A 56252-nucleotide genomic window follows, 5' to 3' on the forward strand; every position below is an offset into this window, starting at 1 on the left:
AAACCAGCTGATTTCAGTTCGAACCCAAGCAGAATCGCCTGATTGCCCCCCTTTTCTTATTTCATGGCGCCCGGCTATACTCGGCAATCTGCAACGACAATCTGGTGAATGATGCCGCCTGCAAAGAAGGAAGTCCGTCCGACCACTCGGGGGGCTCGCGCCCGCACGCCCGCATTTGTGAAAAACAAGCGTGGTGTGAAGAACTGGAAGGAAGCCTCCGAATGGCTCGAATGGCGCGGTATCGAGGACATAGAGTGCATCACGCCTGACCAGGCCGGCGTTGCCCGCGGCAAGATGATGCCGTCCAGCAAGTTCACCTCCAACACCTCGCTGGCCTTGCCGTCGGCACCGTTCATGATGACGATCTCGGGCGTCTATCCCGAAGATGGCAACGGCTTCGAATACCCGGAGGATGACGGCGACCTGAAGCTGGTGCCGGATCTCTCGACGCTTTCAGTGGTGCCGTGGGAAGACGATCCGACCGCCCAGGTGATCTGCGATCTCGTCCACCAGGACGGCCGCCCCGTCGAGTTCACGCCGCGCAACGTGCTGAAGCGCGTGGTGGCGGCCTACGAAAAGGTCGGCCTCAGGCCGGTTGTCGCGCCCGAAATCGAATTCTATCTCGTCCGCAAGAACCCCGATCCCGATTACCCGCTGACCCCGCCCGTCGGACGCTCCGGCCGCCCGATCGGCGGCGGTGCCGGCTATTCGATCGCCGGCGTCAACGAGTTCGACGAACTCATCGATGACATCTACCATTTCTCCGAGGCGCAGGGCCTGGAGATCGACACACTGATCCACGAGGAAGGTGCCGGCCAGCTCGAGATCAACCTGCGTCATGGCGACCCGATCGAGCTCGCCGACCAGGTGTTCCTGTTCAAGCGCACGATCCGCGAGGCGGCGCTGAAGCACGACACCTACGCCACCTTCATGGCCAAGCCGATCCAGGGCCAACCGGGCTCGGCGATGCACATCCACCAGTCGATCGTCGACAGGAAGTCCGGCAAGAACATCTTCACCGGCGAGGATGGCACGGAAACCGATGCGTTTTTCCACTTCATCGGCGGCATGCAGCAGCATGTGCCGAATGCGCTGGTGATGCTGGCGCCTTACGTGAACTCGTATCGCCGCCTGACGCAGGCGGCCTCGGCGCCGGTCAACAACAAGTGGGGCTACGACAACCGCACCACGGCCTTCCGCGTGCCGCGCTCGGACCCGGCGGGGCGGCGTGTCGAAAACCGCATCCCGTCCTCGGATGCCAATCCCTATCTGGCGCTCGCGGCATCTCTCGCCTGCGGCCTGATCGGCATGAACAACAAGCTTGTGGCCGAGCCGCCCATCCTGACCACCGCCAACGAGGACGAGATCGACCTGCCGCGCGGCCTGCTTGAGGCCGTCGACCTGTTCGAAAGCGACGACGAACTGGCAACGATGCTCGGCAAGTCCTTCGCCTCGACCTACGCGGCGATCAAGCGCGCCGAGTTCGAAACCTTCATGGAAGTGATCAGTCCGTGGGAGCGGGAGTATTTGTTGCTGAACGTGTGACGAAGCGAATAGCGAGCAGCGGAATAGCGAATAGAAGCGCTCATTTCCCTGTTCGCTACTCACGATTCCCTGTTTGCTCCCATCGCCCGAAATCCCGGAGCCATCTCCGTATCATGCTCTATCAGTCACCTATTTCCCCCGGCTTCTCCTGGTACGAGGACACGGCTGGCCCCCGCCCCGAATATCCGGCGCTTGACGGCGATCTTCAGGCCGATGTCGTCATTATCGGCGGCGGCTTCACCGGGCTTTCGGCAGCGACGCATCTTGCCAAGGCGGGCACCAATGTCGTTCTGATCGAGGCGCATCGCTTCGGCGACGGCGCCTCGGGGCGCAATGGCGGCCAGCTCGGCACCGGCCAGCGCGCCTGGGCCGAGGAGCTCGAAGGCGAGCTTGGCTTCACCCGGGCCAAGGCGCTGTTCGACCTGGCCGAGGAGGCCAAGGCGCACCTGCTCGATTTCACCGCCGCCAACGGCATCGACATCGACTATATGCCGGGCCAGATGTCGGTGGCGCACAAGCGGCGTTATGTCGACGACTACAAGGCCCATGCCGAGATCATGGCCAGCCGCTTCAACTATCCGCATGTCAGCTTCATGGACGCGAGCGAAACCGCCGAGCGGCTTGGCTCGACGCACTACTATGGCGGCACGCGCGACACCGGCACCGGCCACATTCATCCGCTCAAGCTGGTGATCGGCACGGGGCGCGCCGCGGCCGCCGCCGGCGCCCACCTCTTCGAAAACACGCCATCGACCGACATCACCTCACAGGGCGGCAAGGTCAGGGTGACGACGCCGCGCGGCACGATCACGGCACAGAAATGCCTGATCGCGGTCAACGCCTATGGCGGCAAGCTGGAGCCGGTGAGTGCCGCTCATATCATGCCGATCGGCTCGTTCATCGGCGCCACGGTGCCACTGGGCGCGGATTCGAAGGTCATCCCCGGCGGCGAGTCGGTCGACGACTCCCGCTTCGTCGTGCGCTACTTCCGCAAGTCGCGGGACGGGCGGCTGCTGTTCGGCGGGCGCGAGATCTACGGCGTCAACGACCCCAAGGACATCCACATCCACATCCGCAAGCAGATCACCGAGATTTACCCAGCACTGAAGGATGTCGAGATCACCCATGGCTGGGGCGGCTATGTCGGCATCACCGTGCCGCGCAAGCCGTTCGTGCGCGAGGTGATGCCGAACGTCATCTCGATGGGCGGCTACTCCGGCCATGGCGTGATGCTGTCGAACTTCTTCGGCAAACTTTACGCCGAGGCGGTGGCCGGCAACCGCGACCGCCTCAAGCTGATCGAGGAGCTGAAGATCCCGCCCTTCCCCGGCGGTCGGCGTTTCCGGACGCCGCTCCTTTTCCTCGCCCTCAACTGGTTCGCGCTGCGGGACAGGATATAGCGCCATGGCGGACGAGTTGGTCGATCGTATCTACGAAGCGGCCTTTGTCCCGGATCATCGACGCTTAAGGCGATGATCGCCGCTTCCGGCTCCGCTTCAGCGGCATGCCGCTGTTCGATGGCTAGGCCCTGGGCGTCGACCGCCGAAGGGCACGGCAAGGTCCAGATCGAAACTCCATCGGCGCAGATGGCTCGGCGCAACCTTCAGCTGGTCTGCCTCGCAGCCTGCGGCTTTGCGCCCGACGTCGTCGGCTGCCACAGCGGCAGCTGTAGCCTGACGCGGGCGCCGACCCACGGGCCAACAAGGATTTCGACGCTGCCGCCATGCAGCCGGGCAATCTCGCGGGCGAGATTGAGGCCGAGGCCGGCGCCGCTGTTGCGCGGGCGCAGGCGATAGAAGGGCTGGAACACACGCTCATGCTCGTCGTCGGGGATACCCGGACCCTCGTCGTGGATTTCCACCCCACCCCTACCGTCGACCACCACCGATATGGTGCCCTCGCCGCCGCCATGATCGATGGCGTTGCGCAAGAGGTTGGTGACTGCCTGCTGGATCTGCAACGGCTGGATGTTGACCAGCACGCTCGTGGCCAACGGCTCGAACGTAAAGTCGTAGCCGGCGCCGAGCGCCAGCGGCGCGAAATCTGCGGCGAGGTGGCGTGCGAATGCAACGAGGTCGACGACCTCGCGGGCACCTGCCGACTGGTCGAGCACCTGCCGGTCGAGCAGCTGCTGCGCAAGGTTGGACAGACGCTCGATGTCCGTCAGCAGGCGCGCGCTTTCGGGATCCTCGCGCAGAAGTTCAGCGCGGGTGCGCAGGATGGCGATCGGCGTGCGCAGCTCGTGCGCCGCGTCGGTCAGGAAGCGGTTGCGCTGGTCATAACCCTGTCCGAGGCGTGACAGCGCGTTGTTGAAGGCTTCGACCAACGGCGCAATCTCAGTCGGCACCTGCTCGGTCGGCAGTTGCACGGCGCGATTGTCGATGTCGATGCGCTTGGCCTGTCCCGCCGTGGCGACCAGGCCGGCAAGCGAGCGGCGCACGACTGCCGGCGTGGTGACCAGCGTCGTCACGCCCATGACGATGATGACCGGCGAGAGCATGATCAGCACGACGAGCGCCAGGATAGGGATGATCCGGACCCAGATGGGCTGGCCGTCGGGATAGCGGACGACGTCGAAATCGAGGTCGACGTTGATTTCGAGGCCATCGGTCTGGTCGCGCGAGGCCACCGTCGCGGCGATGATCTGCATGCGGCCGGTACGGGTGTCGGCGTTCATCAGCGTCGCCTCGGGAAGGCGCAGTTCCTTATTGAAACCGAGGGTCGCCTTGTTCACGCCCCACAGCAGTTCGCCCGTGCCTTTTGCATAGGCCTCGGGAACATCCCCTTCCCTGAGCACCTCGCCCTTCTCGTCGCGGACGACGAACCAGAGGTGGGGGAACTCTTCCCGGAATTTGCGAAGGTCATCGGTATCCTCGATGACGAGACGACCTTGCGCGTCCCGCGCAATCGCCTCGGCGACAAGTCCGGCTGCCACTTCAGTATCGATGATCAGCCGGGGCTGGGCGATGAAGAACGCCGCGCACAGGAGCGCGATGAAGGTAATCAGCGTCGCCGCCTGGAGGAGAATGAGGCGGCGGACAAGGACCCATTGCAGCGAAGTCGGGCGCAGCTTCTTCATGCCACGGCGCGCAAGAGATAGCCGAGATTGCGGATCGCCCTGATCTCGACCCCGGCCGAGACATCGTCGAGCTTGCGGCGCAACCGCGAGAGGTGCGAATCGAGCGCGTTGGAACCGATCTCGTCGTCCATGGCGTAGACCGATTCTTCGAGCGTCGCGCGCAGCACGGTGCGGCCGGGCCGGCGCAGCAGCGCTTCAAGCGCCAGTTGCTCGCGCCGCAACAGCTCCAGCGGCTTGTCGCCGACGCTCGCCTCGCGATGGTGGAAATCATAAATGAGCCGGCCGACCACCGTCTGCTCGGAGCGCAGCGCGACAGGGCGGCGATGCAGCGCCCGCAGGCGCGCCATCAGTTCCTCCATGGCAAACGGCTTGACCAGATAGTCGTCGGCGCCTGCGTCGAGCCCGGTGACCCTGTCGTTGAGGCCGCTGAGTGCCGTCAGCATCAACACCGGCGCATCGACACGCAAGGCGCGCAGCTTGGGAATGAGGTCGAGGCCTTCGCCATCCGGCACGCGGCGGTCGAGCACGATGGCATCGTAAGGTCCGAACTCGGCCGCAGCCTCGGCATCGGCAAGCGTGGCAACGTGATCGACGATGACGTTGCGGCGTGCCAGCGCCGATTTGAGCACCGAGGCCATCTCCGGCTCGTCCTCAAGCAGCAAAATGCGCATGCACGTAATCCTTCGATCAATCCCCGGGCCCAGCCAAAGCCGGTAGGGGCATTGGCCCGCCACCGGCACCGGCACAGCCTCAAGCGGTTACTCGCATTCCAGCTTCGGCTTACGGAAGTTGGTGATGTACCAGCGCCCCTCGGACCTTGTGGCGTAGAATGTGTAGAAGCACTCCTGCTGCTCGACATAGCCTGGCGTGGTGTATTCCTCATAACGCGTGCCGCGCCTGGTGTCGCGATACTCGCCGCTGGTCGAGCCGGCGACGGCGTTTGTCGATATCTTGCTCCACTGGTAGGCGCGCTGGCCACGGCCGAGTTCGATCACCGAGGTGGGTGGGCCGTAGTCGATGATGACCGACTCGAGCGGCTGGCCGATATAGCCCTTCATGACGTCCGACTGGCAGCCGGCCAGGAAGATCGCGGCGGCGACGGCAAGTGTGCCGACAGCGCGGCGTGCAGTGCTGAGAGACATGTCTGATCCCAGTTTGTGGATGATGTTCCCGGGCAGCTACGCCGCCAAGATTGCATCTACATTGCAGCGGTCCCGGCGATCGCGGCCGGGATCGGGAATCTCCCTTGTCCTTGGAATTTTACGCGATGCGTTCCCCGAGCATCATCGATGATGACCTCTGCCTTCACCATGGGCAGGCGGCCGCACATTCACGGGAACCTTTTTCGATCGCTGACATCCAATGACTGAAGCCACCGCACAATGCGTTGACGCCAGCAGGAGATATCTAGATGAAACTGGTTTCCGCCGCACTTTCCCTCGTGCTCGCGAGTGCCCTGCCCGCGCTTGCTCACGACATTCCCGCCGATGTCGCCAAGTCGCCGCCGGCCGGCGCCTTCAAGGCGGTCAGCAGCCTGGTCAAGCTGCCCGACTTCCTGCCCGGCATGGGCCAACTGTTCGTCGATCCCGCGTCGCTGCCGGCCGGACCGTTCCTCGCCTACGACCATGACGGCAAGCTGGTCAGCACCATCTACATGCTGCCGATCAAGGATCTCAATCCCGACAAGCGCTTCGACGATCTTGCTTCACCGGGCGGCAATGTCGACCACGTCAGCGTCTACTACAATGCCGGCCATCCCGGGGTGGAAGAGCCGCATGCCCATGTCGTGCTGTGGCATGTGGCCAAGGCCGACGAGGCACGTGTGGCGAAATGATCGTCACGCGCAGACGCATGATCGAAGCCGGCGGGGGATTTTTCCTCGCCGCGCTTCTGGCAAGGCCGGCGCTCTCGGCCGGCGCAGTCGACGTCGAGATGCATGGCAAGGATGATGGAGCGCGTGTCTGGTTCGATCCGATCGGCATTCACATCGAGCCCGGCCAGACCATCCGCTGGACCAATCGCGACCCCGGCAATTCGCACACAGTGACGGCGTATCACCCCGACATGTTCGAGCGGCCGCTGCGCATTCCTGTCAACGCCCAGCCTTGGAATTCCGACTATCTGATGCCGGGCGAGACCTTCTCGGTAACGCTGACGGTGCCTGGGGTGTATGACTATTATTGCGTGCCGCACGAGCACGCCGGCATGGTCGGGCGGATCGTGGTCGGCGTGCCGCCTGCACCGGTCAAGACGGCAACAGCGGCAGACCAGACACCGACGCCGCTGCCTGACATCGCGCTGGACGCGTTTCCGCCGGTGGACGAGATCATCGCCAAGGGCATCGTCCGCAAGGCGTGAACGGCGAGTCGGAAACTGGAGCGACAACATGCAACTGGCAATCTTGCGGAAACAGGTCGACCTCGACAGGTACCGCGACGAGGAACTGGTGGCACTCGCGCGTCAAGGTGGCGAGAACGCCATCCGCGCGCTCATCAAACGCAACAACCAGCGGCTTTTCCGCATTGCCCGTGCCGTCACGCGCGACGACGCAGAGGCGGAGGACGTGGTGCAGGAGGCCTATGTCAGGGCCTTTACCCGGCTCGAAAGCTTCAAGGGCGAGTCGCTGTTTTCGACATGGCTCACGAAGATCGCACTCAACGAGGCGATCACGCGTATCCGCAAGCGACGGCCTTCCGGCGAGCTGGACGAACTGGATGCCGCCGCCAATGGAGGCCAGGTGATCATGTTCTCGACATCGCTGACACCACCGGGCGCAGATGCCGAGCTTGGTCGCGGGCAGGTACGCGCCTTGCTCGAACAGGCGATCGACGAATTGCCGGCAGCCTTCCGCATTGTCTTCATCCTGCGCGACGTCGAGGAGATGAGTGTCGACGAGACCGCGGCACAGCTGGCGCTCAAGCCCGAGACGGTCAAGACGCGGCTGTTCCGCGCCCGCAAGCTGATGCGGGCAGCGATCGAAAAACGCCTGTCGAGCGGCTTTGCCGAGTTGTTCCCGTTCAATGGCTGGCGCTGCGAACGCATGGCCGACCGGGTGGTCGAGCGGCTGCGCGGCGAGGCTTAAAGCTTCCTGACGATCACGCTGCCGGCGGAGTAGCCGGCGCCGAAGGAGCAGATCACGCCGAGGCCGCCAGTGGGCAGGTCGTCGGAGAATTTCGAAAACGCGATGATCGAGCCGGCGGACGAGGTATTGGCGTAGTCCTGCAGCACGTTGGGCTGCTCTTCGCGGCTCGGCTCGCGACCCAGCACCTTCGAGCCGATCAGGTCGTTCATGCCCTTGTTGGCTTGGTGCAACCACAGCCGCGACAGGTTTTGCGGCTCGATGCCCTGCTCCGCCAGATGGCCGAGCATCAGTTCGGCCACCATCGGCACCACCTGCTTGAACACCTTGCGGCCTTCCTGGTGGAACTGCATGTCGCGGCGATCGGCCATGTGGCCTTCGCGGGTGCGGCGCAGGAAGCCGTTGTTGTTGCGGATGTTGTTGGAGAACTCGGTGAGACAACGGGTGGCCAGCACCTCATAAGCATAGTCCGTCTTCACCTCGTCGACGCGCTGCAGGACGACCGCCGTGCAGACATCACCGAAGATGAAGTGGCAATCGCGGTCGCGCCATTCCTGATGCCCGGAGGTGATCTCGGGATTGACCATCAGGATCGCCCGGGCCGAGCCGGTGCGGATCATGTCTGATGCCAGCTGGATGCCGAAGGTCGCCGACGAGCAGGCGACGTTCATGTCGAAGGCAAACCCCTTGATGCCGAGCGCCTGCTGCACCTCGATGGCGACAGCCGGATAGGCACGCTCGTGGTTGGAGGCAGCGCAGATGACCGCGTCGATGTCGGCGGCGGTCAAGCCCGCCTTCTTCATCGCCTCATCGGCTGCCTTGACCGAAATCTCGGCCATCAGCGACAGCTCGTCCTCGGCGCGCTCAGGCAGCACCGGGTGCATGATGCCGGGATCGAGAATGCCGAACTTGGAGACGACATGGCGGCGCTCGATGCCCGAAGCCTTGACGATGAACTCTTCCGACGACATCGCCATCGGCTCGCGCTCGCCCGCCTCGATGGCGTCGGCGTGGAGCTTGTTCTGTCGGTGGGCATATTCATTGTAGGAGGCCACCAACTCGGCGTTGGTGATGACCTCCTCCGGCGTGAAGATGCCGGTCCCGCTGATCGCAACCCTGTGCATGGCGTTTCCCATTGGTTTTGAGCCATTGGAATAGGGTTCAGGCAGCAGCGGTCAAGCTTTGTGACCACAATTTCAGGTCGAAAGCGCGGTTACCTCGCGGCAGAAATGCTCAAATGCAGCGCCCGCCATCCACTTCCATGGCCACGCCGGTGATCAGAGAGGCCTCGTCGGAGACCAGGAACAGGGCGGCGTTGGCAATGTCGAGCGGGGTCGAGAAACGGCCGAGTGGGATCGACGCCTTGAACTTTTCGCGGATCTCGGGCGTGTCCTTGCCCATGAACTTTTCCAGCATGCCTGTCTCGCCAGCGACCGGGCAGAGGCAGTTGACGCGGATGTTCCTGGGCGCGAGCTCGACCGCCATCGACTTGGTCGCGGTGATCGCCCAGCCCTTGGAGGCATTGTACCAGGTCAGGCCCGGGCGCGGTCTCAGGCCGGCGGTCGAGGCAGTGGTCAGGATCGAACCGCCGCCCTGGCGCTCCATGATCGGCACGACCGCGCGCGCGGCATGGTAGATCGCCTTCATGTTGACTGCGGTGATCAGGTCGAAGACGTCTTCCTCGACATCGACGAGATCGCCGTTGCGGTGGGTGTAGCCGGCGTTGTTGACCATGATGTCGATGCGGCCGAAGGCACTTTTGGTGGCGTAGACCAGCTCGTCGAATTCGGAGCGCTGCGACACGTCGGTTGTGATTGCGATCGCGCCATTGCCGATCTCGACCGCGACCCGCTCGGCCTCCCTGGAGTTCAGATCGGCAACGACGACCTTCGCGCCCTCCTCGGCAAAACGCCTGGCCATGCCTTCGCCAAAACCGGCGGCACCGCCCGTGATGATCGCGACCTTGTCCTTGAGCCTGTCCGCCACGTTACGCCCCTTTCGAATCGAACCCTGTCACCAGCCACTCATCGAAAACGAAAACGCCTCGGTCAGCAACAGACAAGCAGTTGCCGCGGAGTGCTCGGCTTGCGGCACACTTCAAACAATTCTAAAGTAAATGTCTGCCTCTGGGTGGGGACGCAAGCATGAAACTTCGTTTCTTATTTGCATTGTTTTCAGCAAGTGCAGGTCTGTTCATCTGTTACCAGCAAGCAGCGAATGCAGCCTGCATGGTGCCGAGCTACAACCAAAAGCGCGGCATACCGCCCGGCTTCACCGAGGCGCAGGGCTTCAAGGGCCGCTTCGACTTCCCCGCAAGCACCAGTGAACCACTTCCGGCCTTCCTGTCGATCGACTTCACCCAGGACTGGCGCGCCTATATCCAGGCGGTGCTCGACTATTCGTTCGAGGGCAACATCGCCGTCGACTTCGACGTTGCCGACAACAATGTGCGCAACTGGTATCATGCGCTCTGGATGCATCCGGGCAATTCGGGACGGGAATTCCTGCACGGCTTGACCAAGGAACGCGCCACCGACCCGGAACAGCTCGCCGAGGGCGTGACCAAGTCCTTCGATACATGGGCGGTCGGCTTTTACAATGCGCTCGGCGCCACCACCTTCGCCAAGGTGTGGAACGACCCGTGCAGCCCCAAAATCGACGACATCTATTTTCCCATCGGCACGACGACGTTCAAGCTGCTGTTCACCACCGCCACGGCAACTGACATCCCCTATCTCGCCGGCGCACCGGAATGGGAAGGTGACATCGGCCGGGCGCCCAATCGCATCGGTAAGCTGCATCTCTATCAGATCGACATCGCCGTGCGCGACCCACGCTCGCTGCAAACCGGATGGGTGTTCGGCACCTTCGTCTACCAGGGCAGCGTACCCGGCACCGATCCGTGGAAAAAGCTGGTGCCGGTCGGGCTGAGCTGGGGCAACGACCGCTTCGTGCCGCCGCCGGGACAATTGCGCCAGAACGTGCTCAACGAAACGCTCGAGGGAAAGATCTATGGCTGGGCCGGGCGCAAGGAGCTTGGCTGGGGTGGGCGCGTCAACGGCCCGGCCGACAACCAGATCAGCTCCTGCGTTTCGTGCCATGGTTCGGCGCAATATCCGCGCAGCGACGATTTCGGCAACTTGCCACGGCAGCCGGCGACGCCGGTCGATTACCAGCGCCGGCTCTTGGAGTATTTCCGCGACATCTTCGCCGGCGGCGTGTTCGACGGCGAGTCGCGTTACTTCGGCACGCAGACAGCTGTCTTGGCGCGGCCGCTCGACTACTCGCTGCAGTTGCAGGTCGGCATCGAACGCATGTGCGCTACGGTCACCGCGCGCGAGGCGCCGTTCAATGACGGCACGGTCCCGGTCCCGCCGGTTTGCCCGACACCTCCTGCTGTCGTGGCTGGCGGCCCCGAAAGCCTCTCGACCGGACCGGCGCTTGCCGATCGCGACGACACGATCGACGCCCTGCTGGAGCCGATCAGATAGTGAGCCGGGCTACATGGCGGCAGGGATGCACGGCAGCATCTCCGGCATCGGGTACATGCCTTGCAGCCCGAAACAACCTATCTTCGGCTGGCGCCACGGCTTCGTCTGGACCACTATCAAATCTTCGCGTGTGACACCGTGGCACTGGCTTTTGGGCTGGCGCTTTTAAATCGATTAGATTATATCAGGCGGCGACGCGACGACCGTCTTGAAATTGGAACGATCATGACCAGCCAGATCATCCCCGTCGATCCTTTCGACTTCATCATTTTCGGGGGCACCGGCGACCTGTCGGAACGCAAGCTGTTGCCGGCGCTCTATCACCGCCAGCGCGACCACCAGTTTTCCGAGCCGACCCGCATCATCGGGGCGTCGCGCACCAAGATGGACGACAAGGAGTTCCGGGCCTTCGCCAAGAAGGCGATCTCGGATCACGTGAAGCCCGAATATATCGAGGAAAAGGAACTCGCGACCTTCCTCGACCGGCTGAGCTACGTCACCGTCGATGCCAAGTCGGGCGACGGTTTTGCCGAACTCAAGAAGTCGCTTGCCGACAGCAAGCGCATCCGCGTCTTCTATCTCGCTGTGGCCCCCAGCCTGTTCGGCGACATCTCCGACCACCTCAAGGCGCACAAACTGGTCACTTCGGATTCCCGCATCGTCGTGGAAAAGCCGATCGGCCGCGACCTCGAGTCGGCCAGGGCGCTGAACGACATCATCGGCGACGATTTCGGCGAGCACCAGATCTTCCGCATCGACCACTATCTCGGCAAGGAGACGGTGCAGAACCTGATGGCGCTGCGCTTCGCCAACGCGCTCTACGAGCCGCTGTGGAACTCGGCCCATATCGACCACGTGCAGATCACGGTGGCCGAAACCGTCGGCCTGGAAGACCGCGTCACCTATTACGACAAGGCCGGCGCCTTGCGCGACATGGTGCAGAACCACATGCTGCAGTTGCTCTGCCTCGTCGCCATGGAGGCACCGGCCTCGATGGAGGCCAATGCCGTCCGCGACGAAAAGCTCAAGGTTCTCAATGCACTGAAGCGGGTCAACGGCAACGAGGCGCCGAAGCAGACGGTGCGCGGCCAGTATCGCGCCGGCGCATCGGCCGGTGGCCCGGTCAAGGGTTACATCGAGGAGCTGGGTGCGGAGAGCAACACCGAGACCTTCGTCGCCATCAAGGCCGAGATCGCCAACTGGCGCTGGGCCGGAGTGCCGTTCTATCTGCGCACCGGCAAGCGGCTGGCCTCGCGTGTCTCCGAGATCGTCATCGAGTTCAAACCGATCCCGCACTCGATCTTCGGCGAGAGCGCCGGTCCGATCTTCAACAACCAGTTGGTCATCCGCCTGCAGCCCGACGAGGGCGTCAAGCAGTTCATCATGATCAAGGATCCGGGCCCGGGCGGCATGCGTCTGCGCCAGATCCCGCTCGACATGAGCTTCGCCCAGTCCTTCGACGGGCGCGCGCCGGATGCCTATGAGCGCCTGATCATGGACGTGGTGCGCGGCAACCAGACGCTGTTCATGCGCCGCGACGAGGTCGAGGCGGCATGGAAGTGGATCGACCCGATCCAGCACGCCTGGGAAGGCAGCCGCCAGGAAGCCCAGGGCTATACCGCCGGCACCTGGGGTCCGTCGGCGTCGATCGCGCTGATCGAGCGTGACGGTCGCACCTGGCATGAGAGCAATTGAGCGCCATGGCTGGCATTGCGCCCCACTGGAACGAGTTTGAGACGCGCGACGCGTTGGCAGCTTCGCTGGCCGTTGCTGTCGCCGACACTCTGCGCGCGGCGATCTCGCGGCGCGGCGAAGCGTTCCTGGCCGTTTCCGGTGGCTCGACGCCCGGCCGGTTCTTCGCAGCTCTGTCGCGCGAAGAGCTCGACTGGGGCAAGGTAACGGTGACGCTTGTCGACGAGCGTTTCGTTCCAGAGACTTCATCACGTTCCAACGCATCGCTTGCCAAGGCTAACCTGCTGCAGAACGCGGCGTCCGCCGCCCGTTTCGCGCCGCTGTTCCAAGAGGCAACGAGTGTCGAGGACGGCGCGCGCCTTGCGGAGTCCGCGCTGAAGACCCTGCCCTGGCCGCTCGATGCGGCGATCCTCGGCATGGGCGGCGACGGCCACACCGCTTCGTTCTTCCCCGATGCTGTCGGGCTCGACGCCCTGCTCGACCCGGCTACGTCCCGGCTGGTGATGCCGGTTCATTCCGACAGCGCCGGCGAGCCGCGGCTGACATTGACGCTGCCTGCGCTGGTGGGCGCCGGGCTGGTCGTCGTCCATATCGAGGGCGCGGAAAAGCGCAACGTCATCGAGGCGGCACTGGCCACCGACAAGGCCTTGCCGATCCGCACCGTGATCGACCGGGCGCCGCGCGCCGCCGAGATCTACTGGGCCCCCTGATCGGGACCCGGCCGCGCCGAGCTCCACCAGGGGCCGCGGCGCCGCGAATGCCGAAATCGAGCATGGTCCGGCGCAATCGGCTGCGCCGTCTGCCGGTCCATGCCAGCCCGAAATTCCTCCCGGTTCGGGCCCCGCGTTGAAAGGACTGAGGCCATGACAGCCAGGAACGACATCCAAGCCATCACCGAGCGCATCCGCGAACGCTCGAAGGTCAGCCGCGAAATCTATCTCGACCGCGTCGACGCGGCAGCCGGCAAGACCGCCAATCGCGGCGTGCTGTCCTGCGGTAACCTCGCCCACGGCTTTGCCGTCTGCAGCCCTTCGGAGAAGGTCGCGCTCGGCGGCGACAAGGTCGCCAATCTCGGCATCATCACCTCCTACAACGACATGCTGTCGGCGCATCAGCCGTTCGAGACCTATCCGCAGCTGATCAAGGACGCGGCGCGCGAAGCCGGCGGCATCGCCCAGGTGGCCGGCGGCGTTCCCGCGATGTGCGACGGCGTCACGCAAGGGCAGCCCGGCATGGAGCTGTCGCTGTTTTCGCGCGATGTCATCGCCATGTCGGCCGCAATCGGCCTTAGCCACAACATGTTCGACGCCGCCGTCTATCTCGGCGTCTGCGACAAGATCGTGCCGGGCCTGGTGATCGCGGCGCTGACCTTCGGCCACCTGCCGGCAGTGTTCGTGCCGGCCGGACCGATGACGTCAGGCTTGCCGAACGATGAGAAGGCCAAGGTTCGCCAGCTCTATGCCGAAGGCAAGGTCGGCCGCGCCGAGCTGCTCGAAGCCGAGTCCAAGTCCTATCATGGACCGGGCACCTGCACCTTCTACGGCACCGCCAACTCCAACCAGATGCTGATGGAAATCATGGGCCTGCACACGCCAGGCGCCTCCTTCGTCAATCCTGGAACACCGCTGCGCGATGCGCTGACCCGCGAGGCGACAAGGCGGGCACTCGCCATTACCCATCTCGGCAACGCCTACACACCGGTCGGCCGCATGATCGACGAGCGCTCGGTGGTCAACGGTGTCGTCGGCCTGCACGCCACGGGCGGGTCGACCAACCACACCATCCACCTGATCGCCATGGCCGCCGCTGCCGGCATCCGCCTGACCTGGCAGGACATCTCCGACCTGTCGGATGCAGTGCCGCTGCTTGCCCGCGTCTACCCGAACGGCCTGTCCGACGTGAACCACTTCCAGGCAGCCGGCGGCATGGGCTTCCTGATCCGCGAACTGCTCGACGCCGGCCTGCTGCATGAGGACGTGCAGACTGTGTGGGGCGAAGGCCTGCGTCCCTATGCCGTCGAAGCCAAGCTCGGCGCCGACGGCTCGGTGGTGCGCGAGGCGGCACCCAAGGTCAGCGGCGACGAAAAGGTGCTGGCGCCCGCCGCCAAGGCGTTCCAGCCGACCGGCGGCCTCAAGGTGCTGGGCGGCAATCTCGGCCATGCCATCATCAAGACCTCGGCGGTCAAGCCCGAGCGCCGCATCATCGAGGCGCCGGCGCTGGTGTTCGACAGCCAGCAAGGCCTCAACGACGCCTTCAAGGCCGGTCTTCTCGACCGCGATTTCATCGCTGTCATCCGCTTCCAGGGCCCCAAGGCCAACGGCATGCCGGAACTGCACAAGCTGACCACCGTGCTCGGCATCCTGCAGGACCGCGGCCACAAGGTGGCGCTGGTCACCGACGGCCGCATGTCGGGTGCCTCAGGCAAGGTGCCGGCGGCGATCCATGTCACGCCGGAAGCGCTCGAAGGCGGGCCGATCGGGCGGGTCCATGACGGCGACATCGTCAGGCTCGACGCCGAGGTCGGCACGCTCGAGGTCCTGGTTCCCGCCGGAGATCTGGCGCTGCGTCCTGAACCGGTCTGCGACCTCTCGGGCAACGAGCACGGCATGGGCCGCGAGCTGTTCGCCGGCTTCCGCCAGATGGCCGGCCGCGCCGACCACGGCGCAAGTGCCTTCGGCACGGCCTAGTCCAAAAGCCGAGGCTCTACCCCGAGGGTCGAGCCTCTCGCTACTTCACCACCTCGCACGACATCACCGCCGGTGCATCCTCGCCCTTGGTCAGGTCGTAGAGATCGGCATTGTCGCCCTTGGTCCACCAGACATAGTTCTGGCCGGCATATTTGGCGCCGCTGGCGCTCAGCACGGTGACGGCCACGACCGTCCGGTCACCGAGCGTGAGCACTGCGAGCAAATTGTCGCCGGCATTTACGTATTCGGCCTTCACCGTCTGGTCGCCGCATCCATAGTCGACCGCGTTGCGCTCGACCTCTGCATCCCCCGGCAGATCCAGCGTGACGGTCGAAGCCATTGCCGCACTGGTCGCAGCGGCGAGAATGATCGCAGTGACGCTCAAGCGCATGACGGTCTCCTGAAATGCTCGTCATGCGACGATAGCACGCCGAAACGGCCTGCCGAAACCAAGGCTCCGGCGCGCAACGGCGGCTAGGCGCCGTTTTTCGCCACATCTGCAAAGAAGCCTTCCGGGCTCTCCACTTCGACCAGCCGTTTCTTCTCGATCAGCCAGAAGCGGTTGCCGACGGCGCGGACGAAGCTGCGGTCGTGCGAGACGAGCAGGCAGCTCGCCTCGTGCTTCAGCAGTTCATCCTCCAGCGCCTCCTGCCCATCGATGTCGAGATGGTTGGTCGGCTCGTCGAGCAGGTAGAAGTTCGGGTTTGTCAGCCTGAGCACCAGCATGCCGAGCCGCGCCTTCTGGCCGCCGGACAGGCGGCCGATCGGATTGCCCTGCATCTCGACGGTCAGGCCGGCGCCGGCCAGCAAGGTCCGGGCACGCTGCTCGCCAAGCTCGAACCGACGCGTCAGCATCGACAGCGGCGCGTCTTTGTCCCTGAGATCGGACAGGCCCTGGTCGCCATACCCCAGCACCAGCGAGGGCGTCGCCTTGACCACGTCCCTGGCGTTTTCCGGTGCGCCGATGGCCTGCCTGACCATGTTGACCAGCCGGGTCTTGCCGGTGCCGTTGCGGCCCAAAAGGACGACGCGGTCGCCCTGGCGAAGCCACAGTTTGCCGGTACGGAACAGCAGCGTTCCATCTGGCGTGGTGACGGGCGCGTCGTCGAAGGTGACCAGCACCTTGGCATGGGTTCCACGATTGGCGAGCCTGATGGTGCCAGCCGAACGCTCCTGATGGGTCGGCCGCGCCGCATCCTCCAGCCGCTCGGCCCGCTCTTTCAACTGCTTGGTCTTCACCACCAGAAGGTCGCTGCCCGAGTTGATGCCGATGTTGTTGAGCTTGGCCGCCTGTCGGCGCAGTTGCTGCGCGGTCTTCATGTCCTTTTCGAAGCGGCGTGCTTCCGAGGCGTCGATCTCGTCGAGTGCTTCTCGCGCCCTGGAATAGGGCAGCGAGAAGATCTGCGAGTTCTCCGGCCTGAGGAACAGCGTCCGGTTGGTCACCGCGTCGAGGAAGGCGCGGTCGTGACTGCAGATCACCACCGGCACGTCGCGCGGCAGTGCGTTCAGCCAGGTCTCGAGCTGGGCGATACGTGCCAGATCGAGATGGTTGGTCGGCTCGTCAAGCAGCAGCATGTCGGGCTCGGTCACCCAGACGCGGGCAAGCAGGGCCAGCCGCTGCCAGCCGCCGCTCAGCTTCGACAAGGGCCGCTGCCGCATCTCCTCGGGCACGTCGAGATCGTCGAGAACGATGTCGACGCGCCAGCTCTCGCTCTCAGCCTGATCGGCGGGAAGCGCTGCAAGGACGGCGTCATGGAACGCCATGTCGATCAGGCTTGCCGGCACGTCCTGCTCGACATGGCCGACCCGCAGGCCGCGTGAACGGGTGATATCGCCTGATGTCGGCTCGAAGGCGCCCGTGATCGCGCGCAGCAGCGTGGACTTGCCACGACCATTGGCGGCGACGATGCCAAGCCGGACACCCGGTTCGACGGACAGGTTGAGATTGGAGAAGAGCGGTGCACCGAGCGTGACGCCGAGCGACCTCAGATTGATCAAAGCCATATCAGTTCTCTGGTCTGGCCGGACCTTCGCCCGCATCCGATCATACGAGATGCTTTTGGGAAACCGGGTCCGGTGATTGTCCAGATGCGGACGAGCCCAAGGCTCGAGGCCGCATCACCACTGAGGGCAGACCGGGAGAGAGATACGCAACATCGAATGCCGCATCATACTGTCCAAAAATCGTAACTGATCGTTGGGGTCGATGCTGTTGGCGCGTCGTCCGAGGTCAGCCCTGCAAACGCATCTGCAGGGCGTGGACAGGGCCGCGCTGACGGTGGTGACGAAAAAACGTGTACACGCAGCCCTCCTTTGTTGTTCGAGTTGCGCGCTCTAAATAGCCGCGACCTCGTTCCGTTGCAAGCCCATGGACCGCCAGCTCGCTGCGCTCCGACTTCTTGGATCGTCAGCTCGCTGCGCTCCGACTTCTTGGATCGTCAGCTCGCTGCGCTCCGGCCTATTGGATCGTCAGCTCGCTGCGCTCCGGCCTATTGGATCGTCAGCTCGCTGCGCTCGCCGGCCCTGACGGTCGCCGAAGCCTCCTTCTTGCCGGCGTCGCCGCGATCGACCTCGACAACATAGTCGCCTGCCGGCAAGGTCGTCTGGTGCTTCTGGTCGTAGGCGTAGCCGAAACCCTGGCGATTGCCCTGGATGTCCTTCTTGGCCGCAAAGACGCGGATTTCCTTGGCGCCGGGAGCATCGATCGCCAGCACGCCGGCGCCGAGCACGGCGGTCACCTGGCCCTGCTCGCCGACCCGGACATTGAAGGGCTGTTCGGCCTCGGACTGGTCCATGCGGGCGACCAGGACATAGTCGCCGGCGGGCAGGTCGAACTTGTTGTCCGGACCGTAGCCATAGGTGACCTGGTCGCGGGTGCCGTCGATCTTTTTCCTGGCCTTGTAGACCCTGACGTCGAGACCGCCGGCGTCGACCTTGTCGGCGCCCTCGGCATAGATCGCATTGACCACGACATGGCCGACGCCGACGATGATGTCCTTTTCGACGGTCTGGCCTGCAGCAAGCTGGATCGTCTCATTGGCCTCGCCCTGGCCGATGGTGACCTTCAGTCTGGTTTCGCCGGCAGGCAGCACCACCTTGGTCTGGCCGTAATAGGTCGCCGGGTGGTCGCCACCAGGGAAGTCGAGCACGACGGCCGCCCCATCGACGATGTCGGCGCCTTCGCTGGGGCGTGGCCTGACGACGAGCGTGCCGGCATTGAGCACGAACAGCGGCTTGTAGGCCTGGCCGGCCTCGACCTTCAGCGGCTGTTCGACAGCCGCTTCGCCGAGCGTTGCACGGATGATGTAGTCGCCGGCTTCAAGCGATCCCTTGTAGTTGTTGTATTCGGTGGTCAGGCGCTCGCCCTTGGAGCCGTCGGCATTGGCCTTGTAGATTTCCCAGGCGTTGCCGGCATCCTTCAGCGGCGCGCCGCCTTCGGCCAGCGTCAGCTCGGGAGCGAAGTTGAACTCCGGCTTGGCCGGTTCCGGCGCAGGCGCAGGTTCCGGGGCCGGGGCCGGCGCGGCAACCGTCTGCACCAACGCATCTTCCAGACCCTTGGCGTCGGTTGCCTGGATGTATTTGCCGCCGGTGTTTTCGGCGAGGCAGGCGACCTGCCTGCCCTCTTCCGCCGTCAGGCCGAAGCCGACGACATGGGCGGTGAAATCGACACCCGACTGCTCCAGTTCCTTGCCCAATGCGCAAGGGTCGGCGTTGCAGGTCTCGAGCCCGTCGGTGATCAGGATCACTGTCGCCTTGTCCTCGGTGTATTTGAGGTCCTCGGCGGCCTGCTTGACGGCAGCGGACAATGGCGTCTTGCCGAGGAATTTCATGCTGTCGGCGGCAACGGTGATGGCGCTTGCCGAGCCTGACGCCGGCGGCACCACCAGTTCGATGTCGGTGCAGCTGCCCTTTTCGCGGTGGCCATAGGCCATCAGCCCGAGTTCGGTGTCGGCGGGAATGGTGGTAAGCACCGAGCGCAGCGCCTCGCGGGCGATTTCCAGCTTCGGCTTGCCGTCGATCTGTCCCCACATCGAGCCGGAGGCATCGAGTACGATGATGGCGCGGTCGGCGGCATTGGCGCTTGCCACTCCCGACAGCATGAGGACAGACGCCAGGATGCCTCGTGTAAACGCCTTCATGCTGCCCCTCGCCGATTCAGTTGAATGACGCGAAGCTAAACAACGGCCATTGGGCTGACAACCCTGAGGCTGATTAATAGGTGGTGCGGCGTTCTTCGCTCGGCGGACGGCCGAACTGCAGCCGGTAACTTTGCGCGAAATAGGAATGCGAGGTGAAGCCGGTGGCGATCGCCACGTCGAGGATCGGCATGTTGGTCTGGCGCAGCAATTCACGCGCGCGCTCGAGCCTGAGCCGCATGTAATAACGGCCAGGCGTCACATTGAGATGGCGCAGGAACAGGCGCTCGACCTGGCGAACCGATAGCCCGGCCGTCTTTGCCAGTTGCACCGCCGACAGGGGCTCATCGAGATGGTCGGCCATCAGTTCGACGATGCGCTTGAGCTTGTCCGACTTGCCGGTGAGGTCACGTTCGGGGCCAACGCGCTGGCGGTCGCCGGCAGAACGGATGCGCTCGTGCTGAAACTGGTTGGCAACCTCATTGGCGAGATTGGCGCCGAAATCGCGCTTGATGATCTCGAGCATCAGGTCGATCGAGGTGGTGACGCCGGCACAGGTGTAGCGCTTGCGGTCGATCTCGAAGACGTTGTTGGTGCACTCGATATCAGGGAACTTCTCCATGAAACCGGCGCGGTTTTCCCAATGGATGGTGCAGCGGTAGCCGTCGAGTTGGCCGGCTTCGGCCAACAGATAGGAGCCGACCGACAGCGCGCCCAGGGCAGCGCCGCGCCGGCCCCAGGAACGAAGCGCGCCGAGCACCTTGCTCTTGCCAGGAAATTCGGTGGCGACGCCGACGCAGACGAACATGATGTCGACCGCCGGCACGTCGGCGACGGAATAGTCGACCTTGAGCGGCAGGCCGTTGGAGGCGATCACCGCCTCGCCATCGGCCGACACCGTGGTCCAGCCATAGACGTCGCGGCCGAGCAGGCGGTTGGCCGACCGACAGGTGTCGATGGCGGCCACCAGCGAGAACATCGAGAACTTGTCGACCAGCAGGAAAGCGAACTGGCGGCCTTCGGGGTGGGGCTCTGACATCGCGACCAAATCTACAGAACGCGCCGGGTTGAGCAAGGAAGCGGCGCCGGTTTCCACAACGCCGCGATCATTCAGAAGCCCGGTTGTTCGAGGCCGGCGTGGCGATAGGCCGACACCAGCGTGTTGGCCATCAGCATGGCGATGGTCATCGGACCGACGCCCCCGGGAACCGGCGTGATGGCGCCCGCGCTCCTTTCGGCCGAGGCGAACTCGACGTCGCCGACCAACCTGGACTTGCCTTCGCCCTTGTCGGGTGCGGGAATGCGGTTGATGCCGACATCGATGACGGTGGCGCCCGGCTTGACCCAGTCGCCCTTGACCATTTCGGGCCGGCCGACGGCAGCGACGAGAATGTCGGCAGTGCGGCACAAGGCCGGCAGATCCTTGGTGCGGCTGTGGGCGATGGTCACGGTGGCGTTCGCCGCAAGCAGCAGGTTGGCCATCGGCTTGCCGACGATGTTGGACCGTCCGACGACCACCGCATTGAGACCGGACAGGTCCTTGCCGTGCTTGCGTTCGATCAGCAGCATCGAGCCGAATGGCGTGCAGGGCACAAGTGCGGTGTCGAGCTCGCCGGTGGCGAGCTTGCCGACATTGATGAAGTGGAAGCCGTCGACATCCTTGTCGGGTGCGATCGTCTGGATGATCTTGCCGGCGTCGATATGGCCGGGCAGCGGCAGCTGGACGAGGATGCCGTGGATCGCGGGATCGGCGTTGAGCTTCTCGACAAGGGCGACGAGATCGGCCTCGGAAGTCTCGGCGGCAAGCGTATGCTGGACCGAATGGAAGCCGCATTCCTTTGCTGTGCGCGACTTGTTGGCGACATAGACCTGGCTCGCCGGATCCTCGCCGACGATGACCACCGCCAGCCCCGGCTTTACGCCATGGCCGGCAAGTGCGGCCGCTGACTTCTTGACGCCTTCGACGACCTCGGCTGCGACACTCTTTCCGTCAATGATCTCAGCCATGGCTTACTCCGTCTGCGGCATGCTTTGCGGCGCATTGTCATCAAATTTTCGACCCGCAACCTCGTCATTGCGGCGTCCGGTGCCGTAAACTCGAAACCGCCTGGAAGAATTTCAGAAGTAGCGGCGCGAGCGCCGCTCCCTGAGAAGGTTCAGTTCCTTGCGAACCTCACGCAGGCTTTCACTGATCTCGTCGATCTGGCTCTGCGGCGCGGGCGCATCAGCATGGGGCGCTGGCGGCGGCGCGGAGTAATGGTCCGACGACCGCTGCCGATAGGACGGGCGATACTGCTGCGGTGTTGCGTAGTCCGGATGCGGCAGCGGCGGCTCGTCGTAGCCGGGCTGCGGCTGTGGCGCATAGGCTGGCGCGGGATAGCCGGGCTGCTGCTGCATCGGCTGCGCCTGCCAGGTCTGAGTTTGTTGCCGGCTCTCCACGATCGGATCCATAGCGGCGACAGCACCTCCCGACTGCATCACCGGGGCCACCTCGGTCCTTGGCGCAGCAACCTCGACGTGGTTGTCCGGCTGGCTGGTCGCGGTCACCGGTTCGCCGCGCGTTTCGGGCTTCGCCCGGCTGCGCCGCCTCGCCGTGCTGCGCAGGCTTTGCAGCGCCCCGCGCATGGCGCCGAAGCCGACTCCGGAGGCAAAGCCGAGCAGCATGCCGCCCAGCGCAATCATCGCCCGCGACGGGCCGGTCGACTGCAGCGGCGGCGATGCCGGCGATATGATTGTCACGTTGCCCGAATTGATGTCCCTCTGCTCGCCGGTCTCGCGAGCGCGAAGCAGGGTGGCCTCGTAGACGGCGCGCTTGGCGGCAACGTCGCGATCGAGCTCGCGCAGCGTGACCATTTCGCCGCCGACTTCGCTCTGGCGTACCTTGAGCTGGGCAAGGCGGGCGGCGAGCTCCTGTTCGGTCTGCACGGCACGCTTGAGGTCGACCTGGATGGAGCCGGCGACCCGGCGCAGTTCGTTTGCGATGCGCTCGCGTGCCCCGCTGAGCTGGGCATCGACAGCCAGACGCTCGGGATGGCGCGGGCCGAGCCTGACGGCGGCCCGGTCGGCTTCCTGGGTCAGCGCCGCATATTGCGCGCGCAGTTCGGTGATGGCAGGCGAGCCGATCGCTTCGGGCAAGGCGCCTGCAAGCACCGAATCGACACCGAGGTCGCGGGTCGAGGCGGCACGCGCGTTGAGTTCGAGCGTGCGAGCTCGCGCTGCGGTCAGCTGGTCATTGACACGCTGGATCTCGTCGTCGGTGATCAGCCGCCCTTGCGGATTGATCAGTTCGTTCTCGGCCTTGAACGCCTCGACCTTGCGCTCGGCCGCTTCGACCGACTTGCGCAGGTCGTCGAGGCGGCGGGTCAGCTCCTCGGTCGCGCGCCCTGCCGTTCCGGCCTGCAACTCGCCGAAAGTCTGGATGAAGACATCCGTCATCGTGTTGGCGATGAGTGCAGACTTCTCGGGATCCTGCGTCTTTGCTCCGACCGAGATGACGAAGGTGTTGGTGTCGCGCTGGATGGACAACGCCTCATAGAGGTGTTCGGCGGCCAGCGCGTGCCGCCGTCCGGGATCATCGCCTGTCTGCTGGTTGGACGAGATCAGTGAACGCACGAAACCGCTAACGCTGAAGCCGCCGCCGGCCTTGCCGTTGAATTCCGGATCATCGGCCAGATTGAGCTTGTCGACCACCTTGACCAGCACCGAGCCGGAGGTCAGCCTGCGCACCTGGGTTTCGACCACCGCCAGTGTCGCGTCCGACGGCAGGTCGCCGACGGTCAGCTCCTTGTCGGAAAGCCTGAGGTTGCGCGGATCGACGATCATCTCGGTCCAGGCTTCATATTTCTTGGGCGTCGACAGAGCGAGCGCGACGCCCAGCAGCGCGCCGGCGAGCGTCGTCGAGGCGATCAGCAGTTTCGAACGGGTGATGCCGCCGATGACCGCCATCGGGTCGATCAGCGGCTGCCAGCGAACGTCGTCGTGATCGCCATGCTGTGCGGATGGCTCGACCGAGGGCTGAGGCATGGCAGCAAGCGGCTCCGGAGCGACTGAGCCGATCGCCCTGTCGCGCCAGGTGCCGATCATCGAAGACGGAGTCGGAGCAGGCTTGTCGCTTGCGAATGCGGACGCGGCTTCCATCGGCTGTGCGACAACCGGCTGTGCCTCCGGTGCGGCCGGCTTTTCGGCCAGTTGCTCGCGGGCAGCACGTTCGGCCTCGCGCCGGAAACGCGCCATGCGATGGCGGGTCGCAGGATCCTGGAAATCTTCGTGACCAATGTCATCTTCCGCTGGCATCGACAGCAGCGACGAGCCTCGCGGCTTCGGATCGGCGTCGTCCCGGTCCAGCGCAAGCAACGAGCGCTTGCGCCTCCAGTCCTCGCGGTTTCCAGATTCGGCCATGCGGGCAACTTCCAAAAGTCTATTCCGGATCACCTGTCCGGTCGTTAAGCCACGCTAAACAGACATGGGTAACAAAACGTTAATTCCTGCCTGGCGGCAGTATATAGAGCTTCCTCACAGAACGGCACATTAAGCTTTGGCTTTTATCGTTCAACTGGATCATGACCAAGGCGAACGACATATCGCGCACAACGTTGCGCCAGCGGATCGGCAGTTTCGTCGTGCAGCGGCAGGCGGTGCTGCGCGACTACTTCTCGGCGATCAGCGGCTCGATGGGCCGGCTGGTGTTTTCGCTTGTCTATTTCATCGCGCTCGCCAACACGCTGTCGATCGCCGATTTCGGCTTGTTTGCTACCGCCTCCGCCGCTGGCGTCATGCTGTCGCGAACGCTGGCCTTCGGTTTCATCTCGGCGCTCTACCGCACGGCAACGATAAGGCCCCGCCTGATCGGCAGCTACACCGCCGGCTTCCTGATGCTCGCCGCGCTGTCGCTGCCGGTGCTCGTCGCCGCTTCGGCGCTGACCTGGTTCCTGTTCTTTTCGACATCCATGCCGGCCGCCATCTTTGCCGCCGTCATCTTTGCCGAGGCGCTGTTGTGGCGACCGGTCGAAGTGGCGATGATCGTCAACAACGGTCTCGGCCGCTTCGGCCGGGCGGCGGTTCTGGCGATCCTGACCGCCGCGATCAAGGCCGCCGCTGCTGCCCTGTTCATCTTCTGGCCAAGCCATACGGTCGGCGCCTGGGCCGGGTTCTACATCGCCTCGAACCTCGTCTCCCTGGCGCTCGCCTTCGGCTTCTTCTATCCGCGCCAGCGGCTCAGGCTGACGCCTGACCTGTACTGGCGTCGGCTGTCGGATTCGATCTATGTCGCCGGTGCCGAAGTGCTGTTCTACCTGCAGATGGAGTTCGACAAGCTGCTGGTGCTGGCCATGGGCGGCCCGCATCTCGCCGGCATCTATGCCATCGTCATGCGGCTGGTCGACCTGACCGCCATCCCGATCCGCACCTTCTCGATGATGCTGGTCCAGCGCATGATGCGCATGCCCGAAATGCTTGCCAGGCTAAAGGTCAAGGTTGGCATCGAGGCGGGCATTTTGATCGTCTCGACCTCGGCCCTGCTGTTCCTCGCCGTGGTACTGTACTTCTATCCCAACTTCCTCGGCCGCAACGTCGCCGAGGCGGGCCCGCTGGTCGGACTGGCGCTGTTCGTGCCGGCCCTGCGCAATCTCGTCGAGTATCACGCCGAGCTTCTGTTCGCGCGCGGCCAGACGCTGATCCGCGCCGCCAATCTCGCCATGCTGGCGGGCCTCAAGGCAGCCTTGCTGTCGCTGTTGCTGATGCGTGTCGCCGACACCGAAACGCTGGTTTGGATGCTGAACGGCATGTTCGCGCTGCTTTATCTCGCCTCGGCCGCGGTCACCTACACGGCGCTGCGGCGCCCAGCCAAGGCGATCTAGATCAGACGACGACCAGCCTGCGGATGCGGCCGAGATCGGTGCCGATGAAGGACTGCATGCCGATCGCCACCTGCTCGGGCGACATGGCGGCGACAAAGGCCTCGAACTGCGCGTCGGTCAACGGCGTGCCGGTCCAGTGGACCCGGCAGAACTCTTCCGCGCCGACATAATGTCCAGCACCTCCGGCGACCTCGTCGACGAAGCGGCCATAGATCATGCATTCGGAGAACTTGCGTCGCGCGCTCACCGCCTCGACCCAATGCCGTCCGCTGACCTGTTCGATGCGGGCCAGCATGTCGCGCACCGACGACCGGCGCCAGGCGATCAGCGTCGAGATGTAGTCATGCGGCGAAATCTCGGGCGCGGCGATGCCGAGCACGGCGGCAGCGTTGGCCGACCAGATGCGATGGTTGTCATGGCCGGGTTTCAGCAGCACGCCATCGCGCCGGAACAGCCTGAGCTTGCCGCCCAGCCAGAACCGGGCGCAATCGAAAGGCCTGAGGAAAGCCACGTCAGAATCGACGTAAACGAGGGTTTCCTGCTCGATGCGTTCAGCGATCGCCATGCGCCTGAGCTGCTGCACATGCCAGCCACGCAGCGGCGGCGCCTTGCGACTCAGCCAGACGCGGCGCTTGAACAGGCTCGTCGGATCGGGAATGTCGCGCAGCCAGGACGGCAAGAGCTCCCGCTCGTCGATGACCGTGCGGCGCTTGCCCTCGAGCTGCTGGAACAGCGCGAGGTCGCGGTGCTCGACCAGGAGATAGTGATGCGAGGCGCCGGTGACATGGCGATCGACGGTCTCGCACAGCAGGCGGCAGCGTTCAAAATCGGCGGCGTAGCTCGCCGTGATCAGCGCAGCGTCCGGGGCTGGAGACATGGCCTTGGCGTTCAAGACTGCCCTCCCCCACGGATCTTCTGGCGCAGCACGCGAAACAGGAACAGCGGGTTGCCGACGACATAGCGCCGCCACAGCCGGCCCGGTTCGATGAGCAGGCGGAACAGCCACTCCAGGCGGAGCCGGCGCACCCAGGCCGGCGCGCGCGGAACCGAGCCACTGAGGAAATCCAGCAGCGCGCCGACGGCAATCGGCAATGTGCAATGTTCAGGGCGCATGTGCCGCGCGATCCACATTTCCTGGCGCGGCACCCCCATGGCAACAAGGAGGATGTCGGGGCGAAGGCTGCCGATGGCGGCGACGATCCCGGGCTCTTCCTGAGACGTGAAGAAGCCGTCATGGACGACGACGATCTTGTGATGCGGGGCGATCTGGCCCAGCCGCGCCGCCGCCCGCTCGGCATTGGCACGCTTGGCGCCCAGGAGTGCCACGGTCAGCGGCTTGTCGCTCGCCTTCAAGAGGTCGGGGACGAAATCCGTGCCGTTGAGATTGTCAGGGAACGGCGCGCCATAGAGCCAGCGCGCGGCGATGTCGACACCGATGCCGTCCGCCAGCACGAGAAAACCGTTCAGGACGGCGGCGAAATCCTTGTCGGAACAGGCGATGTTGGCGTTGTGGGCATTGAGGAAGCTGACCTTGGTGAAGCTCCTGTCCCTGATCTTCTCAGTGAGCAGCGAGATCGCTTCGTCGCGCCGCAAGCTGGCGACCCGGATACCAAGAATGCTGCGGTAGGATGCGGCCGCTTTCGAAATCGTCATGCTCACGCCGCCACCTCATATGCGCCCGCGCCAAGCCGGGCGAGGCCACCTGCCACTGCCAGGTCGAGCGCGGCGATCTGCCGGCGATGGAAGTCCGAACCGTCGACTTCAGCGACCTTCTGATCGACGGTTCGTTCAAGCGCTCTGGCGAAGGCTACGGGATCGTCGGTCATGGTGCAATTGGCCGGCTTGTAGGCGATGCCACGCAGCGAATGCGCGGTTGCCACCGACGGCAGGCCGAGTTCGAACGTCTCGATCGTCTTGAGCTGGACGCCGCTGCCCGAGGTGCTGATGAGCGGGATGACGGCGGCGCTGCGCACAAAGGCCTGGGCATCGGGCACGCGGCCGACAAATGTGACGCCGGGATGTGGCGAGGACACCCCTGCGGGAACACTGCCGGCGATCCGGATGCGGAAATCGTTGCGCAGGTGCGGCACGACCTTGCCGAGGAACCAGTCCAGGCCGATGCGATTCGGCTCCCAGGTCCAGGTACCGATGAGCGCTGCATCGCAGTCGATGTCGCGCTTGCCCTGGTGTGCCGGAAGCTGTGACCGAGTGACCAGCGGCAGCGCCACCGAGCGTGTGTCGGAGGCAACGCCCAATTCGGCGCGATCCTCGTCGGCGAGTGTGAAGACGAAGCGCGCATTGCGACACAGACGCCTTTCAATGACTTCGAGCAATCTTGCCTCGCGGCGAAACAGCAGGCGTTGAAACGCGCCGTTGGCGGCACGCGCGTTCTCGGCGGCCGAGCGGAATTCGACATTGTGCGCGACGAAGATCGAAGGCCGGTCCTGAAACAGGCTTTCGAACGCCGCCGCCATCTGGACCGAATTGAGGATGTAGCCATCGAACGGTCCCGCCGCCGCGATCGCCTGCCGCACCGTCTCATCGGAGACGATGCGCAGCTTGGCCGAAGCGAAAGTCAGCCCGGAGGCAACCGCATTCGCCAGCCAGCCCAGCTTGCGCTGCAAGGGGGCGACATCGGTGCGCACGTCGAGCGAGCCGAGCAGGATCGTGTTTTCGGGGTCTGACGGCGGTTTGCCCGGCCAGCCGAAGCCAAGCACGGTCACGCGCACGCCGGCCCGGCGCAGCGCATCGATGATCGCCTGGTTGGCGATCTCGTAGCCCGACGAGAGTGCTCCGTCAGGCACGATGGATGTGGCAAACAGCAGATGCATCACGACAGTTCCTGCCTATGCCCTAACAAAGCGCGGTGAAGTCTTCATTAAGCAATTTCAGCCGCTTGTGGAACCTGCCCGACAATCCGCAGTTTGCTTCCGGCGTGTTTAACTGACCGTTATGGCGCCCATGATAGCGAAGAGGCATCAATAACCGGCAGCTTGTCATGAATGCTATACCTCCACTCAAGTCCGTGACCATTGCCGGCACTTCGCCTGCACTGGCAGTGGACGACGTCGAGGTGGTGGTCACGCTGCCAACCTTTCGCCGGCCACAGCAAGTTCTGGCAACGCTCGATTCGCTGGCCAGGCAAAAGACCACGCGCCGGTTCGCCGTCATCGTCATGGAGAATGACGACGAAGGCAACGAAGGCATGCACGCTGCCTTGCCGCTGTTTGAAAGCGGGGCGATGCGCGGGCTGGTCATCGTCGCACATGAACGCGGCAATTGCAGCGCCTACAATGCCGGCTGGCACACCGCCTTGCTGCGCTTTCCGAATTTCTCGCGGCTGCTGGTCATCGATGACGACGAGCTGGCCGATCCGATGTGGCTCGAAACCATGTGCCTGGCTGCTGAACGCCTCGGCGTCGACATCGTCGGTGGGCCGCAGGTGCCAGTCTTTTCAGATCCCGGGCATCAGGTCTGGGCGACACATCCGGTGTTTGCCCCGCCCTATTCCGTCACCGGTGAGGTCGGCGCGCTCTACTCCTCGGGAAACCTGCTGGTCAGCCGCAACGTGCTTCTGGCCATGGGCCCACCCCATCTCGACCTGCGCTTCAACTTCATGGGCGGCGGCGACTCGGATTTCCTGAGCCGCTCGTCACAGAAGGGTTTCAAGCTCGGCTGGTGCGCGGAAGCAAAGCTGTTCGAGACGGTTCCGGCACGGCGCACCGAGGCCGACTGGATCCGGGCACGCGGCCTGCGCAACGGCGTCATCTCGACGCTCGTCGCCAAGAAGAAATATGCCGGCACGCCGTTCGCCAACACACGCGTCTTCCTGAAAAGCCTGGCGCTGCTTGGCGCCTCGCCATTACGTGCAATGAAGCGCCTTATCGAGACCGGATCGCCATCGGTCGCCGTGTACCCGATCCATGTGGCGCTTGGCCGTGTGATGGCCGAATTTGGTTATGCCAATGAGCAGTATCGTCAGCCCGAGAAGAACTGACGCGCCGCCGCTGACGGCGGCGTTCACGGCATCGGGCGTCGCCACCGCGATTGCGACGATGGTGCTGACCATCGTCATCGTTTCGTTCAGGCCGTTCCAGCCGGCGGGCGCCGGTGCGATCGAAGGCGGCGACATCGTCAACCAGTTGGGCTTCGGATCGCTCGGCGCCTTCGCCATGTTTGCGTTGGTAACCATGGCCAATCCGGCCCGGTTGCGCGCCATTGTCGGGCTGCCCTGGATCGTCCTGCTGTGCTTCTTCCTGATATCGGTCGGTGAAGCCGCCGACCCCAATGCAGCGTTCCGGGCGGCAAGTTTCACCCTCATCGGCATCACCGCCATGGCAACCGTGCTTGCCTTGCCGCGCGATGGCGATTCCTTCTCGACCGTGCTGATTGTCGCCGGCTTTCTCATCGTCGGGCTGAGCTACGCCGGCGTCATCCTTTATCCCAGCGTGGCGATCCACGGCGCCGACGGCTTCGAGCCCGAGCATTCCGGCTTGTGGCGCGGCGCCTTCAGCCACAAGAACATCGCAGCGCCCGTCATGGCATGCTTCAGCTTCGCCGGCATCTACCTGATCCGAAGGCATTGGCGCTGGTCGGGTTACATCCTTTTGGCCATGTCGATGTTCTTCATGGTGCACACCGGATCGAAGACGACGGCCGGGCTGGTGCCGCTGTCGATCATGCTCGTGCTTCTGCCCGGAATGATCGGCATGCGGCTCGGCACGCCGCTGCTGTTTGCGCTGGCCGTCGTCGGCACGGCATTCGCCACGCTCGGCATCGTCTTCATCGAACCGCTGCAGCAGCTTGCCGCGCACCATTTTCCCGAACTCACCTACACCGGGCGCACGACTGTCTGGGCCTTCGCTGGCGAGATGATCGCCAAGAAGCCGTGGTTTGGATACGGCTATGAGAGCTTCTGGCGCACGCCGCTGGTGACCGGCATTGGCCATGCCTACGACCAGGGCTGGGACATCCGCTTCATCGTGCATGGCCACAACGGCTACATCGACATCGCCGTCACCATGGGCCTGCCCGCGCTTGCCGTCGCCGCCTATGTCTTCCTGGTCGCGCCGCTGCGCGACTACATGCGCATCCCGCTCTACAAGGAGAACGTCTTCCTCGGCGACTTCTTCATGATGGTGGTGCTGTTCACCGCGCTCAATGCCTTCCTCGAAAGCTTCTTCTTCCGCCGCATCGACCCGGTCTGGATGTTCTTCGTCTTCGGTGTCCTGGGGCTGCGCATGGTCTCGCGCATGGTCATCCACAAGAACACCGGCTGACGGAACGCGCTTGCTCCGCTCCGGCGGCCACGCCATTCTCGGGCATGGCCACCCTGGTTTCACGACGCCGGATGCTCGCCCAGACGCTGGGTTTCGGCTTGGCTTCGCCACTCGGAACGTCTGCGGCGCGCAGCGCCAGTCGGCCGCGAACCGATGCGACATTCCTGTTTGCCGCCGACATCCACGCTTGCCGCATGGCGAGCGGTCTCAGTCCGAATTGCCAGACCGAAGGCAAGACCGACCAGAACCTGCGCCGGCATGTTGCGGCGCTGAACCAGCTCGGCGAATTGGCATGGCCACGCGAAATCGGCGGCGCAGCAGGCGGCCTCGCAAGTGCCGGCCAGAAGATCGGCCGGCCGCTCGGACTTGTCGTCGGCGGCGACATGACCGACGACGGCGGCGGCCAGGTGACCCAGCCGCATGAAGGCACACAACTGCTCCAGTTCAGCCAGCGCTACCAGGTAAGTACCGGGCCGGACCGTGTGCATGTGCCTGTCTATGTCGGGCTCGGCAACCACGACCTCGACCAGGACGGTCCGCCACCGCATGTCGACTGGTACCGGCGCGAGATGCGCGACTATGTCGAGATCAACCATCGGCCCAGCGTGTTCTTCAAGCCGCCGGTGCCGGCGGCCAACTACGACGCGCTGTCCGACTGCTATTCCTGGGACTGGGGCGGGCTCCACCTGGTGCAGACGCATCGCTTTGCAGGCGATACATCAAAGGGAGCGGTGAGCGCGCTCGACTGGCTGAAGCGGGATTTGGACGACAACGCCGGCGACGGGCGGCCGGTGATTCTGTTCCAGCACTATGGCTGGGATGCGTTCTCGACCGAGCGCTGGGACCCGGACGCCCATACATTCGACGACACCGGCAGCGGCAAGCCGCACTGGTGGAGCGACGACGACCGCCGCGCGCTGCGCTCGGCGAGCGCCGGCCACAACGTGATCGGCGTCTTCCACGGCCACCAGCACGAGACGCCGATGATCTACAGCCGCGACGGGCTCGACCTGTTCAAGCCGAAGGCCGCCTACATGGGCGGCTTCGCACTTGTGCGCGTCACCGACGCCTTCATGGACGTGGCCCTCGCCGAGGCCGGCCCGCATGGCGGCGTCACCTTCACCAATGCCTTCACCAAGGTGCTGGACCACACACGCTGAAGTGGCGTTGCACCCTTCCGCCTGGCTCCAAGACGGTCTATGTCAGTTCTGTTCGGAGGCTTTGCATGACCATCAGACTGATCCTCGCCGGCTGCGGCAACATGGGCTACGCCATGCTCACGGGCTGGCTCAACTCGGGCAAGCTCGCGCCCGAGGAAACATTCGTTGTCGAGCCCAATGCGGAGCTGCGCGCCCGTGCCGCCGATCTCGGCAGCCGTGTCGCCTCGGAAGTCGGTGGCGTTCCCGCCGATGCGGATCCTGGGATCGTCGTCATCGCCGTCAAGCCGCAGGTCATCCGCGAAGTCACTGCCGGCTATCGCCGCTTCGGCAACGGCAAGGCGACCTTCGTCTCGGTCGCCGCGGGCACGCCGGTGGCCACCTTCGCCGACATCCTCGGCAGCCATACGCCGATCGCGCGCTGCATGCCAAATACGCCAGCAGCCATCGGCAAGGGCATGATGGTTGTCTATTCCAACGAGCACGTCTCGGAAGCGGCCAAGGAAGTTGTCGGCGACCTTCTGTCGGCCAGCGGCGAAGTCGCCACCATCGCCGACGAGGGCCTGATGGATGCGGTCACCGCCGTCTCCGGTTCGGGCCCGGCCTATATCTTCCATTTCATCGAGTGCCTGACGGCAGCGGCTGAAAATGCCGGTCTGCCACCGAAGACGGCAGCGCTTCTGGCCATGCAGACCGTCTATGGCGCGGCGAGCCTGGCCGCCGAAAGCCGCGAGGATCCGGCCGTGCTGCGCCGCCAGGTGACCAGCCCGAACGGCACGACGGCGGCGGCGCTGGGCGTGCTGATGGGTGACGATCGCCTCAAGACCCTGCTCACCGAAGCTGTCGAAGCGGCTCGGCTGCGCTCGATCGAACTCGGCAAATAGCTACTTCGCGTCAGCTTCGGCCTGCAGCGCCTCGACATAGGGCGCTGCCGCCGCGTGGACCGCGCGCTCCATGTCGCGGAACCGGCGCACGACGTCTTCGCCGACAGGCGTAAGCTCTGCGCCGCCGCCATGCTTGCCGCCGGTCTTGGCGGCCACCAGCGGCTTGCCGAACATATCCTTCATCTCTTCGACCAGGTCCCAGGCGCGCTTGTAGGACATTTCCATCGCGCGGGCCGCAGCCGAGATCGAACCGGTGGCGGCGATCTGCTCGAGCAGTTCGACCTTGCCCGGACCGAGACGTCCCGTCGGGTCGAGATAAAGTCGCAAGGTCAGAGATGGCATCGGCTCGCTCCAGTCAGTCGCTGGTTAGCACAAGCGGCGCCCCCGGAGAAAGATTGGCGCGGTCGAAAGCAACGGTCTTGATGACGGCGAACACCTCGCGCCCGATGGCAAGGTGCAGCGTCTGGAAGGACTGGCGGGTGATGCGCGACACCAGGATGTCGCCATGGCAGTCGAGCTTGAGGTCGACCTGGGAACCGTCGACCTGGCTGATTTCGGCAATGCGACCAGGAAGAATGTTGAGCGCGCTGAGACCTTTCGGCCGTTCGGTTCCGATCATCACGTCGCGGGCGCGGATGCGGACACGCACGGCGGCACCAAGCGGCCTGTCGATGCGCGGCACGCGCATTTCGCCGGCACGGGTGCCGAGCACTGTCATGCCGAAGGCTTCGTCGTGGCCGAGCACTTTCATGTCGAGCACGGCGCCGCCCTCGCCCACCTCTTCCGGCGGCAACAGGTCGAGCCTTCGCATGATCTCGCCGGTCGGGCCGCTGGCTGCCAGCTTGCCGTTGGTCATCACGACGATGTCGGTGGCAAGCCGCGCCACCTCTGCAATGGAATGGCTGACATAGACGATCGGAATCTTCGTCTCGTCGCGCAGCCGTTCCAGATAAGGCATGATCTCAGACTTGCGTGCGTCGTCGAGCGAAGCCAGTGGCTCATCCATGAGCAGCAGCTTCGGGCTTGCCAACAGCGCACGGCCAATGGCGACGCGCTGCTTTTCACCGCCCGACAGCAGCGCCGGTCGACGCGGCAGGAGGTGGCCGATGCCGAGCATCTCGACGACCCGGCCGAACTCGGCATAACGCTCTGCCTGTGGCGTGAACCAGCGGCCATAGAGCAGGTTCGAACGCACGCTGAGATGCGGAAACAGCCGCGCATCCTGGAAGACGAAGCCGACCTGGCGCCTGTGGACAGGCACGAAGCTGCGCTGTGCCGTGTCGACCAGCGTCTTTCCGTCGATGACGATGCGCCCGCTGTCCGGGCGGATCAGCCCGGCGATGATGTTGATGATCGAGGTCTTGCCCGACCCTGACGGCCCGAACAGAGCAGTCAGGCGGCCGGCGCTTTGGAAGCTTGCCTCAAGGTCGAACGCGCCGAGGCGATGGTGGATGTCGACGAACAGCATCAGCCGGCATCCACGCGTTGGCCGATGCGGCGGGCGAAAATTTCGGAGACGACCAACGCGATCATCGAAATGGCGATCGAGATCAGCGTCAGCCGCATCGCGCCTGCATCGCCGCCGGGAACCTGGGTGAAGGTGTAGATCGCCGAGGGCAGCGTCTGGGTCTCGCCGGGGATGTTGGAAACGAAGGTGATGGTGGCGCCGAACTCGCCCATCGCCTTGGCAAAGGACAGGATCATGCCGGCAACGACCCCGGGCAGGATCAGCGGCAGCGTCACAGTCGCAAACACCCAGAGCGGGCTGGCGCCCAGCGTGCCGGCAGCCGATTCGAGACGACGGTCGACGGCTTCGATGGACAGGCGGATGGCCCGCACCATCAAGGGGAAGCCCATGATCGCGCAGGCAAGTGCGGCACCGGTCCAGCGGAACGAAAAGACGATGCCGAAATACTGGTCGAGCAAGGAGCCGATTGGCCCCCGGCGCCCGAAGCTCAGCAGCAGCAGATAGCCGGTGACGACGGGGGGCAGAACCAGCGGCAGATGGACGACGCCGTTGAGCAGCGACTTGCCCCAGAAATTGCCGCGCGCCAGCAACAGCGCGATGCCGATGCCGAATGGCAGGCTGGCAGCCATCGCCCACAGCCCGACCTTGATCGACAGGTGGACCGCGTTCCATTCGTCAGGAGTGAGGTCCAGCATTCCCCGCTCGCATCCCCTCAAAAATCCGTCCCACCCGCGATGCGAAATGGGACGTCAGTCACAAAGATAGAGCCTAACCGACAGGGGTAAACCAGTCGCTATTGGACCGGCGCCAGCACGGTGAAACCCTGAGCCTCGAACAGCTCCTTGGCCTTGGCGGACTGAAGATATTTCACATACGCCTCGGCGTCTGCGTTCTTCGAGCCCGCCGTCACGCCAACCGGATAGACGATGGGAGGATGCGAGTCTTCCGGGAAAAGGCCGACGATCTTGACGCCCGGCTCGGCGGTGGCGTCGGTCTGGTAGACGATGCCGAGCGGGGCTTCGCCAGTCGACACCAGCTTGAGGGCGGCGCGCACGTTCTCGGCCTGGGCGATCTTGCCTTCGACCGAGGCCCAGACGCCGAGCTTCTCGAGCGCTGCCTTGCCATACTTGCCGGCAGGAACTGCCTTGACGTCGCCCATGGCGAGGCGGCCATCGCCGAGTAGGTCGGCGAGGTCGAAATTCGCCGCGATGTCAGCCTTGGCAGCCGAATCCTTCGGCGCCACCAGCACGATGCGGTTGCCGAGCAGCTTCACCTCGGAGCCGTCCTTGATGAGCTTCTTGTCTGAGAGATACTTCATCCAGTCGAGGTCGGCCGAGATGAACACGTCGGCCGGCGCACCCTCTTCGATCTGCTTGGCCAGCGCCGAGCTCGCGGCATAAGACGCGGTGGCAGTCTTGCCGCCCTCGGCCTTCCAGGCCGTGTCGACGGCGTCGAGCGCGTTCTTGAGGCTGGCGGCCGCAAACACCACGACGTCGCCATCGGCGCGCGCCGCCGGCAGGCCAAGCGCCAGTACGGCGGCGAGACCACCCGCCATCGCGGCAAGCCGCACCCCAAAACTCCTACGCGCGAACATCAGAATTCCCTCCACCATCTAGCCCAGCCCGTCGCGGGCCACGGATTCGTTATATTCATACGGATACAACACTTGGCAGGCAACTACCCATCCAGGTGGTTTTGCGCGAAACAGTTCCGTCATTTCGCCCGAGATTGGCCTCGCCGCTGGCCCTGTTTTCAGGGGGAGACTGGTCCGGCTCTTCATGTCATATGTCGCAACGTCATTCGCGAGGGGAGCCGGGGCAGTTCATGCCGAGGCCCCTCCTCGCACCTTCCGCACTTGCCAAGAGATCCCCTACATGGCCGGCATATCGACGTTTGAAATCATCTGGCTCGCCGTAGCCTTGCTCGGCGCAGGCGCCATCACCGGCCTGCTCGCGGGCGTCTTCGGCGTCGGCGGAGGCACCGTCATCGTGCCGGTGCTGTACGAATTGTTCCAGGCCGTCGGCGTACCGGAAGAGGTGCGCATGCCGCTCTGCGTCGGCACCTCGCTTGCGATCATCATCCCGACCTCGATCCGCTCGTTCAACGCGCATCGCGCCAAGGGCGCCGTCGACATGGCAATCCTGAAGCAGTGGGCGATCCCCGTCATCATCGGCGTCGCCATGGGCAGCGTGATCGCCCGCTACGCGCCGGCCGACCTGTTCAAGGCGGTGTTCGTGGTGGTCGCCGGCATTTCGGCGATCCGGCTGCTGTTCGGCAAGGATTCGTGGCGCCTCGGCCTCGACATGCCGGGCAAGATCGTCATGAACATCTATGGCTGGATCATCGGCGTGCTGTCGAGCCTGATGGGCATCGGCGGCGGTCAGCTCTCCAACCTGTTCATGACCTTCTACGGCCGGCCGATCCACCAGGCGGTCGCCACCTCTTCAGGCCTCGGCGTGCTGATCTCGATCCCCGGCGCGCTCGGCTACATCTATGCCGGCTGGCCGCGGGCCGCCGAATATCCCGATGTCGCGGCGCTGCAGTTCCCGCTGTCGCTCGGCTATGTCTCGCTCGTCGGGCTGATCCTGTTCGTGCCGACCAGCGTGCTGACCGCGCCTCTGGGTGCGCGGCTCGCGCACGCGCTGTCGAAGCGCAAGCTCGAGGTCGCCTTCGGCATCTTCCTGCTCCTGATCAGCCTGCGCTTTCTTTACAGCCTGATCGGCTGAGCAAAGCAAAACGCCCGGTAATGCCGGGCGTTTTCATGTTCGGCGGACGCAGGCCTCAGCCATCCTTCGATCCTTGCCTCGCGCCGACAGCCGCGCCCTTGTGGGCGGCACCGCTGCTGCGTGCCTTGAGGTCACGCAACGTCGTCAATTCCAGTTCGGTCGGTTCGGGCGTTTGCTCAAGCGTGTCGGCAAACTTGACAGTCCAGCCGCAGGTCTCCTGCACCTTGTTGCGGGTCACCTCAGGATGCAGCGAAACGACGGTAAATTCCTTGGTGACGGGGTCCGGTTTCCAGATCGCCAGGTCAGTGATCAGCAATGTCGGCCCCTTGGTGTCGATGCCGAGGCGCTGGCGATGGTCGCCGCCGTCGCCATGGCCGAACGAGGTGTAGAAGTCGATTTTCTCGACCATGGCGCGCCTGGACTGGGCCATGGTGATGAAGATTTCCTTCGACGACGTCGCGATCTCGGGTGCGCCGCCGCCGCCGGGGAGGCGGGTTTTCGGATGAGCGTAATCGCCGATGACCGTCGTGTTGATGTTGCCGAACCTGTCGAGCTGGGCTGCGCCCAGGAAGCCGATCGAGATGCGCCCGCCCTGCAGCCAGTAGCGGAACATTTCCGGCACCGAAACTGTGGTGACGGCGGTGTCGCACAATTCGCCGTCGCCGATCGACAGCGGCAGCACTTGGGGTGCCGTGCCGATGGTGCCGGATTCGTAAATCAGCGTGATGTCGGGTGCATGGGTCAGCCTGGCGACATTGCAGGCCGCCGAGGGCGCGCCGATGCCGACGAAGCAGACATCGTCGCCCTTGAGCGCACGCGAAGCGGCAATTGTCATCATTTCGTTGGGGCTGAAGCCTGTCACGCTCATGCGACGATCCTCAGATGTTCGACGCGGGCCGCGAAATCGTCGCTGGTCTTTTCGATGACGTTCGTCTGCATCCACTCGCGGAAACGGTCGCGGTCGGCTGAGATCTCGTCCCATTCCAGATAAGACGCGTTGTCCCTGACATAATAGCCATGCGCGTAGGACGGGTGCGCCCCACCCGGCACGACCGAGATCGCCGTCACCGACCAGTTGGGCAGTACTGTCAGGTTGGGGTGCAGGTCGTCGAAATTGTCGACCACCTCCTCGACGGTCACCACCGCGCGCCGGGCAGCAAGGGCTGCTTCCTTCTGGATGCCGATGATGCCCTCGACCAGCACGTCGCCGCGCCGGTTGGCCTTCTGGGCATGGATGAAGGTGACGTCGGGCCGAACCGACGGAACTGCCGCCAGCACCTCGCCTGAAAACGGGCAGGTCACCGACCTGATGTTCGGATTGACCTTGGTGAGCTCGGCACCGCGATAACCGCGGAAGATGGCGCAAGGCAGGCCGGCGGCGCCCGCCTCATAGGCATTGGCCATGGCGGCGTGGCTGTGCTCCTCGATCTCGAGCGCATGCGGAAAATCATTCTCGACAGCGTCACGCAGGCGGCGCAGCAGGCCGACGCCGGGATTGCCGGCGTAGGAAAAGATGGCCTTCTTCGCCATGCCCATGCCGATCATCTGGTCGTAGATCAAGTCGGGCGTCATGCGCACCAGCGTCAGGTCCTTGAAGCCCTGGCGGATCGCCTCATGTGCGGCGGCGGTGGGAATGAGATGCGTGAACCCTTCAAAGGCCACGGTGTCGCCACTGTTGAGATTGTCGGCGACCGCCCGCGACAGGGGTAAGAATTGGGCCATGCGCTTCGTCCCTGACGTCGAAACTTCATTTGCAGGCATCTGTCCGACATCATGTAGCGCACGCGCCCCGGTCGCGCATCATCGGCGTCGACAGCAGGTCTTGCCGGACTGTGCCGTCGCTGCTGTCTGCCGTCAGGCAACGTCAGGCAAAGGACGATCGCCCGAAGCAGGTCGACAACCGGCGGCGCAGATCAGCGATTTCTTCGTCGGGCAGTGATCAGGCGGCCTCGGCGAGGCCGTTGCCCTTGGCGTTTAGCCGAATGACCGCCTTGATCGGCAGGTGATCCGAGGCGATGCGCGCCAGTGCCGTGTCATGCGCTTCGAGCTCGGTGAGCAGGCTGTGCGGCCGCGCCATGACGCGGTCCAGCGCCAGCACCGGGAAACGCGAGGGAAAGCTCGGAACGATGGCATGCATCGGCCCGAAAGCCGGTTCCAGGCTGCGCAGCGACGAACGCTTGCCCAACCGCCATTCGTTGAGGTCACCGACAAGAACCGTCGGTTTGTCGCTGTGCAGTTCGGCTGCGGTCAGAAGCGTTCCGGCCTGCAGCTTGCGCGAATGGCGCAACAGGCCGAAATGCGCCGCGATGATCCGAAGCGGCCCGGCTTCGAGCTCGAGGTCGACGACCACGGCACCACGTGGCTCCGCACCGGGCAACACGATCTGCCGCGCCGAACTGACCGAACCTTTGCGAAACATGACGACGTTGCCGTGCCAGCCATGGCTCTTGCGCCGGCCGGCCAGCGGCACCGGAACAAGCCCGGTCTCGCGCTCGACCGCTTCCAGGTCGAGCAGCCCTGCCCGGTCGCCAAAGCGCTGGTCGGCTTCCTGCAAGGCGATCACGTCGGCGCCGATCTCGGAAATGACCTGCATCGTGCGCTGCGGATCGAAACGGCGGTCGAGGCCGACACATTTGTGGACGTTGTAGGAGGCGACGACGATCTCGCTGTGCGCGCCGGCCTCAGGCGGCAACGACGTATCGCCCTGCTCCAGCGTCGAGCACCGGTGCGCGGCACCTGCTTCTGCTGAAATCTCAAAGCCTGGTCTGCTAGCCATCACTCGTCTGGAATCTCTGGGAAATTCGTGTTCAGTTGCGACAGGCGTTTCGCCAACAGTAACCTATATGGTCGAGCTATTCGAGGTTTACCACATGCGTCACGATGGCCTTCCACCGAAATGCTGTCGTCGGCACAAGGTTCCCATCGAAAGGTCTTGGGCCGCCTGACACATGAAACTCGTGGCCGTCGTCATAGCAGTTGTCGGGTTCCTGGTCATTTCCTCGCTGCTGGCGGTCTATGCCTATGGCCGCTTCGCCAAGCGCGCCCAGGGCATTTCTTCCCGCGCATCGCCGACGGCTGACAGCGACACCCCGTTCGACCGGCTGATCACCCCGCTGCTTGCCGACCATCCCGGCCAGAGCGGACTGGCGCTTTTGTCGTCCAACCTGCATGCCTTCGCCATCAGGGCCTACACCGCGCGCCACGCCCAGCGCAGCCTCGACCTGCAATATTACTACTGGAAGGACGACCTGACCGGCAGCCTGCTCGCTCGCGAGGTCCTCGGTGCCGCCGACCGCGGCGTGCGGGTGCGGCTGATCCTCGACGACATCAACGCCAAGGGCTACGACCCGAACTATCTCGCCCTCGACAGCCACGCCAACATCGAGGTTCGCCTGTTCAACCCGAGCTGGGCACGCGCCTTTGGCCTGCAGCGCGGGCTGGAGCTTGTGCTGCGCGTCATGCGCAGCACAAGGCGTATGCACAACAAGGCCTGGGTCGCCGACGGCAGGCTGGCGATCGTCGGCGGGCGCAATGTCGGCGACGCCTATTTCGATGCCTCGGAAGACGCCAATTTCCGCGACATGGACCTTTTGCTCGCTGGTCCTGTTGTCGACCAGACGGAGGCCATCTTCGACCGCTTCTGGAACAGCGAGGCGGTGCTGCCGATCCGTCACGTTACCGGCAGGGCAAGGGGCGACCTTCCCGCCCTGCGCAAGCGGCTGGAACGCACGGCAACGACCGGCCTGGCGGAGCCCTACATCCATCGCGTTGCCGAGGAGAGCCGGGAATGGTCGTCGTCAGGCATGGGCAGGCTGCGCTGGACCAGCGAGGCGACAGTCGCCTCCGATCCGCCGGAAAAGGCATCGGGTGCCGGCCAGGACAGCTGGCTGATGACGGCAATCCGGCCGATCCTGACCTCGGCCCGGCGGGAACTGCGCATCGTCTCGCCCTATTTCATTCCCGGCGAGACCGGCACGCGTGAGCTGACGGCGCTGGCCAGGAACGGCGTCGAGGTGACCGTCTTGACCAACTCGCTCGCCGCCACCGACGTCGCCGCCGTCCACGGCGCCTATGTGCGCTACCGCAAGCCGCTGCTCGAGAACGGCGTCGGCATCTACGAGCTGAAGCCCGACGAAGACCGCACCGACATGTCGCTGTTCGGCTCGAAGGGAGCCAGCCTGCACACCAAGGCCTTCATCGCAGACGGGGCGGCCGGCTTCGTCGGCTCGTTCAATTTCGACCCGCGCTCGGCCGCGCTCAACACCGAGATGGGCGTCTTGTTCAGGCAGCAGGAGCTGGCGGGCGAGGTCGAAGCGGTGATCTCGGCGCAGACATCGCCGCGCAGCGCCTTCAGGCTGTCGCTCCATGGCGGCAAGCTGCGCTGGACCGACAGCGGCGACAATGGGCCACGCGAGCTCGGCCACGAACCGCAGGCCAGCCTGCGGCGGCGCCTGGTGGCCAAGGTGATCAGCTACCTGCCGATCGAATCACAGCTTTAAGCTGGACGCCAAGCGGTCCGCGATTTCGACGGCTTGCCGTGAATCCTGCAACAAAACCCTACTGCTCACCTACAATTCCTGACGTTTCCGGCCGTTTCCCGCGAAGATTTCGAATCAGCGCGGCCGGCACACGCCTGTCTTGCAATGCAGGCGCAATGCGTTGCGCCCCTTAGATCGCTCCGCCAGCCCCATGTTCCGGGCCGGCAGACGCAGTCTGAAGGAGCTGTCACGTGCGACACGAATGGAAACCGGAACTGGACCAGCGCAGCCTGCTGCCCGCCCAGTCGCCGACGAGGCGCGAAAGCCGCCGATCATCGGTTTTCCTGCAGATGCTCAGCCTCGGCGCCCGCATCTCGCTCAAGCGCTCGGCGGTGTTCTGCCTGCGATTCGCCTGTCGGCCGGTCAGCACCTTGGGCTGGGTCAGCTTTCTCGGCGATTTTTCCCTGAAACAGGCGCTGGGCCGGCCGCATGACGACCTTTTGCGCAAGTCGCTCGACGTCTTTTTCGTCACCGGTATTTCGAGCTCGTCTCGCCTCAATCTGATGAAGACGCATTTCCAGGTAGCTGCCGAATTGTTGCGCCATGACGACCTCGCCGCCCTCTGGCGCGGCGAACGCCTCGACATGGGCGCTGTCTTCGGTCGCCATGAAACCTACAATATGCAGATGCTTTTGGCCGACCACTGCGGCTGCCGTCATGAAGGCGTCTTTGCCATCAAGCTGTCGCGGGCGCGCGACGACTACACCTTGTGGACGGCCAGCTTCGTCTTCATCCGCGGCGAGGACGGCAGACCAAGCCTGGCGATCGGCGGCATGCAGGGTCCGAAAGGCGCTGACGCCAAGCGCGCCGTCATATCAGCCACCCGCTGCCTCGGCGGCCTGCGCCCCAAGGACGCCATGCTGCTCGCCCTGCACGGACTGGTGTCCGCCCCTGATATCATGGCGGTGTCCAACGCCACTCACGTCATCAACCAGCGCCGCCGCAAGCGCCGGAAGCTGATGCAGGCCGACCTCGACGGCTACTGGACCGAACGCGGTGGCCTGCCGGCCGAACCATTCGGCTTCCGCCTGCCCGCGCCGCCGGCGCCTCAAATCGACAGCCCAAATCGCAGGGAGCAGAGCAAACGGGCGTTCTGGGATATCGGCAGCGGGATTTGCCGGCTGTCTAGCCTGAGAGCCCTGGCAAGATCGCCGCTCGCCGAAGCGTAGCACTCGCTCGCATCCGCAACATTGCGCGCTTGTGGTCGCAACGGCCACGGCGCGCAGCCGTTTGTGCGCAAGCAAGACCGAAGATTTTTCTTCCGGAGAGAATGGTGCTGCCAGAGAGGATTGAACTCTCGACCTCTCCCTTACCAAGGGAGTGCTCTACCACTGAGCTACGGCAGCATTCCGTGAACGGGGCGGCTTGTGCCACATGATTCCCGGGAGCGCAAGTTATCAATTGCCCGAAATCGTGTATCATTTTCCACAGGCCCGCTTACGCCACAATACTGGCCATTTCGGTTGCCAAGCCGCTATGAACGATCGGCAAGCGGGGACCACCACATGTCGTCGACCAAGAAAACGCCCTCAAGCGGTGCCGAACAGCGTCAGGCGCGGCTCGCGGCCGAGCTGCGCGCCAACCTGATGAAACGCAAGGCGCAGGCGCGCTCGCGCCGCACAGGCGAGGCCGACACCAGGCCGGACGGTCTGGCGGCAGCGGAGGGGGAGACGGAGAAACCTGAGAAAGCCTGACCGGCGACGGCAGGCGCTTGGCGCCAAAGACCGCAAAATGCGCCTTTCTTGAACCGGAAAGCGCGATGGTCTAGACGGGCGGCAAGAAAATTTCTCGCCAGAACCGGGATCGCCCGGAGAAACGACGGCCAATGGATCGCATCAGAATTGTCGGCGGCAACGAGCTGACCGGAACCATCCCGATCTCGGGCGCGAAGAACGCAGCCCTTCCCCTGATGATCGCCTCGCTGCTCACCGACGATACGCTGACGCTCGAAAACGTGCCGCACCTGGCCGACGTCGAGCAGTTGATCCGCATCCTCGGCAATCACGGCGTCGACTATTCCGTCTCGGGCCGCCGCGAGCGCCAGGGCGAAGGCTATTCGCGCACCATCTCGTTTACCGCGCGCAACATCGTCGACACGACAGCACCCTACGAGCTCGTTTCCAAGATGCGCGCCAGCTTCTGGGTCATCGGCCCGCTGCTCGCCCGCATGGGTGAAGCCAAGGTGTCGCTGCCGGGCGGCTGCGCCATCGGCACGCGACCTGTCGACCTGTTCATCGACGGCCTGCAGGCGCTGGGCGCCGACATCGACGTCGAGAACGGCTATGCCGTGGCCAAGGCCAGGAACAAGCGCCTCACCGGCAACCGCTATGTGTTCCCGAAGATTTCGGTCGGCGCCACCCATGTGCTGATGATGGCGGCAACGCTTGCGCGCGGCGAGACGGTGCTCGAAAACGCCGCCCGCGAGCCTGAGGTCGTCAACCTCGCCGAGTGCCTCAACGCCATGGGCGCGAAGATCACTGGCCAGGGCACCTCGACCATCACCATCGAAGGCGTCGATTCGCTGTCGGGTGCACGTCACCGCGTCATCCCCGACCGCATCGAGACCGGTACCTATGCCATGGCGGTCGCCATGACCGGCGGCGACGTGCTGCTCGAAGGCGCGCGCGCCGACCTGCTGCAGGGAGCGCTCGACGTGTTGTCGCGCACCGGCGCCGAGATCATCCCGACCAATTCCGGCATCCGGGTCCTGCGCAACGGCGCGGGCATCACCCCGGTCGATGTCGTCACCGAGCCCTTCCCCGGCTTCCCGACCGACCTGCAGGCGCAGTTCATGGGCCTGATGACGATGTCGAAAGGCAAATCGAAGATCACCGAGACGATCTTCGAAAACCGCTTCATGCATGTGCAGGAACTTGCCCGCCTCGGCGCCCACATCACGCTGTCGGGCCAGACGGCGATCGTCGAGGGCGTCTCCAAGCTCAAGGGCGCGCCCGTCATGGCGACCGACCTGCGCGCTTCGGTGTCGCTGGTCATCGCCGGCCTCGCCGCCGAAGGCGAGACCGTGGTCAACCGCGTCTACCATCTCGACCGCGGCTTTGAGCGCCTGGAAGAAAAACTGTCACGTTGCGGCGCGGTGATCGAGCGCATCAGCGGATGAGTTAGGGGAATAGGGCAATAGGGGAGTAAGGCAGTGTTGCGTGCCCTACTGCCCCACTCCCTTACTGCCTTCCCTTTAGCATCAAGACCGCCTAACAAAGCCGGAAGCATTACCGTTCCGCACAGGCAGCCGACCGAACATGAACCTGCTCAAACTAGTCGCCCTCGACGAAGAAGACCTGGAGATCGTTTCGGCGCATGTGCAGGATGCGGTGATCAGGGTCGGCGACATCGCCTTCGATGCGCCGGCGAAGCGCTTTGCGCTGGCGATGAACCGCTTCGCCTGGGAAACCAGGAAAGGTTTCTTCCGACCTAGATATGAGCGGCGCAGGTCGATCCTGCATTTCGACCGCGTGCTGTCGGCGCAACTGCACGGCATTTCGCGCGCCAAGACCGAAGACGTGCTGGAGCTTCTGGCGATCGGCTTCGCGCAGGAGGAAGGTCCGACCGGCACGATCGAGCTTCTGTTTTCCGGCGACGCCGCCATCCGCCTCGATGTCGAAGTCATCGAGGCCCGGCTGACCGACACCGGCGCTGCATGGCAGGCCTCTTCCCGCCCCATCCACAATACCTGAGCATTTCCAGACAATGGCCATCACGCTTCGCCAATCAGACGCAGACTTCGAGAAGCGCTTCGCCGCCTTCCTGACCACGAAGCGCGAGATTTCGCCCGACGTCGATGCGACGGTGCGCGCCATCATCGACGACGTGCGCAGCCGCGGCGATGCGGCACTGATCGACTACAGCAGGAAATTCGACCGCGCCGACCTCGGCACGCTCGGCATCGCGGTGAGCCGCGCCGACATCGACCAGGCCTACAAGGATGCCGATCCGGCGACTGTCGAGGCGCTCCGCTTTGCCCGCGACCGCATCCATTCGCACCATGCCCGGCAGATGCCCAGGGACGACCGCTATGTCGATCCGATCGGCGTCGAGCTCGGCTCGCGCTGGACCGCCGTCGAGGCGGTCGGGCTCTATGTTCCAGGCGGCACGGCGAGCTATCCCAGCTCGGTGCTGATGAATGCCGTGCCGGCCAAGGTTGCCGGCGTCGAGCGCATCGTCATCGTGGTGCCGGCATCAGGCGGCGTCATCAATCCGCTGGTGCTGGTCGCAGCCGACATCGCCGGCGTGTCGGAAATCTACCGCGTCGGCGGCGCCCAGGCAGTCGCCGCCCTTGCCTATGGCACCGAGACCATCCGTCCCGTCGCCAAGATCGTCGGCCCCGGAAACGCCTATGTCGCGGCCGCCAAGCGCCAGGTGTTCGGCACGGTCGGCATCGACATGATCGCGGGTCCCTCCGAGGTGCTGATCGTCGCCGACAGCGACAACGACCCTGACTGGCTTGCCGCCGACCTGCTGGCCCAGGCGGAGCATGACGTTTCCGCACAGTCGATCCTGATCACCAATGACGCCGCCTTCGGCAAGTCGGTGGAAGCAGCGGTCGAACGCCAGATCAAGCTCCTGCCGCGTGCTGAGACCGCCGCCGCAAGCTGGCGCGACTTTGGCGCGGTCATCGTCGTCGAAGACTTCGACGTGGCCATCCCGCTCATCGACCGCATCGCCGCCGAGCATCTCGAACTCGCCGTCGCCGATGCCGAGACGCTGCTCGGCCGCATCCGCAATGCCGGTGCGATCTTCGTCGGCAAGCACACGCCCGAAGTCATCGGCGACTATGTCGGCGGCTCCAACCACGTGCTGCCGACGGCACGCTCGGCGCGTTTCTCCTCTGGCCTGACGGTGCTCGACTTCGTCAAGCGCAGCTCGATCCTGAAGCTTGGCCCCGACCAGTTGCGCGAGCTTGCTCCCGCGGCGATCGCGCTGGCCAAGGCCGAAGGTCTCGACGCGCATGCGCGCTCCGTCGCCATCAGATTGAACATGTAGGCGGCGATGTCCGACAAAGGCCACGCACGCTCCCGCCTGGTCGACGTCGAACTCGACGAATCGATCGGCCGTTCGACGCCCGACGTCGAGCACGAACGCGCGGTCGCGATCTTCGACCTGATCGAGGAAAACAGCTTCCACCCGATCAACGACGACGGCCACGGCCCTTACCGGCTCAAGCTGTCACTTGTCGACGCGCGGCTGGTCTTCGCCATCTCGCGTGAACACGGCGAAGCGGTGGTCACCCACATCCTGTCGCTGACGCCGTTCCGCAGGATCGTGAAGGACTACTTCATGATCTGCGAAAGCTACTACGAGGCGATCCGCTCATCGACGCCAAGCCAGATCGAGGCGATCGATATGGGCAGGCGCGGCCTGCACAATGAGGGTTCGCAAACCCTGCTTGACCGGCTCTCCGGCAAGATCGAGATCGATTTCGACACCGCGCGCCGCCTGTTCACGCTGATCTGCGTATTGCACTGGCGCGGATGAGGATGGCGGCAAACGGCAGCTCTCCACGCTCTATCCTGTTCATGTGCCGGATGAATTCGGTCCGCTCGCCAATGGCCGAGGCCATCGCCCGCCACCATCTGCCGGCATCGGTGTTCGTGACGTCGGCCGGCGTGCGCGCCGGCGATCGCGACCCGTTCGTCGATGCCGTGCTGGCCGAAGAAGGCATGAGGCTCGACGAGCACCAGCCACGCACCGTCGATGATCTCGAGGACGACTATTTCGACCTTATCGTCACACTCGCGCCCGAAGCGCACCACGCCGCTTTGGAATTCACCCGCTCGATGGCAGTCGACGTCGAATACTGGCCGACGCCCGATCCGACCGCCGTCACCGGCACGCGCGACCAGATCATGCACGCCTACCGCGACGTGCGCGAACGGCTGAAGCACAGAATGGCCAATCGATTTGCCGCCGAGGCCCAAGGAAACGACGCCGATTAAGCGTGTTCACAAAGCGTGGATTATCATATAGGTTCCGCCCAAATTCCGGCCGGGTCGCCGGAAAGTCATCCAAACCAAAGGTACCGAATGCCGAAGGAAGAAGTCCTCGAGTTCCCGGGCGTTGTTACGGAATTGTTGCCGAATGCGATGTTCCGGGTCAAGCTCGAAAACGAACACGAAATCATCGCCCATACCGCCGGCCGCATGCGCAAGAACCGCATCCGCGTCCTCACCGGCGACAAGGTCCTCGTCGAAATGACGCCTTACGACCTGACCAAGGGCCGTATCACCTACCGCTTCAAGTAAGCCGCCTGCTGCAAGCACGCCGGCCGGTCTCAGCCTACAGGATCAACGATTGAGCGATCTGCAAAAGCTTGTGCTTGCCTCGGGTTCGCCCCGCCGTGTCGAGCTGTTGCAGCAGGCCGGCATCGAGCCTGATCGCCTGTTCCCGGCGGATGTCGACGAACGTCCGATGCGCGCCGAGCATCCGCGCTCGCTGGCCAAGCGCCTGTCGGTGACCAAGGCGCAGAAGGCGCATGACGTCCTTTCCAAGGAAGCGGAACCCGCTTCCGGCTTCATTCTTGCTGCCGACACCGTCGTTGCCGTCGGACGGCGCATCCTGCCCAAGGCCGAGAGCTCTGATGAGGCGCTGCATTGCCTGCAGTTGCTGTCGGGCCGCTCGCACCGCGTCTATACCGGCCTCGCGCTGGTGACGCCTGCGGGCAAGCTGCGCCAGCGGCTGGTCGAGACGCGCGTGCGCTTCAAGCGCCTGTCGAAGCAGGACATGGAAAACTACCTCGCCTCGGGTGAATGGCGCGGCAAGGCCGGCGGCTATGGCATCCAGGGCCTCGCCGGCACCTTCGTCGTCAAGCTCGTCGGCTCCTATACCAATGTGGTGGGCCTGCCGCTCTACGAGACCACATCGCTGCTGTCGGGCGAAGGTTACCAGGTCCAGCTCAACTGGCAGGCCGGCGCGCGCGTATGACCGACAAGCCAGCCGCCGTCGTCACGCCGCTGCGTGCCAAGATCTCCTGCCCGGAATGCAGCAAGCCATCGGCGCGCGAGAGCTACCCGTTCTGCTCGCCGCGCTGCAAGGCGGTCGATCTCAACCGCTGGCTTTCAGGCAGCTACGCCATTCCGGTCCGTGACGACGAAGACGAGGATTCGGACGGAAACAGCGAAGCCGGCTGATAACGCCGAGCGGCATTTGCAGCTTACGCAACGGCCTGTGATTTCTTCCAGAAAAACATCTCGCAGGCGCTGGACAGCGGCAAATCTCGTGTTATAACCCACCCGCTTTCAGGGTGCAGCGCACCACTCAAGGCATCCGGATCAAGGCTCTCGCCCGATCCTGGAACTAGGCCCAGATAGCTCAGTTGGTAGAGCAGCGGATTGAAAATCCGCGTGTCCGTGGTTCGAATCCGCGTCTGGGCACCACTTCCTCCTTTTCTCAAAATTGCAGACGGTTTTGCCAGCGACGCGCGAGCGCATATGGCTCAACCCTTGCCGCAAGAGCGTGACAAGGCCCGACACAAGAACTCGGCAATCAGCTGCAAGCGGCGACCCGCGTTGATCTTCGCCCACCGCACACCCCACCGGCACCGATCAGCTTTTCCGAAGAACAATCGTTCCATCTTGTACATTCCCGCCGTTTACTTCGCGCCTCACGGAGAAAAATGCGGGAATCTACCAATATTTCGGCGAATTACATCTTCAACCACTCCGATTTACATCGGATTCACCATTCATCTGCAATTTCACCTCCCGGGGGAAATTCTTGAGGAGGAAGTGGGATGGAGACGTCGCAAGACGACCGGGTAGGGCCCAGCTCGGAGCACCGGAAACTCGCGCATGGACTGATGCACAAGACCAAGGCGTCATATGTCGCGGCGCTGATTCTGATCGGCTCGCTGGCCACCGCCAGCTTCTTCCTGCTCAGCTCGGTCATTTCGGCCAACATCCAGAAGACAGCGCTGATCGAGCTCGGATCGCGGCAGCAATTGCTGTCTCAGCGCATCCTCCTGACCGCGACCGAGGCCTACACCGCCGAAGCGCAGTGGCTACGCACACAGGCGCGCCAGAACCTGACAGCGACCCTGGCCGCCTTCCTCGCCAACGAGAAGCTGCTGCGCGACGGCTCGCCCGACCCGCAGTCGCCGCTGTACCGGCTGGCACTGTCCGAAGAGGCGACCAAGCTGTTCGACGAGGCCCCCGGCCAGATCGACGCGTCGACGCGGATCCTCGCCCACACCGTCAACTCGTTCCTCGACATGCTTCCCACCTCGGTCTCGGCACCGATGCCTGACGACGCCGTGACCCATTTCAGCGCGCTCAGGCTCTATGTCGCCGAAAAGGTCCGCCGCGAATACGAGACGCTGACCCGGCTGTTTTCATCCGAGGCGGCCGAGAAGGGTGCCGCCGTCGAGAAGATCCACCTGACCGTCTTCGTGCTCACTTTGCTTCTGCTCCTGGCCGAGGCCATCCTGATCTTCCGGCCGCTGGTGCGCCGAGTGGTGTCCTGCACCAGCGAGTTGCTCAAGGCGCGCGACCAGATGAATTTCGCCGCCAACCACGACGCGCTGACCGGCCTCTACAATAGGGCCTTCCTCAACGACTACATGGAAACGGCGCTGGCCACCGCCAAGCGCAAGGGCGAGATGATGGCTGTCATCCATCTCGACCTCGACCACTTCAAGACCATCAACGACACGATGGGCCATGCCGCGGGCGATGCCGTGCTGATCGAGACGGCGATGCGTCTTGTCACCACCGTGCGCGATTCGGATGTGTGCGTGCGCCTCGGCGGCGACGAGTTCACCGTCATCCTCAACGACGTCGGCTCCGAAGCGGACGCCGTCGACGTGGCGGAGCGCATCGTCGCCGGGCTCAAGCAGCCGCTGGAATTCGCCGGGACGTCACTGAAGCCGAGCGCCAGCGCCGGCATCGCGCTGTACCAAGGCGGCAATGGCACGGTCGGCGACCTGATCGTCAATGCGGACCTGGCGCTCTATCTCGCCAAGGCCGAGGGCCGTGGCGGCTACCAGCTTTTCGCAACGACCCTGCGCGACAAGTTCGAGGAGAAGGCCAATCTCGAGCGCGATCTGCGCGAGGCCATCGCAAGCCAGGCCTTCGCCGTTCACTACCAGCCCCAGGTTTCGCTGCAGGGCGGCAAGGTCATCGGTGTCGAGGCGCTGGTGCGGTGGGAAATGGCGGGCAGGAACGTGTCTCCAGGCGAGTTCCTGCCAGTGGCGGAAAAGGCAGGGCTGATGCCGGCACTCGGCCGCATCGTCTTTGCCAAGGCGATTGCGACCGGTGCCGAATGGCATCGCGCCGGCATCGACTTCGGCCGGCTGTCGCTCAATGTTTCGGCGCAGGAGCTGCGCGAGGCGGATTTCGCCGGCCACCTGCTCGACCTGCTCAAGCAGGAAGGGCTGCCGACACGGCTGGTGGCACTCGAAATCGTCGAAACGGTGATGCTCGACGACGAGAACACCGGCATCGGGCTGACGCTGAAGCGCCTGCGCAAGGCCGGCATTCGGCTGGAGTTGGACGACTTCGGCACCGGCTACGCTTCGCTCGCCCATATCAGCGCCAACGAGGTCGACAGGCTGAAGATCGACCGCCGTTTCGTCCGCGACATCGACAAGAACCCGGCCAACACCAAGATCGTCAAGGCGATCATCGAGCTGGCGCGTGGCCTGGGCATCTCGATCGTCGCCGAGGGTGCGGAGACCGACGTCGAGCTGTCCTGGCTCCATGACCTCGGCTGCCCTGCCGTACAGGGCTATGGCATCGCCTTCCCGATGCCGAGCACTCAGGCGGAGGCGTGGCTGGAGACCCACAGCACAGGAGCGCAGCGGACGGAGGCGATCCACGTCGCTTAGCGTTCTGACGCGCATCCAGACAAAGTCCGCCGCACACTTTTCCTGCAATCGCCCCGGCCGCAAGCCGCCGGTTCGGTCCGTTGATCCAGATCAAGGCGGCGTCCTGGCTATCGGTTCAAATCAGGGCATGTCCAGACAGGAGAAATGACATGCCGACCGAAACCATCATCGTCGTTGCCGCCGTGCTTTCCGCCTTCGGCTTCTTCGCCGTGGCCCTTGCCTATGCCAGCCTGACGTCCGAGCCGGTGCGCGGCAAGCGCTGACGCCCGGCCGATCAAGTTGTCGTCTTTGCGCAATCCAGGACGGAAAACCGCCATACGGTTTTCCCTGGAATTGCCCTACAGCCGGACCTCGCCCAACGTCACCTGCGCAACGCCGACATAGGGGTTGGCGTGCAGCGCGAGGATCCACAGGCTGACGCCAGCGGTGACGGCAAAGATCAGGATCGCCTTCCTGCCGGCATGCGGCCTGTCGGCGTGGACAGCGCCGACGACGATCGCCGACAACATCGTCAGGAACAGCACCAGATACCATTTGAGCTGGTTGACCGAGCTCGTGCCGATGGCGAGACGTGAATTTCGGGCATCCTGCAACTCGTCGAGATCCTGCACCATCTGGCTGATGATCGGATCGGGATGACCCGCCTTCGCCAGGTCGATCATGGCAAGGCGGATGCCCTGCAGGGCCTGCTCGACAACAGGCTCGGGCGATCGGTTCGCATTCTGCCATTCCATCTGAACGACAGCATCCTTGTAGGCCTTGAGCCCTGCCATGAGCTCGGCCGAGGCAAGCGCTTCGGGCTTTGCCATGCCGGCCAGCCGCATCATCGAGGATCGCTCCGCGCTGGCCACCTGGCTGGCACGGGAATTGACCGACCAGACATCGGCGGCGGTGAAGCCCAGCGACAGCGCCCAGGCCGTGGTGATGGTGCCGACAAAGGCAGCGACCGGCATGGTCAGCGGGTTGTCCGCCGCCTGCCGGGCGAAAACCGCCAGGAACGCCGCACCAAGGAAGAAGGCTATGCCCCCGACAAGGATGAAGGGCAGCGTCATGATCAGCGGCGACCAGGCAAATATGTCCACGACGCCCCTCCCCAGAGCCATCCCTGAACCTGAATAGGCCAAATCGGCCGCCGCTACCAACAGAAAGCCCCGCTGTTGCGGGGCTTTTGCGTTGTCGAAGGTGATGTGTGGTGCCGGTTGCGCCTACGAGCGTGGGCGTTCCTTCTTGGGGTCGTAGTGGGCGAACGGCACGATCCTGGCCGGCAGGCGCTTTTGCTGGCCGTCGAGCTTGCCGACTTCGACCTCGGTGCCGATCTCGGCATGTGCTGCCTCGATGCGAGCGAGTGCGATGTTCTTGCCGAGGATCGGCGAGCGCATCGACGAGGTGACGATGCCGATCTGGGCGCGGCCGATATGGACGCAGTCGCCGTGGCCGACAGCGACATTGGCGTCGATGTCGAGGCCGACAAGCTTGTGGATCGGATTGTCCTTGCGCCGGATCAGCGCCTCGCGGCCGATGAAGTCGTCGGTCTTGGTCTTCAGCGGCACGGTGAAGCCGATGCCGGCCTCGAACGGGTCGGTCTGGTCGGAGAACTCGTAATTGGCAAAGATCAGGCCGGCCTCGATGCGCACCATGTCGAGTGCTGCAAAGCCCATCGGCTTCAGCCCATGCGGCTGGCCCGCTGCCCACACCGCGTCGAAGACGGTCTCGGCATCGCGCGGATGGCACCAGACCTCGTAACCGAGCTCGCCGGTGTAGCCGGTGCGCGAGACGACGATCGGCACGCCGGTCGCATCGCCGATGCGGCCGATGGTGAAGCGGAACCATTCGAGTTCACTGAGCGCCGGCTGGTGCGGCGGCGTCCAGACGATCTCCTTCAGGATGTCGCGGCTGTTCGGGCCCTGGACGGCGATGTTGTGCATCTGGTCGGTCGAGGAGCGGACCAGCACCTTGAGGCCGAGTTTCTCCGCCTGCTCGCGCAGCCAGACGCCGGAATAGTCGTCGCCGCAGATCCAGCGGAAATTGTCCTTGCCCAGACGCAGCAAGGTGCCGTCGTCGACCATGCCGCCATGCTCGTAGCACATGGCGGTGTAGACGACCTGACCGACACCGAGCTTCTTGACGTCGCGGGTCAGCGTGTACTGCATCAAGGCTTCGGCATCAGGGCCCGTGACCTCGAACTTGCGCAGGGCAGAGAGATCCATCACCACCGCCTTCTCACGGCAGGCCCAGTATTCGGCGATGGCGCCCTCCTTGGCGAATTCCTGCGGCAGCCAGAAGCCCTTGTATTCGATGAAGTTGCGGGTGTGCTTGGCAAAGCTTGCGTGGAAGCCGGTCTCGCGGGTCATCTTGGGTTCTGCCTCCGGGGTCGTGCGTCGGGCGATCGCGCGCTGGAATGTGTTGGAGCCGGAATAGGTCCGGACGTGGATGTCGGTGAGGTTCCAGCCATTGGCCGGCGTGGTGTCGTCGGGACAGGCAGAGGAGACGCAGACGATGTCGGTCAGCGCTCTCAGCAGCACATAGTCGCCCGGCCGCGACCACGGCTCGTCCGAGAACATCACGCCATGGGCGTCGATGCCGGTGTTGAAGAAGAAGTTGACCGCCATCCAGCCGGCGCGGGCATTGACGCCATGGGGTGTCAGCGCACCGTTGAAGTTCTCCGAGCAGTTGATGTGGCCGGGATAACCGATGTCGTCGTAATATTTGGCGTAGCAGGCGAGCGCAAAAGCGTCATGCCGGCCGCAGGTGTCCTGCACGACCTCGACAAGCGGCTCGAAATCCTGGTCGAAATATTTGGCATGCAGGCCGGGCATCGGATAGGCGTGGCCCATCAGCGAGCGGGTGGCGGTGACGTCGAGGGCGAGGTCCCTGCCCTTGTCGAGCTTGCGCGCCGAGAAGCACTGGAAGTCGGTGCACTGGCGGCCATCGACGTCGATGATCTGGATGTAGTCGCCGGCCTTGACGAAATAGCTCTCCGCCGTCTTCGACTTGACCCTGAGATCGAGCACCGGATCGGCGAGCGGATCGGGCAGCTCGAAGCCGCCTGACCCGGCCCGCAGCTTGGCCCGCTTGACCATCACCACCAGAGGCGTCGTCGTGTCCTGGCTGTCGACCGACATCGGCGCCCCGGGTGCGGCAATCACCAGCGAGCCTGGCCGCGAGACGACAAAACGCTCCTCCACCCCGGCAGCGGTCGCACCATCGAAGAAGCGCACCGCCTCGACCCGGCCAAGCTCGAGCTTGCGGCGGGCGAGGCCAAGCCGAAACTTCTGCAAACTCTCGTCGCCATCGACGAGCAGCGCCTTCAGCCCCGACGCATCGCTGTTCGAGCGTGTCGACAGGATACCCGGATCGGCGCGGCCGGCGGCATCAAACGCCACCAGCTCGCACGCCTGCCCGCCTTCGAGATTGCGCACCGTCACATGATCGCCGGCTTCGATGTCGATCAGCACCGCACCGCCACCAGGCACGTGATAGCGCTCCATGCCGGGCAGCAACAGGCCTGGCTGCACAACCAGGCTCGGACGCGGAGGGCCGGCCACAATTTCGGGGTAGACTGAAATCGTCATCGCCACCTCGTTCAAATCTTGCCTGTGTGTAAAATTATTTGAGCCAGAAGAATACTCAATTTTGCCGCTGCCGCAAGGCTTCGTTTCATCACAGTAATCAAAAATGCGGAGAGGTGACCATGCGGCAGGCCGCCTTGCGGTCCATCAGGGAGCGCCGATCAGCCCTCCGCCACGCGATTGTCCCGGCCCATCCGAGCGTGTACTGGACCAGATTCGATAAATATTTCAAAATTGGTCTTCGCTGCGCTGGGATTCGTCCCGCGCCGTGGCCACGAGGCAGGACTGACATGCAAGGTCGCGCAATGAAGGTTGAAACCGGCCAACTCACTTCGCAAATCATCGCCTCCTATTCGGTGGGAGCGACGGTGCAGACCGTGCTCGACCGGCTGTTTGCCAAGATCAGGTCTGAGGAATATCCGCTCGACACACGCCTGCCATCGGAGCGGGCGCTGGCCTCGGAGATGGGGGTTGCCCGCAACACCGTGCGCGAGGCGCTCGACGTACTGGAAGACCGCAAGGTCATCAAGCGGCGTCCCGGCAGCGGCAGTTTTGTCACCTACCGCTCGGAAGAAGTGCCGGAAAGGGCGGAGAGCTCGGTGGCGCTGGAAACCAGCCCGCTCGACCACCTCGTCGTGCGCGGCATCCTCGAACCCGAAATGGTCCGCCTCGCAGTCATCAACATGACCCCGCGCGAGGTCTGGGACCTGGAGCAGCTGACGTCGCAGATCGAAAACGTGCAGACAGACGTCGCCGCCTTCGTCAAATGCGAAGAAGAGATCTACCGCAAGATCGCCGAGGGCACGCACAATCCCCTGCTGGCATCGTGCTACAATCTGGCGATCGAGGCTTGCCGGGTGAGTTTCCGCACCACGCAGTTGCGCCGGCACCTGTCACCAAAGAAGATCCTTGAGTACCAGCAGCGCTACAATGCGCTGTTCAACGCGATCGCCTCCCGCGACGTCGAACGCGCCGTCGAATTCATCAAGCTGCACCTGGTCGAGGAGCAGAAGCTACTTCTGCAGGACTGATTCCGGCGTTCGTGCCTGCAGGGCGGTGCCGTTGCCGCTCTCACGCAGGCGCTGATCCCACAACTGCCCCAGGTCCGACATCTCCTGCTTGAGCAGGCCGCCATGGCGCTTCAGCCAGCGCGGAATCGAGCCGAAGGCAGCGATCTTGGCCTTGCCGTTCTTCAGCGTCACCACTGGCCAGTCGCCGACAAGCGCGTTGTC

The 56252-nt window shown here is 64.3% G+C and carries 52 protein-coding genes and 2 tRNA genes (1 of these 54 cut by a window edge); 29 read left to right on the top strand and 25 right to left on the bottom strand.

Annotated elements, in window-relative coordinates; all coding sequences use genetic code 11:
• Positions 1-108: 108 nt before the first annotated feature.
• Both N7E70_RS25760 and N7E70_RS25765 read left to right on the top strand, forming a co-directional pair.
• Entirely contained in the window at positions 109-1545 is a 1437-nt protein-coding gene (locus tag N7E70_RS25760) for a glutamine synthetase family protein (protein ID WP_182574789.1), read from the top strand.
• Between the two features lie 113 nt (positions 1546-1658).
• Positions 1659-2945, top strand: a complete 1287-nt coding sequence (locus N7E70_RS25765; RefSeq protein ID WP_263008013.1) for an NAD(P)/FAD-dependent oxidoreductase — start codon at positions 1659-1661, stop codon at positions 2943-2945.
• Positions 2946-3148: 203 nt separating this feature from the next.
• Here N7E70_RS25765 and N7E70_RS25770 read toward each other — a convergent pair whose 3' ends face one another.
• The 3 genes from N7E70_RS25770 to N7E70_RS25780 form a co-directional block, all read right to left on the bottom strand.
• Complete coding sequence (locus N7E70_RS25770) at positions 3149-4624, bottom strand: sensor histidine kinase (RefSeq protein WP_182574793.1); 1476 nt, start codon at positions 4622-4624, stop codon at positions 3149-3151.
• A complete protein-coding gene (locus tag N7E70_RS25775; RefSeq protein ID WP_182574794.1) occupies positions 4621-5295 on the bottom strand; it encodes a response regulator in 675 nt (224 codons plus the stop codon). The genes N7E70_RS25770 and N7E70_RS25775 overlap by 4 nt, the downstream gene beginning before the upstream one ends.
• A gap of 87 nt (positions 5296-5382) precedes the next feature.
• The gene (locus N7E70_RS25780; RefSeq protein WP_067965241.1) at positions 5383-5766 is read right to left on the bottom strand and encodes a hypothetical protein; all 384 of its coding nucleotides are present in this window, start codon (positions 5764-5766) and stop codon (positions 5383-5385) included.
• Between the two features lie 269 nt (positions 5767-6035).
• On the opposite strand from N7E70_RS25780, the gene N7E70_RS25785 reads away from it, so the two are divergent.
• Genes N7E70_RS25785 through N7E70_RS25795 form a run of 3 tightly spaced genes read left to right on the top strand, consistent with a single transcriptional unit; the run spans position 6036 to position 7706 of the window.
• Positions 6036-6458 (top strand): DUF5602 domain-containing protein, encoded by a 423-nt coding sequence (locus N7E70_RS25785; protein ID WP_154385323.1) that lies wholly within the window; start codon positions 6036-6038, stop codon positions 6456-6458.
• Positions 6455-6982, top strand: a complete 528-nt coding sequence (locus tag N7E70_RS25790; RefSeq protein ID WP_192318276.1) for a plastocyanin/azurin family copper-binding protein — start codon at positions 6455-6457, stop codon at positions 6980-6982. Before N7E70_RS25785 ends, N7E70_RS25790 begins: the two co-directional genes overlap by 4 nt.
• Positions 6983-7010: 28 nt before the next feature.
• The gene (locus N7E70_RS25795) at positions 7011-7706 is read left to right on the top strand and encodes an RNA polymerase sigma factor (RefSeq protein WP_192318278.1); all 696 of its coding nucleotides are present in this window, start codon (positions 7011-7013) and stop codon (positions 7704-7706) included.
• Here N7E70_RS25795 and N7E70_RS25800 read toward each other — a convergent pair.
• Together N7E70_RS25800 and N7E70_RS25805 are read right to left on the bottom strand one after the other, a co-directional pair.
• Positions 7703-8827, bottom strand: a complete 1125-nt coding sequence (locus tag N7E70_RS25800; RefSeq protein ID WP_182574800.1) for a beta-ketoacyl-ACP synthase III — start codon at positions 8825-8827, stop codon at positions 7703-7705. The genes N7E70_RS25795 and N7E70_RS25800 overlap by 4 nt on opposite strands.
• 109 nt (positions 8828-8936) lie before the next feature.
• Complete coding sequence (locus N7E70_RS25805; RefSeq protein ID WP_067965251.1) at positions 8937-9689, bottom strand: SDR family oxidoreductase; 753 nt, start codon at positions 9687-9689, stop codon at positions 8937-8939.
• Positions 9690-9847: 158 nt separating this feature from the next.
• On the opposite strand from N7E70_RS25805, the gene N7E70_RS25810 reads away from it, so the two are divergent.
• The 4 genes from N7E70_RS25810 (at position 9848) to edd (ending at position 15573) form a co-directional block, all read left to right on the top strand.
• On the top strand, positions 9848-11194 hold the full coding sequence (locus N7E70_RS25810; protein ID WP_182574802.1) for a hypothetical protein: 1347 nt from the start codon (positions 9848-9850) through the stop codon (positions 11192-11194).
• 225 nt (positions 11195-11419) lie between these two features.
• Positions 11420-12889, top strand: coding sequence for a glucose-6-phosphate dehydrogenase (gene zwf, locus N7E70_RS25815; protein WP_067965256.1), 1470 nt, complete (start codon positions 11420-11422; stop codon positions 12887-12889).
• Positions 12890-12894: 5 nt separating this feature from the next.
• Positions 12895-13596 carry a 6-phosphogluconolactonase gene (gene pgl, locus N7E70_RS25820; RefSeq protein WP_154385391.1) on the top strand — a complete coding sequence of 234 codons (702 nt, stop codon included), beginning with the start codon at positions 12895-12897 and terminating at the stop codon, positions 13594-13596.
• A 153-nt stretch (positions 13597-13749) separates the two neighbouring features.
• Positions 13750-15573: a phosphogluconate dehydratase gene (gene edd / locus N7E70_RS25825; RefSeq protein ID WP_154385319.1), complete on the top strand. Its 1824-nt coding sequence runs from the start codon at positions 13750-13752 to the stop codon at positions 15571-15573.
• A 40-nt stretch (positions 15574-15613) separates the two neighbouring features.
• On the opposite strand, the gene N7E70_RS25830 is transcribed toward edd, so the two are convergent.
• The 6 genes from N7E70_RS25830 to N7E70_RS25855 all read right to left on the bottom strand — a co-directional run bounded on the left by N7E70_RS25830 (position 15614) and on the right by N7E70_RS25855 (position 24107).
• Positions 15614-15964 (bottom strand): MliC family protein, encoded by a 351-nt coding sequence (locus N7E70_RS25830; protein ID WP_154385318.1) that lies wholly within the window; start codon positions 15962-15964, stop codon positions 15614-15616.
• Positions 15965-16047: 83 nt separating this feature from the next.
• Positions 16048-17577: an ABC-F family ATP-binding cassette domain-containing protein gene (locus N7E70_RS25835; protein ID WP_263008014.1), complete on the bottom strand. Its 1530-nt coding sequence runs from the start codon at positions 17575-17577 to the stop codon at positions 16048-16050.
• Between the two features lie 485 nt (positions 17578-18062).
• A complete protein-coding gene (locus tag N7E70_RS25840) occupies positions 18063-19712 on the bottom strand; it encodes a vWA domain-containing protein (protein ID WP_154385316.1) in 1650 nt (549 codons plus the stop codon).
• A gap of 73 nt (positions 19713-19785) precedes the next feature.
• Entirely contained in the window at positions 19786-20748 is a 963-nt protein-coding gene (locus N7E70_RS25845; protein WP_067967057.1) for a GlxA family transcriptional regulator, read from the bottom strand.
• Positions 20749-20819: 71 nt separating this feature from the next.
• Complete coding sequence (gene folD / locus N7E70_RS25850; RefSeq protein WP_154385315.1) at positions 20820-21716, bottom strand: bifunctional methylenetetrahydrofolate dehydrogenase/methenyltetrahydrofolate cyclohydrolase FolD; 897 nt, start codon at positions 21714-21716, stop codon at positions 20820-20822.
• A 111-nt stretch (positions 21717-21827) separates the two neighbouring features.
• Positions 21828-24107, bottom strand: coding sequence for a GNVR domain-containing protein (locus tag N7E70_RS25855; protein ID WP_263008015.1), 2280 nt, complete (start codon positions 24105-24107; stop codon positions 21828-21830).
• A 161-nt stretch (positions 24108-24268) separates the two neighbouring features.
• On the opposite strand from N7E70_RS25855, the gene N7E70_RS25860 reads away from it, so the two are divergent.
• Complete coding sequence (locus N7E70_RS25860; RefSeq protein ID WP_263008016.1) at positions 24269-25564, top strand: lipopolysaccharide biosynthesis protein; 1296 nt, start codon at positions 24269-24271, stop codon at positions 25562-25564.
• A 1-nt stretch (position 25565) separates the two neighbouring features.
• On the opposite strand, the gene N7E70_RS25865 is transcribed toward N7E70_RS25860, so the two are convergent.
• From N7E70_RS25865 to N7E70_RS25875, 3 genes are read right to left on the bottom strand one after another with little or no spacing between them, the layout of a single operon-like run.
• Positions 25566-26441, bottom strand: a complete 876-nt coding sequence (locus N7E70_RS25865; protein WP_263008068.1) for a DUF6492 family protein — start codon at positions 26439-26441, stop codon at positions 25566-25568.
• A gap of 11 nt (positions 26442-26452) precedes the next feature.
• Positions 26453-27217: a WecB/TagA/CpsF family glycosyltransferase gene (locus N7E70_RS25870; protein ID WP_263008017.1), complete on the bottom strand. Its 765-nt coding sequence runs from the start codon at positions 27215-27217 to the stop codon at positions 26453-26455.
• Between the two features lie 2 nt (positions 27218-27219).
• Positions 27220-28395, bottom strand: a complete 1176-nt coding sequence (locus tag N7E70_RS25875) for a glycosyltransferase (protein ID WP_263008018.1) — start codon at positions 28393-28395, stop codon at positions 27220-27222.
• A 167-nt stretch (positions 28396-28562) separates the two neighbouring features.
• Here N7E70_RS25875 and N7E70_RS25880 point away from each other — a divergent pair, with 167 nt between their 5' ends.
• The 4 genes from N7E70_RS25880 to proC all read left to right on the top strand — a co-directional run bounded on the left by N7E70_RS25880 (position 28563) and on the right by proC (position 32884).
• Complete coding sequence (locus N7E70_RS25880) at positions 28563-29561, top strand: glycosyltransferase family 2 protein (RefSeq protein ID WP_154385310.1); 999 nt, start codon at positions 28563-28565, stop codon at positions 29559-29561.
• Entirely contained in the window at positions 29530-30843 is a 1314-nt protein-coding gene (locus N7E70_RS25885; protein ID WP_263008019.1) for an O-antigen ligase family protein, read from the top strand. The genes N7E70_RS25880 and N7E70_RS25885 overlap by 32 nt, the downstream gene beginning before the upstream one ends.
• 71 nt (positions 30844-30914) lie before the next feature.
• Entirely contained in the window at positions 30915-32003 is a 1089-nt protein-coding gene (locus N7E70_RS25890) for a metallophosphoesterase (RefSeq protein ID WP_312883610.1), read from the top strand.
• A 65-nt stretch (positions 32004-32068) separates the two neighbouring features.
• Entirely contained in the window at positions 32069-32884 is an 816-nt protein-coding gene (proC, locus tag N7E70_RS25895; RefSeq protein ID WP_067965285.1) for a pyrroline-5-carboxylate reductase, read from the top strand.
• Here the strand turns inward: proC and N7E70_RS25900 are convergent, their stop codons facing one another.
• From N7E70_RS25900 to modA, 4 genes are all read right to left on the bottom strand, one after another.
• Entirely contained in the window at positions 32885-33226 is a 342-nt protein-coding gene (locus tag N7E70_RS25900; protein ID WP_067965287.1) for a winged helix-turn-helix domain-containing protein, read from the bottom strand.
• A 13-nt stretch (positions 33227-33239) separates the two neighbouring features.
• Complete coding sequence (gene modC / locus N7E70_RS25905) at positions 33240-34352, bottom strand: molybdenum ABC transporter ATP-binding protein (protein WP_442866477.1); 1113 nt, start codon at positions 34350-34352, stop codon at positions 33240-33242.
• The gene (gene modB / locus N7E70_RS25910) at positions 34352-35047 is read right to left on the bottom strand and encodes a molybdate ABC transporter permease subunit (RefSeq protein WP_192318308.1); all 696 of its coding nucleotides are present in this window, start codon (positions 35045-35047) and stop codon (positions 34352-34354) included. Before modB ends, modC begins: the two co-directional genes overlap by 1 nt.
• Positions 35048-35145: 98 nt before the next feature.
• Positions 35146-35946: a molybdate ABC transporter substrate-binding protein gene (gene modA / locus N7E70_RS25915; RefSeq protein ID WP_263008020.1), complete on the bottom strand. Its 801-nt coding sequence runs from the start codon at positions 35944-35946 to the stop codon at positions 35146-35148.
• Between the two features lie 280 nt (positions 35947-36226).
• Between modA and N7E70_RS25920 the strand changes: the two genes are divergently transcribed.
• Positions 36227-37078, top strand: a complete 852-nt coding sequence (locus N7E70_RS25920; protein ID WP_067965293.1) for a sulfite exporter TauE/SafE family protein — start codon at positions 36227-36229, stop codon at positions 37076-37078.
• 55 nt (positions 37079-37133) lie between these two features.
• On the opposite strand, the gene N7E70_RS25925 is transcribed toward N7E70_RS25920, so the two are convergent.
• The 3 genes from N7E70_RS25925 to N7E70_RS25935 form a co-directional block, all read right to left on the bottom strand.
• Entirely contained in the window at positions 37134-37946 is an 813-nt protein-coding gene (locus tag N7E70_RS25925; RefSeq protein ID WP_263008021.1) for a CoA-transferase subunit beta, read from the bottom strand.
• Positions 37943-38800, bottom strand: a complete 858-nt coding sequence (locus tag N7E70_RS25930; protein WP_263008022.1) for a CoA transferase subunit A — start codon at positions 38798-38800, stop codon at positions 37943-37945. The genes N7E70_RS25925 and N7E70_RS25930 overlap by 4 nt, the downstream gene beginning before the upstream one ends.
• A 217-nt stretch (positions 38801-39017) precedes the next feature.
• A complete protein-coding gene (locus tag N7E70_RS25935) occupies positions 39018-39857 on the bottom strand; it encodes an endonuclease/exonuclease/phosphatase family protein (protein WP_442866478.1) in 840 nt (279 codons plus the stop codon).
• A gap of 169 nt (positions 39858-40026) precedes the next feature.
• Between N7E70_RS25935 and N7E70_RS25940 the strand changes: the two genes are divergently transcribed.
• Positions 40027-41577: a phospholipase D family protein gene (locus N7E70_RS25940; RefSeq protein WP_263008024.1), complete on the top strand. Its 1551-nt coding sequence runs from the start codon at positions 40027-40029 to the stop codon at positions 41575-41577.
• 230 nt (positions 41578-41807) lie between these two features.
• Positions 41808-42785 carry a VirK/YbjX family protein gene (locus N7E70_RS25945; RefSeq protein ID WP_263008025.1) on the top strand — a complete coding sequence of 326 codons (978 nt, stop codon included), beginning with the start codon at positions 41808-41810 and terminating at the stop codon, positions 42783-42785.
• A gap of 102 nt (positions 42786-42887) precedes the next feature.
• Here the strand turns inward: N7E70_RS25945 and N7E70_RS25950 are convergent.
• A tRNA-Thr gene (locus tag N7E70_RS25950) sits at positions 42888-42962 on the bottom strand.
• A 159-nt stretch (positions 42963-43121) separates the two neighbouring features.
• Here N7E70_RS25950 and N7E70_RS25955 point away from each other — a divergent pair.
• The 11 genes from N7E70_RS25955 (at position 43122) to N7E70_RS26005 (ending at position 51451) form a co-directional block, all read left to right on the top strand.
• Positions 43122-43310 carry a hypothetical protein gene (locus N7E70_RS25955; protein WP_263008026.1) on the top strand — a complete coding sequence of 63 codons (189 nt, stop codon included), beginning with the start codon at positions 43122-43124 and terminating at the stop codon, positions 43308-43310.
• A gap of 131 nt (positions 43311-43441) precedes the next feature.
• Complete coding sequence (gene murA, locus N7E70_RS25960) at positions 43442-44734, top strand: UDP-N-acetylglucosamine 1-carboxyvinyltransferase (RefSeq protein ID WP_263008027.1); 1293 nt, start codon at positions 43442-43444, stop codon at positions 44732-44734.
• Between the two features lie 139 nt (positions 44735-44873).
• Positions 44874-45308, top strand: coding sequence for a DUF2948 family protein (locus N7E70_RS25965; RefSeq protein ID WP_263008028.1), 435 nt, complete (start codon positions 44874-44876; stop codon positions 45306-45308).
• A gap of 13 nt (positions 45309-45321) precedes the next feature.
• The gene (gene hisD, locus N7E70_RS25970) at positions 45322-46614 is read left to right on the top strand and encodes a histidinol dehydrogenase (protein ID WP_263008029.1); all 1293 of its coding nucleotides are present in this window, start codon (positions 45322-45324) and stop codon (positions 46612-46614) included.
• Positions 46615-46620: 6 nt separating this feature from the next.
• On the top strand, positions 46621-47106 hold the full coding sequence (locus N7E70_RS25975) for a UPF0262 family protein (protein ID WP_067965312.1): 486 nt from the start codon (positions 46621-46623) through the stop codon (positions 47104-47106).
• The gene (locus tag N7E70_RS25980) at positions 47103-47567 is read left to right on the top strand and encodes an arsenate-mycothiol transferase ArsC (RefSeq protein WP_182574834.1); all 465 of its coding nucleotides are present in this window, start codon (positions 47103-47105) and stop codon (positions 47565-47567) included. The genes N7E70_RS25975 and N7E70_RS25980 overlap by 4 nt, the downstream gene beginning before the upstream one ends.
• An 87-nt stretch (positions 47568-47654) precedes the next feature.
• The gene (gene infA, locus N7E70_RS25985; RefSeq protein ID WP_006200926.1) at positions 47655-47873 is read left to right on the top strand and encodes a translation initiation factor IF-1; all 219 of its coding nucleotides are present in this window, start codon (positions 47655-47657) and stop codon (positions 47871-47873) included.
• Between the two features lie 49 nt (positions 47874-47922).
• A complete protein-coding gene (locus tag N7E70_RS25990) occupies positions 47923-48552 on the top strand; it encodes a Maf-like protein (protein ID WP_192318358.1) in 630 nt (209 codons plus the stop codon).
• The gene (gene yacG, locus N7E70_RS25995) at positions 48549-48758 is read left to right on the top strand and encodes a DNA gyrase inhibitor YacG (protein ID WP_263008030.1); all 210 of its coding nucleotides are present in this window, start codon (positions 48549-48551) and stop codon (positions 48756-48758) included. Before N7E70_RS25990 ends, yacG begins: the two co-directional genes overlap by 4 nt.
• Positions 48759-48928: 170 nt before the next feature.
• Positions 48929-49004, top strand: a tRNA-Phe gene (locus N7E70_RS26000).
• A 356-nt stretch (positions 49005-49360) separates the two neighbouring features.
• Entirely contained in the window at positions 49361-51451 is a 2091-nt protein-coding gene (locus tag N7E70_RS26005; protein ID WP_263008031.1) for a putative bifunctional diguanylate cyclase/phosphodiesterase, read from the top strand.
• Positions 51452-51789: 338 nt separating this feature from the next.
• Here the strand turns inward: N7E70_RS26005 and N7E70_RS26010 are convergent, their stop codons facing one another.
• Positions 51790-52533 carry a bestrophin-like domain gene (locus N7E70_RS26010; protein WP_246765343.1) on the bottom strand — a complete coding sequence of 248 codons (744 nt, stop codon included), beginning with the start codon at positions 52531-52533 and terminating at the stop codon, positions 51790-51792.
• A gap of 123 nt (positions 52534-52656) precedes the next feature.
• Positions 52657-55023 carry a DUF1989 domain-containing protein gene (locus N7E70_RS26015; protein WP_263008032.1) on the bottom strand — a complete coding sequence of 789 codons (2367 nt, stop codon included), beginning with the start codon at positions 55021-55023 and terminating at the stop codon, positions 52657-52659.
• A gap of 302 nt (positions 55024-55325) precedes the next feature.
• On the opposite strand from N7E70_RS26015, the gene N7E70_RS26020 reads away from it, so the two are divergent.
• The gene (locus N7E70_RS26020; protein ID WP_263008033.1) at positions 55326-56051 is read left to right on the top strand and encodes a FadR/GntR family transcriptional regulator; all 726 of its coding nucleotides are present in this window, start codon (positions 55326-55328) and stop codon (positions 56049-56051) included.
• On the opposite strand, the gene N7E70_RS26025 is transcribed toward N7E70_RS26020, so the two are convergent.
• On the bottom strand, positions 56034-56252 hold the final stretch of the coding sequence (locus tag N7E70_RS26025; RefSeq protein WP_263008034.1) for an ABC transporter substrate-binding protein. Its footprint extends 1095 nt past the window's final position; only the last 219 of its 1314 coding nucleotides appear in the window; its start codon lies off the right edge, out of view; the stop codon is at positions 56034-56036. The two genes, N7E70_RS26020 and N7E70_RS26025, sit on opposite strands and share 18 nt — an antisense overlap.

The sequence above is a fragment of the Aminobacter sp. NyZ550 genome (assembly GCF_025628925.2).
Taxonomy (GTDB): Bacteria; Pseudomonadota; Alphaproteobacteria; order Rhizobiales; family Rhizobiaceae; genus Aminobacter; species Aminobacter ciceronei.

What these genes read in the sequence shown, in the direction of transcription:
- N7E70_RS25955 (WP_263008026.1), top strand. Translation starts at nt 43,122, where the DNA reads ATGTCGTCGACCAAGAAAACGCCCTCAAGCGGTGCCGAACAGCGTCAG.
- hisD (WP_263008029.1), top strand. Translation starts at nt 45,322, where the DNA reads ATGGCCATCACGCTTCGCCAATCAGACGCAGACTTCGAGAAGCGCTTC.
- N7E70_RS25860 (WP_263008016.1), top strand. Translation starts at nt 24,269, where the DNA reads ATGACCAAGGCGAACGACATATCGCGCACAACGTTGCGCCAGCGGATC.
- N7E70_RS25830 (WP_154385318.1), bottom strand. Translation starts at nt 15,964, where the DNA reads ATGCGCTTGAGCGTCACTGCGATCATTCTCGCCGCTGCGACCAGTGCG.
- N7E70_RS25930 (WP_263008022.1), bottom strand. Translation starts at nt 38,800, where the DNA reads ATGGCCCAATTCTTACCCCTGTCGCGGGCGGTCGCCGACAATCTCAAC.
- N7E70_RS25775 (WP_182574794.1), bottom strand. Translation starts at nt 5,295, where the DNA reads ATGCGCATTTTGCTGCTTGAGGACGAGCCGGAGATGGCCTCGGTGCTC.
- N7E70_RS25880 (WP_154385310.1), top strand. Translation starts at nt 28,563, where the DNA reads ATGAATGCTATACCTCCACTCAAGTCCGTGACCATTGCCGGCACTTCG.
- N7E70_RS25770 (WP_182574793.1), bottom strand. Translation starts at nt 4,624, where the DNA reads ATGAAGAAGCTGCGCCCGACTTCGCTGCAATGGGTCCTTGTCCGCCGC.
- N7E70_RS25855 (WP_263008015.1), bottom strand. Translation starts at nt 24,107, where the DNA reads ATGGCCGAATCTGGAAACCGCGAGGACTGGAGGCGCAAGCGCTCGTTG.
- murA (WP_263008027.1), top strand. Translation starts at nt 43,442, where the DNA reads ATGGATCGCATCAGAATTGTCGGCGGCAACGAGCTGACCGGAACCATC.
- N7E70_RS25840 (WP_154385316.1), bottom strand. Translation starts at nt 19,712, where the DNA reads ATGAAGGCGTTTACACGAGGCATCCTGGCGTCTGTCCTCATGCTGTCG.
- N7E70_RS26020 (WP_263008033.1), top strand. Translation starts at nt 55,326, where the DNA reads ATGAAGGTTGAAACCGGCCAACTCACTTCGCAAATCATCGCCTCCTAT.
- pgl (WP_154385391.1), top strand. Translation starts at nt 12,895, where the DNA reads ATGGCTGGCATTGCGCCCCACTGGAACGAGTTTGAGACGCGCGACGCG.
- N7E70_RS25785 (WP_154385323.1), top strand. Translation starts at nt 6,036, where the DNA reads ATGAAACTGGTTTCCGCCGCACTTTCCCTCGTGCTCGCGAGTGCCCTG.
- N7E70_RS25920 (WP_067965293.1), top strand. Translation starts at nt 36,227, where the DNA reads ATGGCCGGCATATCGACGTTTGAAATCATCTGGCTCGCCGTAGCCTTG.
- folD (WP_154385315.1), bottom strand. Translation starts at nt 21,716, where the DNA reads ATGGCTGAGATCATTGACGGAAAGAGTGTCGCAGCCGAGGTCGTCGAA.
- N7E70_RS25765 (WP_263008013.1), top strand. Translation starts at nt 1,659, where the DNA reads ATGCTCTATCAGTCACCTATTTCCCCCGGCTTCTCCTGGTACGAGGAC.
- yacG (WP_263008030.1), top strand. Translation starts at nt 48,549, where the DNA reads ATGACCGACAAGCCAGCCGCCGTCGTCACGCCGCTGCGTGCCAAGATC.
- N7E70_RS25810 (WP_182574802.1), top strand. Translation starts at nt 9,848, where the DNA reads ATGAAACTTCGTTTCTTATTTGCATTGTTTTCAGCAAGTGCAGGTCTG.
- N7E70_RS25965 (WP_263008028.1), top strand. Translation starts at nt 44,874, where the DNA reads ATGAACCTGCTCAAACTAGTCGCCCTCGACGAAGAAGACCTGGAGATC.
- N7E70_RS25900 (WP_067965287.1), bottom strand. Translation starts at nt 33,226, where the DNA reads ATGCCATCTCTGACCTTGCGACTTTATCTCGACCCGACGGGACGTCTC.
- N7E70_RS25870 (WP_263008017.1), bottom strand. Translation starts at nt 27,217, where the DNA reads ATGACGATTTCGAAAGCGGCCGCATCCTACCGCAGCATTCTTGGTATC.
- N7E70_RS25760 (WP_182574789.1), top strand. Translation starts at nt 109, where the DNA reads ATGATGCCGCCTGCAAAGAAGGAAGTCCGTCCGACCACTCGGGGGGCT.
- N7E70_RS25875 (WP_263008018.1), bottom strand. Translation starts at nt 28,395, where the DNA reads ATGCATCTGCTGTTTGCCACATCCATCGTGCCTGACGGAGCACTCTCG.
- N7E70_RS25885 (WP_263008019.1), top strand. Translation starts at nt 29,530, where the DNA reads ATGAGCAGTATCGTCAGCCCGAGAAGAACTGACGCGCCGCCGCTGACG.
- N7E70_RS25865 (WP_263008068.1), bottom strand. Translation starts at nt 26,441, where the DNA reads ATGTCTCCAGCCCCGGACGCTGCGCTGATCACGGCGAGCTACGCCGCC.
- infA (WP_006200926.1), top strand. Translation starts at nt 47,655, where the DNA reads ATGCCGAAGGAAGAAGTCCTCGAGTTCCCGGGCGTTGTTACGGAATTG.
- N7E70_RS25845 (WP_067967057.1), bottom strand. Translation starts at nt 20,748, where the DNA reads ATGTCAGAGCCCCACCCCGAAGGCCGCCAGTTCGCTTTCCTGCTGGTC.
- proC (WP_067965285.1), top strand. Translation starts at nt 32,069, where the DNA reads ATGACCATCAGACTGATCCTCGCCGGCTGCGGCAACATGGGCTACGCC.
- N7E70_RS25795 (WP_192318278.1), top strand. Translation starts at nt 7,011, where the DNA reads ATGCAACTGGCAATCTTGCGGAAACAGGTCGACCTCGACAGGTACCGC.
- modA (WP_263008020.1), bottom strand. Translation starts at nt 35,946, where the DNA reads ATGTTCGCGCGTAGGAGTTTTGGGGTGCGGCTTGCCGCGATGGCGGGT.
- N7E70_RS25975 (WP_067965312.1), top strand. Translation starts at nt 46,621, where the DNA reads ATGTCCGACAAAGGCCACGCACGCTCCCGCCTGGTCGACGTCGAACTC.
- edd (WP_154385319.1), top strand. Translation starts at nt 13,750, where the DNA reads ATGACAGCCAGGAACGACATCCAAGCCATCACCGAGCGCATCCGCGAA.
- modB (WP_192318308.1), bottom strand. Translation starts at nt 35,047, where the DNA reads ATGCTGGACCTCACTCCTGACGAATGGAACGCGGTCCACCTGTCGATC.
- N7E70_RS25800 (WP_182574800.1), bottom strand. Translation starts at nt 8,827, where the DNA reads ATGCACAGGGTTGCGATCAGCGGGACCGGCATCTTCACGCCGGAGGAG.
- N7E70_RS25940 (WP_263008024.1), top strand. Translation starts at nt 40,027, where the DNA reads ATGAAACTCGTGGCCGTCGTCATAGCAGTTGTCGGGTTCCTGGTCATT.
- modC (WP_442866477.1), bottom strand. Translation starts at nt 34,352, where the DNA reads ATGCTGTTCGTCGACATCCACCATCGCCTCGGCGCGTTCGACCTTGAG.
- N7E70_RS25835 (WP_263008014.1), bottom strand. Translation starts at nt 17,577, where the DNA reads ATGGCTTTGATCAATCTGAGGTCGCTCGGCGTCACGCTCGGTGCACCG.
- N7E70_RS25790 (WP_192318276.1), top strand. Translation starts at nt 6,455, where the DNA reads ATGATCGTCACGCGCAGACGCATGATCGAAGCCGGCGGGGGATTTTTC.
- N7E70_RS25780 (WP_067965241.1), bottom strand. Translation starts at nt 5,766, where the DNA reads ATGTCTCTCAGCACTGCACGCCGCGCTGTCGGCACACTTGCCGTCGCC.
- N7E70_RS26015 (WP_263008032.1), bottom strand. Translation starts at nt 55,023, where the DNA reads ATGACGATTTCAGTCTACCCCGAAATTGTGGCCGGCCCTCCGCGTCCG.
- N7E70_RS26005 (WP_263008031.1), top strand. Translation starts at nt 49,361, where the DNA reads ATGGAGACGTCGCAAGACGACCGGGTAGGGCCCAGCTCGGAGCACCGG.
- N7E70_RS25925 (WP_263008021.1), bottom strand. Translation starts at nt 37,946, where the DNA reads ATGAGCGTGACAGGCTTCAGCCCCAACGAAATGATGACAATTGCCGCT.
- N7E70_RS25890 (WP_312883610.1), top strand. Translation starts at nt 30,915, where the DNA reads ATGCTCGCCCAGACGCTGGGTTTCGGCTTGGCTTCGCCACTCGGAACG.
- N7E70_RS25980 (WP_182574834.1), top strand. Translation starts at nt 47,103, where the DNA reads ATGAGGATGGCGGCAAACGGCAGCTCTCCACGCTCTATCCTGTTCATG.
- zwf (WP_067965256.1), top strand. Translation starts at nt 11,420, where the DNA reads ATGACCAGCCAGATCATCCCCGTCGATCCTTTCGACTTCATCATTTTC.